We start from the raw sequence: 57671 nt of genomic DNA, 5'->3' as shown, positions 1-57671 counted from the left end.
TGTCGTCGATGAAGATTTAGTCGATCAGAATATTTTGGAACAGATTAAAAAACAATTAGACTGCCCGATTACCAAACGCCCAAATGTTGACTTTAATCTCAACAATGCCCAAAAAACCTTATGTGATCAGTTTGCTGTTGCAACACTTTCTGGCTTTGGAATTGATCATTTCCCCCTTGCCAAAGCCTCTGCTGCGGCCTTAATTCACTACGCCAAAGAAACTCAAAAAACTGCTCTGCCACATATTCGCTCGATTCAACTTGAACAAAGTTCAGATTTTATTGCCCTTGATCCGATTACTCGCCGCAATCTGGAAATTATCGATCCACTATTTGAACATGGGACGTCTTTGTTCAATTTAATCAATGACTGCCAAACTGCTATGGGTGGTCGTTTACTCAGTCGTACCTTAATGCAACCTATCCGTGATACTGCTCTTCTGGATGCGCGACTGGACGCGACGGAGCAGTTATTAACCGGTTATCACGAATCGCCTGTGCGCTTAGTATTAAAGGAAATTGGTGATATTGAACGTGTACTAAGTCGTGTTGCATTGAGCAGTGCGCGTCCACGTGATCTAGTTCAATTACGTCATGCATGTGCTCAAATTCCATTTCTGAGACATGCATTACTGCCTGTAATTCAGGCAAAATCCTCGATCTTACTCACCGACCTCGACCAGCAATTGGGCGATTTCAAAGACCTCCATCAATTACTTTTATCTGCAATTGTAGAAAATCCGCCCGTACTACTGCGTGATGGTAATGTGATTGCCGAAGGTTATGATGGTGAACTGGATGAGCTACGCAAAATACGTGATCATGCAGGACAGTTTCTGATTGATCTGGAAATCAAAGAACGGGAACTCAGTGGTATCCCGACGTTAAAAATTGGCTATAACCGAGTCAGTGGTTATTATATCGAATTGACACGTGCGCAGGCAGAGCAAGCGCCTGAACATTATATTCGTCGCCAAACCCTAAAAAATGCCGAGCGTTATATCACACCAGAACTTAAAGGTTTTGAAGATAAAGTTCTTTCCAGTGAATCCCGCGCGCTTGCCCGCGAGAAACTACTATTTGAAAACTTGCTTGAAACGCTTAGACAAAATATTGCCAATTTGCAAATGATGAGTGCAGCGATTGCCCAGATTGATGTCTTGGCAAATTTTGCGCATCAAGCACGTTTGCAACACTGGAATCGTCCTGAGTTTAGCCCTGAGATCGGGATTAAAATTCATGCAGGGCGTCATCCAGTGGTCGAAGCATTAAGTAAAACACCCTACACTCCAAATGATACCTTTTTAGATAGTCATCATCGTATGGCGATCATCACTGGGCCGAATATGGGGGGTAAATCTACTTTTATGCGTCAAACCGCATTGATTAGCTTATTGGCATATTGTGGTAGTTATGTGCCTGCTCAATCCGCCAAACTAGGTCCGATTGATCGAATTTTTACTCGTATTGGTTCAGCAGATGATTTATCAACAGGTAAATCGACCTTTATGGTCGAAATGACTGAGACCTCGCAAATTTTGCATCATGCTACCCATCAATCTTTAGTTTTGATGGATGAAGTCGGGCGCGGTACCAGTACCTATGACGGTTTGTCCTTAGCTTGGGCCTGTGTACTTGATTTGACCAAGCGCATTAAATGTTTATGTTTATTTGCGACGCATTATTTCGAGTTGACTGAGCTTGGCAGCGAAGCAGGGATTGATAATTATCATGTGACTGCTAAAGAAATGAATGGCAACTTGATCTTGCTGCATAAAGTACAACATGGCCCTGCTAGCCAAAGTCATGGTTTACAAGTCGCAAAACTCGCGGGCATCCCTGCTGGCGTGATTAAAGAAGCGCAGAAACGCTTAAAAATACTGGAAAAACAGCAGCAGCAACATATTCAATCCGCAGTACAAAATGATTTATTTAATGCGGTTGAACATGAAATTGAAACCCCGATGGTTGAAAAGATTATTGAAGTCGAAGCTCAATCCCCTGCACTGGAAATGCTGAAACAAATTGATGTCGATAACTTGACACCTCGTCAGGCACTTGAACAGCTTTATTCATTAAAAGCGACTCTCAATTCTTGAAATAGCTTATGGAACAGATCACACATAGTGGTCTGTTCTGATCATTTATCTTATTCATTTCAATTTACATACAAGGACAAATCTTTGACAACTTTTTACTCCCCTTTAAAACAAGATAATGATAAAAATAAAGGTATATTCAAAATAGGAAAATAAAAATGTCACGTGGAGATAAATCAGCCTATACCGATAAACAAAAACGCCAAGCTCAACATATTGAAGAAAGTGAACGAGAACGTGGACATTCTCAAGAAGAAGCTGAACGAATTGCATGGGCAACGGTAAATAAACAAGATGGCGGTGGCCTAAAAAACTCACTTAAAACCAGTAAATAATGGTTTAATTGAGAGTTACTATCAACTACAGTGATATAAATCAGTCCTTTTCATCAATCCGAATAATAAATATCAATAAAAGGAATTGTTAGTCGCCCCCTTTTTTGCCTAAAATACAGCATTCGGAATTAGAACCATATTTTTTAGGTAGCTGTCGCCATGACCTTCGTTGTCACTGAAAACTGTATTAAATGTAAATACCAAGATTGCGTAGAAGTATGCCCAGTTGATTGTTTCTACGAAGGCCCAAATTTTTTGGTGATCAATCCTGATGAATGTATTGACTGTGCGCTATGTGAACCTGAATGCCCTGCCAATGCAATTTTCTCAGAAGATGAATTACCAGAAGGTCAGGAAGTCTTTATTGAACTTAATGCTGAACTGTCTGAAAAATGGGCAGGCAATAATATTACTCAAATTGGTGAACAACCTGCTGATCGTGAAGAATGGAACGGTAAACCAGATAAGCTTCAGTATTTAGAGAAATAATTGCAAATTAGACCAGCAAAAGCTGGTCTTTTTGTATCTGAATCACACATTTCATTGCAATTTTTCCTCATTTTATCCATCCTTTTCGATTAGAATAAGCCCAATTTAAAGTAAGCAATTGATTGTATTATGCCGAAATTTTTGAAGGGGTTGCTTGCGATAAGCCTTGCACCTATGTTCATGGTTGCTTGTACCACCTCCCCTCAAAAAACTGGAAAAGTCACACCTTCCACGGGACATCGTATTTATATTCCGCAGGAAAAAGTCATACTTGAACGTCCTGTTCCAGTGAAAACCGTTCCTGCCGCTTATCTGGCATGGTTAAGCATGGGTGATAATCGCTCTCGTGTTCAAGAATATGAACGTTTTCTTGAACGTAATAATGTCGCTAATGTTGTCCCTAATTTTGAATTATTAAAAACGGCACGGGACTGGCAAAAATGTGGCCGTTCACAATATGCAGTTCCCAATCGTGAACTCTGGAACAATGCCATCCCAACTTTACGCATTTTCAAAGCTTTAGTCGCTCAAAAAGTTCTTACCGATTTTGAGGTTACCTCGGTTTATCGGGATTTACCTTTAAACCAATGTGCAGGCGGAGCGAATTCTTCTCGACATTTATTTAATTCAGCAATCGATTTTCGCATCGGCCCTGAGTATCCACAGTCGCAAGATTACGCTTTCATTGAAAATACTAAATTTAAGTTATGTCAATTCTGGGCACAGCATGGACAAAGTCTGGATATGGGTATTGGCATCTATGCTTCAGGACAGATTCATATTGATACTCAAGGCTATCGAACTTGGGGCCCCGATCATAGTCGCAATAGTTCAATGTGTAATTATTAGGGTCTGTTGACATTTAAGGTTCATAATTTAACCTACAAGGGGAGCCATAAAAATATACAAGCTAATGCAACAGAACTTTCATAGTTTCGTTTCAACTTGTCATATCGAGTGGCTATTCCTCTAAATTGCTTTAACCTACAAAACATATTTTCTACTAAGTGCCTGATTTTATATAAATACCAATCCATATGATCATTGTTTGATTGGCTATTGGATTTTTTAGGTATATTCGCCTTTGTTCCAGTTGCTCTAATCTGCTCTCTTAATGGCTCTGAATCGTACCCTTTATCTGCACATACAATCTCTACCTCATTTAAATTAAGTTTTGAAATTAAATCAGGTGCGACCTTAACATCATGTGTGGTTCCATCAGTAATAATGAAATCAATAGGATTCCCGTTTGAATCTACAACTAAATGTATTTTGGAGGAGTTTCCTCCTACACTTTTAGAGATTGCCTGATCAGCTATACCCGCAGAATGTTGATGAGCACGAATATGAGAACCATCGATGAACAACCATTCCATATCTGTATTCAGTGATAATAATTTGAATATAGTAAGTAACTTACCACTACTACACCAACGATTAAAACGTTTGAAAATCGAGTTGGGTTGTCCAAAGCAAGTAGGGATATCACGCCAAGGGCACCCAGTTCTTATCCTATAAAGAATCGCTTCAATAAAATTTCTTAGAGTTGGGTTGTGATGAATGGATAAATTACGCAAAATAGCTTTCAACTTTTGCCAGTGTTGATCTGTTAACATGGTACGCGAGGCATAGCGAATAGTAGAATTGGGTTTGGTGATTTAATTTTACTACTTCGCTATTTTTTTAATCTAAAAGTGTCAACACGCCCTAAAAATATTTTTATTTTGTTTGAAAGAGACCATATGAGTCTCTTTTTTAATATTAGAGAGTGAAGTTTTGATTTTCCTGTCACTTAAAATTGCACATCGAATAGAAATGGTTAAAATGCTGCTATCTCAGTATAGGTAACACCCGTTATGCAACAGATGTGGACAGACATTGATCACTATATCGATTCACATTTAATTCCCGAAGATCCAAACCTGCAATTTGCACTGGAGAATACTGCTAATCAGGGATTCCCAGATCATTTGGCCGTTGCACCTAATCAGGGTATGCTTTTACAAATGTTGATTCAGATGAATCAGTGTAAACGTGTTTTGGAGCTAGGAACATTTGCGGCCTATAGTACAGTCTGGCTAGCGCGCACTTTACCTAAGGATGGTTATTTACTTACCATTGAAGGACGAGATACTCATGCAGCACTGGCACAACAAAATATTGATCATGCCAAATTCGAAGTGTCTGTTGAACTCAAAGTCGGACATGCCGCAGATATTTTGCGTGAAATAGACCCTACGACATTTGAACCATTTGATTTTATTTTTATCGATGCAGATAAACAAAGTTATCCTGAATATTTAGAATTAACGTTGAATCTTTCACATTCGGGTACGATTCTGGTACTGGATAATGTGATCCGTGCGGGTGATATTCTGGATGAAAATAATAAAAAACCAAGTATTGAAGGTATTCGTCAGACCTTTGAAGCTTTGCAGAATCATCCTCGAATTTTATCCTGTACCGCTTTACAAACAGTAGGCAGTAAAGGTCATGATGGCTTTGCAATTGCCATTGTAAAATGATGATCAAAAAATATTCTTAATTTATTTTTTATTTAAAAACAATAGCCTATTTTTATTTACATTGCTTGTCCATATAGTTATCCACAAGATTTGCGGATAACTATGGATAAGGCATTACATTATTTCGCGACCAAGAGTGGTACCGTCGCATTACGGAAAATCGAGGTGGCAATACTACCCAAAAAGAACTGGTGGATTTTACTGTGACTAAATGCACCTAGCACGATCATCTGAATGCCATGTTCACGTTGATATTCGAGTATATTTTCTGCCACATCGCCATAACGATAAACCGTGACCACCTCGATGCCCGCATGGCTTAAAAATTCTTCTGGATCTTTTAAGACTTGAGGATGATCACCCACATAGAGCAGATGACATTGTAAAGTTCTAAGCAAATCACTCTGCGCAATCCGATGCATCATTTTGACGCAAGTTGGAGAGTATTCATAAGCAAAAATAAAACGGGTCGGCGCTTTAAAAGTTTCACCGACGGTCATGACAGTACAATTTGCACCGCGAATAAAGTTTTCAACATTACTACCAATGGGTTTGTTTTTTTCTGCTGCACGCTCCCCCACGCGGCCGATCACCACGAAATCATCTTCTTTTAAAATACTAAAACTTTGTTCAAGGAAGTCCCCCTTTTCCTGAATCTTTGAACTGCTTAAACCATATTTTTCTTCTATCATTTCAGAAATATGTTTAAGTAAATTATTGCTATAGTCTAAAGCCAGTTCACTTTGTTTCTGCTCTAGCTCAGCAAGTTCTTTGAGCAGCATAGCATTACTCTCAAAACCAATGACACCACTAATTTCACCGAGATGATAACTGGCAGGATAGTAGTCAAGAATTTGTAATAACACCAGTTCCCGCTTGGTTTGTTTAGCCACCCAAGCGGCAGCTTCTGCAATTGCATTAATACAAGGTGAAGAATCAATACATGCAATAACACGACTCATAATAGCCTCTCTTCGTTAAGGTCTGATGCCTTGGAGATTTTGTTTGTTATTTTTAACTTAGCATAATTCGGCTAAAACTACGGTAATTTTTTATATGGTTTAAATTATTTTGTATATAAAACAATTAAATGATTAAAAAACCAGCTATTTTCTATTTTTAATCCAGCGTGCAGGATTCCCTGCAACAACATGATAAGCCTCTACATCTTTCGTCACCATACTATTCATACCCACAACTGCATGTTGCCCTATCGAAATGCCATCTTTGACACCGACATGCGCGCCAAGCCAGACATCCTGACCAATTTCAATGCCTTTGGAGGTCACAGGTTGCTGATAAATTGGACGATCCAACTCCATACCATGATCAAAAGCATAGAGATGACAATACGCGGCAATTCGTACTTGATCATGCAACACAATCCCTGCACGACCGCCATCCAATATACAATGATGGTTGATCGCGACTTCGTTGCCAATGCTTAAAGGCCCATGTAAGGTACAATCGGCTGCAATAAAGGTGTTATCACCAATGCTAATTTTGCGTCCAGGTTCCGCAAAGATATGTGCCAATGGAGAAATAAAACAGTTTTTCCCAATTTCAACGGTTTCCATTTCCATCAAATAGGTTTGATATTCCATCTGCCATGCTTCTGCCCATTCACGGTGTTTGGGTTTTAATGACCAATAAAGCCATGGCATATAGTTGAGTCGGTGCTTATGTTGCTCCCGATATTTCAGCAAACGTTCATAATTCATTTTCAGGCTCCACAATTTTTAATTGTTCTCGCCCACGGGTGATATCCTGAAGTTTTAATTTTAATGGGTCAATCTGATGAATCTGTAAAGCAGCTTCTACAATGACACCTTCAACCGTGTAATTTTCAGTATATTCCATTTGCTGATGCTTCAATTCATATTGAAGAATTGGCCATTCATTAAAATAACAAGAGAAAACAACCTGTTTTTTTTCAATGAGTTCTATTTTTTCTGCGAGTGTTAGGCATTGTCCTGCGCAGCCTCCATAGGCGCGTACTAAACCACCTGTTCCGAGTTTTACGCCACCAAACCAACGATTAACCAAAACTAAAACATTGGTCAGTTCATTGCCTTCTATGGTTGCCAAGATCGGTCGACCGGCTGTGCCAGAAGGTTCACCATCATCATTAAAGCGTACCTGATGCCCTATTTTCCAAGCCCAACACTGATGAGTCGTGCTGACATCTTTATAGCTTTCTAAAAAAGCTTTAACCTGTTCTTCGTTTTCAACAGGAGTTGCAAATGCCTGAAATCGACTTTTTTTGATTTCTTCTTCAAAACAAACCAGTTGTGCGATGGTAAAAGGCATAGCAGCAAAAAAGATCAATCATAAAATTTACATTATAGCCTGAATTAAAGTTGGTAATGACAAAAATCCCCGCAATAGCGGGGATTTAAGCATTTCTTCAATTCTTTATTACTATTTACTTACCGCTCTTTTAGCGATCCAATCAAGCGATAATATTTGCCACATCAGGAAGTTATACTGTAAAATCATCACCTAAATAGACTTTGCGAACTTGTTCATTTTCGAGAATATCCTGCGGAGAACCCTCTGCGATGACGGATCCCTCACTCACAATATAAGCATGCTCGCAAATTGCCAATGTTTCACGTACATTATGGTCCGTAATCAGAACACCAATCCCTCGTTCTTTAAGATTACGAATAATCTCTTTAATATCACCCACTGAAATAGGATCAACCCCCGCAAAAGGCTCATCCAGCAACATAAATTTTGGATCAGCCGCCAAAGCACGTGCAATTTCAGCACGGCGACGTTCTCCACCAGAAACACTCATTCCTAATGAATCCTTAATATGACCAATTTTAAAATCAGCCAATAATTCATTTAAACGTTGTTGACGCTGCTGCTTATTTAAATCCTTACGAGTTTCCAAAATTGCCATAATGTTTTCAGCAATTGTCAACTTTCTAAAAATAGAGGCTTCCTGTGGCAAATAACCAATGCCCTTTCTGGCACGTTCATGCATCGCCAAATGTGAAAGATCTTCATTATCTAAATGAATTTCCCCTTTATCCATTCGTACCAAACCAACAACCATATAAAAGCTTGTGGTTTTACCTGCACCATTTGGTCCAAGTAGCCCAACAATTTGACCGCTTTGCATCTGAAATGATACATCTTTCACGACCCAGCGTTTATTATAGTTTTTTGCCAAGTGTTTGATACAAAGGGTTTGTGGTTTTTGACGTGTTTGCTCCATTAATCACGTGCTCCCGGAAAACTTTTAGAACTTGATGGTGGAATAATCAGTTGAACACGATTTGAACTTGAACCTTGTGCTTCAATATCACCTTTATTCATACTATATTTTAAGCTATTGCCTCGAATGCTAGCTCCATCCTGAAATAAATAAGCATTGCCTGTTAAAGTAATAATGCCTGTATCTGCGTTATAAATAATTTTCTGTGCTTCACCACGCGCGACCCCTTTTTCAGCGCTAATCTGTTGCTGAAATTTGGATGGTCGACCATTGGCAGTAATGGTTTGAATTTCACGTTTGGAATTCAGTTGTGCAACAATCGAATCCGCCTGTAATTTCATAGTGCCCTGTTCGATCACCACATTTCCAGTATAGGTTGTAATGCCTGTTTTATCATTATAGGTGGCTTTGTCAGCGACCAATGAGATAGGTTGACTACGATCTGAAGGGAGCGCTAATGCAGATGCAGACATCACGGCAAAGATCGTGAAACCTGTTACTTGTTTCAGGAAAGTCGAACAAGAAATCGATTTAAGAGTTTGGTGCATACTTTCCTCGAATATTAAAAAATTCGTATTGGCTATTTTCCAGATCTGCTTTTAAACCATTGCTGACAAAAGAAGCCTGTGGTGATTGCACATCCACCTGATGTGTCGTTTCAATTTTTTTTGTTTTCGGATAGGTCGTCAGCTCATCCGTTCGAAAAACAATTTCACCTTGTTCAGCAATTCTTGTTGCAATAACATCACCTGAAAGAATAACCTTTTCGTTATCATCATAACCATTTGCAACTTTTGAAGAAAAAGTCGCATTCACTTGTCCATTCTCATACATTGATGCATGTAAATTTTCAAGTTTTGACGTTTGTTTCTGCATATCCTGTTCAAGTCGATCGACCTTTGCACGAATATACAAATGACCAAGATCGTTCGTCTGAGTCAAATTGATATCATTTGCTGTATAAGTCATATTGCGACTATCATCAGCGTCCAGTTTGTTCGCATTGCCACTGTAGTAATAATAGCCACCACTTACAGCTGCGATTGCAATCGCCACGATATATAAAACTCTAGTATCCATAAGCGGCGTAATATCACCTTTTTCTCTGGCTTAGAATATTAATGGGGTACAGTCAGATATTTTGCAAGAAGTTCTTCGTAAACTCCTTTTGCATTCAGTAACATATCACAGACTTCACGCACTGCTCCACGACCGCCCATCGCTTGAGTCACCAAATGAGCACGACGGCGTAGCTCGACATGGCCATTTGGAACAGTCACACACATTCCTGCAAGTGAAAAAGCCGATAAATCAGGCCAATCATCACCCATATATAAACAATCCGAAGGTGCTAAATTAAATTGCGCACATGCTTCACGCAACGCCACGCCTTTATCTTCACGCCCTTGAAAGATCAGATCGACGCCTAAATCAGACATCCTTTTTTCAACGATCTGACTTTTACGACCTGTAATGATAATGACTTTAAGGCCAGCTTGCTGAACCAGTTTCATCCCCAAACCATCACGAATATCAAAAGATTTGATTTCATCGCCACTATTGGTCAATGTCACAAATCCATCACTCAAGATACCGTCCACATCTAAAACCAGTGCCTGAATATGACGAGCTTGTTCAAGTAATGCATAAGATGCCATGAATTAATTTACCCCTGCCTGAATTAGGTCATGCATACTGATCACACCAATGACTTTATTTTGATCATCAACAACCACAAACTGACTAATTTTTTTAGCATTCAGTTGTTGTAATGCTTCTACTGCACGCGCTTCCTGAGAAATCGTCGCAGGATGCTCAATCATCACCGAAGACACAGGAAGTTTGACATCAAAACCTTGTTGCTTATCAATTAGACGACGTAAATCACCATCCGTAAAGATACCTAATAAATGATCTTGTTCATCAACAATGGTCGTCAAACCTAAACGTTTGTTTGAAATTTCGTAAAGGACCTGATTCATTGGGGTATCAGGAGATACTTTTGGAAGCTCCTCACCGGTATGCATTAAATGTTTTACATGTAAAAGTAAACGTTTACCTAAAGCACCTGCTGGATGCGAGCGAGCAAAGTCGTCGGCAGTAAAGCCTCGCGCTTCCAACAATGCAACCGCGAGCGCATCACCCAATACCAATGTCGCAGTGGTACTTGAGGTGGGTGCAAGCCCTAATGGACAAGCTTCGTTTGACTCACCCAAAGTTAAAGCTACATCTGCATTTTTTGGCATTGGACCTGTATCATCACGGCTAATGGTGATCAATGGTACTTCCAGATGTTTAATCAAAGGCATCAGCATCATGATCTCATCACTTTTGCCTGAATTGGAAATGGCAATCAGTACATCACCCCGTACTAACATTCCCAAGTCACCATGCCCCGCTTCACCAGGATGCATAAAAAACGAAGGTGTACCTGTGGAAGCAAAAGTGGCTGCCATTTTTCGACCAATATGACCAGATTTACCCATACCTGTCACGACTACACGACCCTGACACTGTAGAATAATTTCACAAGCCTGATCAAAACGATCGTCTATTTGGCTTGCCAATACATCTAAGGCATGTTGTTCTATCGCAATGGTTTCCAGTGCAATTTTCTTAAAATCGGTGGTACTGGTCATAAAATATGAGCTCAAACAATTCGCTACTGCCAAACCGACAATAGACTTTTTAACTAAAAAATTTGCGCTATTCTAGCACATCTCATTTCTTGTCACGTTTTTAAATGTACAAGTTTTCACTTACTTATAAAAATTATGGATAAACCTTTGTGAAATATGTGGCTTACGTTAAGATGTAACACTATTTTTGGTGAATGTTTTTAAGAGTCTTATGCAACCATTCGTTTTATATAACTCAGAGCAACGTAAAAAAGTTGAATTTGTCCCACGTGTTGATGGCCAGATAGATATCTATGTCTGCGGCATGACGGTGTATGACTACTGTCATATTGGACATGCTCGAGTCATGGTTGCTTTTGACTATATTATTCGTTTTCTGCGTAGTCAGGGCTGGAAAGTACGGTATATCCGTAATATCACCGATATTGACGATAAAATTATCAGTCGTGCCAATGAAAATGGTGAAACGATTCAGCAACTAACCGCGCGTTTTATCACTGCTATGAATGAAGATGCGGCTAGTCTCGGTTGTGCTGAACCTGATGAATCGCCAAAAGCCACCGAATACATCGACCAAATGCAAAATATGATTGGGACTTTGGTCGAAAATGGCAGCGCTTATCCTGCTGCCAATGGTGATGTTTATTATGAAGTCACTAAATTTGCTAAATATGGTCGCCTATCTGGACGTAAACTGGATGATATGCAAGCAGGAGCCAGTGAGCGTGTTGATGTCGAAGTCGAGAAAAAACATCCGTTTGACTTTGTGCTGTGGAAACATGCCAAAGCCAACGAACCGTCATGGCAATCCCCTTGGGGCAATGGTCGTCCAGGTTGGCATATTGAATGTTCAGCCATGTCAACTTGCTGCTTAGGCAATCACTTTGACATTCATGGTGGTGGATCAGACTTATTATTTCCACATCATGAAAATGAAATCGCGCAAAGCGAGGCTGCAACAGGCGAACAGTATGTGAATTATTGGATGCATGTTGGTTTTATCAATGTCGATGGCGAAAAGATGTCAAAGTCTTTGGGCAATTTCTTTACCATTCGTGATGTAATGGAAAAGTTTCATCCTGAAGTCATTCGCTATTTTATTGTATCTTCGCACTATCGTAGTCCTGTAAACTTTTCAGATACTGCGTTAAAAGAAGCAAAAACTGCACTCAGCCGTTTTTATCATGCATTTAAAGCTTATGAGCAGGTGTATGGTCAAACTCATTCTGAACAGTTAGATCATGAGTTTATAGAACGTTTTAACAGTGCGATGCGCGATGACTTTAATACGCCTGAAGCTATGGCAGTACTCTTTGAACTCAATCGTGAACTCAATCGAGCTGTGAAAGAACAACAAACTGAACTGGCTACTGTTTACTATGCAACTTTGCGCCATTTAACGACAATTCTGGGCTTGGTTCAGCACAATGTCGATGAATTCTTAAAATCAGATATTGGCCAACAAGCACTCAGCTTGAGTGACGATGAAATTGAAGTTTTGATTCAACAACGTCACGACGCAAAAAAAGCCAAAGATTTTGCCAAAGCCGATGGTATTCGCCAGTCTTTACTTGAAAAAGGTGTTGCACTAGAAGATACCCGTCAAGGAACTGTTTGGCGACGTGCTGATTAAATCGACAATTAAAATGCATGGATGTTGACAGTTAAATGAAACTGTCTATAATGCATCTCACATTGCGGGAATAGCTCAGTTGGTAGAGCACAACCTTGCCAAGGTTGGGGTCGCGAGTTCGAGTCTCGTTTCCCGCTCCAAAATTTTAAAAAGCCCTTATCAAAAGATGAGGGCTTTTTATTTGTCTATACTAAAATCATGCAGACTAAAGTAAAAAAACGGACTGATTAACAGTCCGTTTTTTCACGTAAAACCTGATTATTTTTTCAGTTTATAGGCAATTACATAATCCCCTACTGGTGTTTTCATAAAGTGATGTCCCCCCGCCATGATCACAATATATTGTTCTCCATTGATGGCATAAGTCATCGGTGTTGCTTGACCACCCGCAGGCAGATTTGCAGTCCAGACGAGTTTACCTGTACGGTTGTCCAAGGCGTGTAATTTATTATCTGTCGCAGCAGCAACAAATGTTAAACCACCCGCTGTAATAATTGGACCACCGTTATTTGGTGTACCAATATTAATTGGCAAGTAAGTTGGCAAACCAAACGGGCCATTGTGTTCAGCACTACCAAATGGGTGCTGCCAGAGCACTCTTTTGCTATGTAAATCAATAGCCGTAATCATGCCATAAGGTGGTTCGTTACAGAGGACTTGAGAAATTGGAGCATAAAATGGTGATACATTAATTCCATAAGGGGTATCAGCCATCGCACCATTTCCTTCAGCACCGCCACCACCTGATTTATAACTTGGGTCATCAATTGACTTTAAGCCCTGCTTATTGGCTTCTGTACGCGTAACCAATTTGTCGTACATTGGTGTCACATTCCAGTTTGCAATCATTAAGCCAGAATGAGGATTTACCGCTACACTGCCCCAATCACTTCCACCATTGTAGCCAGGGAATTCAATCCATGGTTTATCGATACTTGGGGGTGTAAATTCTCCAAGATAATTGGCCTGTTTAAATTTAATACGACACAGCATTTGATCAATTGGAGAAATTCCCCACATGGTTTTTTCCTGAAGATCAGGCAAACCTAAACGTGGAATCTCGACAGACCACGGTTGAGTTTTAGCACGTGGATCATTTGGTACAGCATGATAAGCCTTTGCATCGCTTGGTACAGGCGCTGGTCGTTCTTCAACTTTGGTTAAAGCTTTACCAGTAGCGCGATCAAGAATAAACGTCTGACCACGCTTGGTTGGCATAATTAATGCTGGAACTTTTTTTCCTGAAGCATCTGGATAATCCACCAATGTTGGCTGAGAGCCGATATCATAATCCCATACATCTTTATGTGCAGTCTGGAAGACCCATTTTTCACGTCCCGTATTTACATCGAGCGCAACAACTGCTGAAGACACACGATTTTCATTCGCACTGCGCATCGCACTGTAATAATCCGCAGCCGAGTTGCCTGTTGGAACATAAACCAATCCTAATTTTTCATCGCCAATCATGGCAGCCCATGAGTTTGGTGTACCGCGACTGTATTGCTCACCTGCTTTAGGTTCAGTGTTGTCATTTGGACGATTGACATCCCATGCCCATTTAAACTGACCTGAATCTGCATCATAGCCACGGATTACACCAGAAGGTGCCCATCGACGCTGTCCATCAAGAACCTGATGATTGACTACGATTACACCATTAATAATTGGTACAGGTGCAGTAACCGCAAGTTGACCAGGCACCCACTTACCAATACCTACAGATAAATCAGTTTGACCATGCTGACCAAAACCTTGACACGACTCACCTGTTTCAGCGTCAACTGCCAGCAAACGCATGTCTAAGGTACCAACAATAAGTTTGTTGTGACAAGCCTGTCCTTCGGGAATAGTTTTTGATTGATAAAAAGTGACTGCCTTACATGCAGCGGTATATGGAATATTTTCATATTTCACACCAGACTTGTGTTCCCAGATTTTTTTGCCTGAAGCTGCATCCAATTTAATAATATTATTGGTCGCACTACATAAATATACGGCATTACCCACTTTAATTGGCGTGGTTTCAGCAGCCCATTTATTGGTTTGACCTGCCTGAGGAACATCACCTGTCCGATACGTCCATGCCACCTCAAGTTTATTGACATTGTCTGGAGTAACTTGGTTAAGCGGTGAATAGCGGGTCGCATTTTCATCACGACCATAATATTGCCAGTCAGTGTCAGGTTGAATTGTTGTAGCATTTGATGAATTGGTGCTAAAAGACTGCGCTGAAATTTCCTCTCCAGAAACATAAGATGAATGGGGATAAAAAGCCAGACCGCCTGCAATAACAAAGCATAGAATAATAAAGCCAGTTAAACTATATGAAATTTTCTTACTCGCTCCTGAACCAATATTTGGCATAAGTAAGCTCATAAAAAATGCAAAAACAGCCACTATCGCGAGCCGAGGCACCCAGCCCCAGTAGCGTGTACCCGCTTCCCATATTGTCCAGATCAGAGTATAGAAGAAGAACAGCCAAAAAAGTTTTACACCTAATTGATCATTTTTAAGCAAATAAACACTAGAAGCGATTAAGATCACTCCACTGATGACGTAGTACCACGAACCTCCTAAATATGCTAAATAAATACCGCCAATGAATAATGTAAGGGCAAATAACAGTAAGATCACCGAAAATATTTTTACGGGTATACTGCTGTTTTTTCTATAGATGGAAGAATGAACCATAGCTTTAAACCTTATTAATTTTATTTAGTATGGGAGTCGCTATTACATCATTTTAAAAATTAAAAACGCTCATGGTATCGTTGCTTAAATGTGTTCTGAAACTTAAAATTTTCTTAAAAAATAAAATGACTTCAGCTATAACATAAAAATACTTTAATATTCAAAAGGTTAAATAAATTATCCAAAAATACTCATTTAAGCCTTCTATCTTATCTGCAATGAAATAGGATGACACAGGTCATAAATATGTTTTCGCAAAGTTTAATAGCCATCTTTCATCAGTTCTTTTTATTTCTTCCTTTGGAGGAAAAATAAAGAGAGTTCAAACAATTATGAAAGAAGTCTAATCATCCATTAAAATTATGATGTGAATAAAAAACCCCATCATTCAGATAGGGCTATTCGCTATTTTAATAAGGTTAACTGGCTTGTTGATAATAAGGTGTATCGCCATTTATGGTTGCGCGATGCATAATTCGATGTGCATCTCCATAATCAAACAATGCCTTATGCTGTGTACAGCGATTGTCCCAAATCGCGACATCACCTTCTTGCCATTGCCAGCGCAAATGAAATTGTTCCTGAGTGGATTTCTCAAATAAAAACTCTAGTAATTCATCACTTTCCTGTTGGCTTAACTCATTTATTCGGGTGGTAAAACCTTCGCTCACAAATAAAATCGGTTGTCCTGTCACAGGATGTGTTCTGACGACCGGATGAACAACAGGTGGATTACGTTTAAACGTTTGTAGCAGTTTTTCACGTTCTACCTCATTTGTTGCAAATCGTTGAATTGGGAAGGATTTTCGAATATCGTGAGTTGCCGTTAATCCTCTCAGCTTATGCTGCACTTCTATATCAAGTGCCGCAAATGCAGCAACACCGCTTGACCATAGCGTATCACCGCCTGTTGCAGGAATTTTGATGGCTTGCAGTACGCAGCCTAATGGCGGAGTTTGACTAAAAGTGACATCGGTATGCCAAAGCTCGTTATCGCGCAAATCCTGTTGCCAACTATCCAAAACTAACACTTCAGGTACACCTTCAATGGAAGGATAAATCGGATGGATATGCAAAGAGCCAAAACTACGTGCCAATGCTGCCTGAGCTTGTGGCGCTAATTGCTGCTCACGAAAAAAGATCACATGATGTTTCAATAAAGCCTGTTGAATTTCAGTGGTGTGCTGTTTGTTCAAATGATTTAAATCAACACCAGTAATGATTGCGCCAATGGCTGGTTTGATTGTTTCGATAATTAAACTCATTTTATCGCCTATATTCTATAACTGCTGGCCATACCAAGGAGATAATTGCTGTTGTAGCCAACGTAAAAATAATTCAAAACTGACCGCAACCACAGCAATCACGATAATCCCTAAAATCACCGTATCAGTAATTAAAAATTGCGCAGCTGATTGCACCATAAAGCCAATGCCACGATCAGCTGCCACCAATTCTGCTGCGACCAATGTTGACCAACCCACACCTAAACCAATTCTGATCCCTGTTAAAATATGAGGTAATGCCGTGGGCAAAATCACGTTCCAAAACACTTGTGCCTGTGTTGCACCGAGTGATAAAGCAGCACGTTCACGATTCAGCTGATGACTGATCACGCCATGTGTACTACTGATAATCACGGGTGCCAAAATCGAGAAAAAAATCAGCAAAATTTTAGTAGTTTCGCCAATACCAAACCAAATGACGAGTAATGGTAAATATGCCAAAGGTGGGATAGGTCGTAATAATTCAACCAATGGATCAAGCACCGCTCGCGCATATTTATTCAGCCCCATCCATAATCCAACGGGAACACCAATTGCAATCGCAGCAAGCAACGCAAATAAAACTCTAGAAATACTGGCCGCTAAATGTTGCCAAAGTGTGGCTTTCATAAATCCCTGCTGACTGACTTCCAAAAATTTTTGCCAGACTGCTTGGGGACTCGGTAAAAATAATGCAGGTACAAGATGTAAAGCAGAAATCAAAAACCACAGCAATAACACACTAAAAACACTTAGCGCACTTAATGCCAGACGATGATGTCGAGTGAACCACACGCGAAAATTTCCGAAAGAACGCTGTGTTAGACGTGCTGTCGTATTACTCTTTGCGATCTGATTTTTGTAACTGACCGACTCAGTTCGACTATTCATGTCAACACCTCATGGCTAGGTTGTTTTCGTTGTTGCTTTTGTTCGCGTAGTCGCTCAAACAACTGTTCCCGCAAAGCGATAAATTCAGGATCAGATTTAATCGAACGAATCGACTCTCCTGCCCGATAACGCTCCGCAAAATTTAAATGCAATGTCTGCACAATTTTTCCAGGATGAGCGGTCATCAACACCAATTGCTGGCTCAGTAATAAGGCTTCTTCAATATCATGCGTAATCAGGAAAAAGCCCTTATTTTGCTGAATCCATAAATCCAAAACCAGTTGTTGCATCGTTTCACGTGTAAAGGCATCCAGCGCTGCAAAAGGTTCATCCAATAGAATAAAAGGCGCATGACTGACCAAAGCACGCGCGATACCCACACGCTGCTTCATACCGCCTGAAAGCTCCCAGATATTGCCTTTGGCAACATGAGACAGCCCCACAATGTTTAAAATCGAGGCCACTTGTTGTTCGATTTCGCTTTCCCTTAACCCTTTAAGCTCCAAAGCGAAACCAACATTTTGCTCGACATTGAGCCACGGCAATAAGGCATGATCCTGAAATACCACCGCACGGCGTGCATCAGGGCCGTTCAAAACTTCATCATCAATTTTGACTTGGCCTGTATCTACTTTTTGGAAGCCCGCCAAAATATTGAGCAATGTGGTTTTACCGCAGCCAGATTCCCCCAAAATTACATTCAAAGAGCCCGATTCGATCGAGAGATTGACATCCTGCAAAACAGGTAATGATTGCTTTGGAAACTGTAATTGCACGTGTTCAGCTTTCAAGATACTCATGGCACACTCCAATTATTGCAAAAAGGCGGTCGTGACATTTTCGGCATAACTTGCTTTAACTTGATCGACCTTGCCCTGACTTTTCAAAAAAGTCGCTGTATCGAAAATATTTTTAGCAAACTCGCCTGATAATGTTTTTTGTTGCAGTTCGAGATTGAGATAATCATTTCCTGACAATAACAATGGAATATCTTTTGGATCTGAACCTGTCAGTTTGGCAATCTTGTCGATATTTGCTTGATCTTGCACAAATGCTTGCGGATTTTGCTGATAAGCATCGATTTGTTTCAGTGTGGTTTTAACAAAAGATTTGATGAAATCTGGATTCTTTTCTGCAAAGTCTTTACGCACGACCCATAGGTCATAAGTCGGCGCACCCCATTCCCCCACTTGTTTAGAGTCAGTAAGTACCTTCCCTGTTGCTTTGGCTTTACTTAAAGCGGGTTCCCAGACATAAGTAGCGTCAATATCGCCACGTTCCCAAGCCGCGGCAATTTCTGGTGGGCGCAAATTAATAATTTTGACCTGATTTTCAGAAATTCCCCAATGTTTCAGCGCAGACAATAAACTGTAATGGGTGGTTGAAACAAAAGGCACTGCAATGGTTTTACCTATTAAATCCTGTGGCGACTGAATATTAGATTTTTGACTGACCACCAATGCCTCTGATCCACCCAATTTTGCAGTAATTAAAAATACTTCAATAGGGACATTTCGGCTTGCTGCCGCAGCCAAGGGACTTGATCCAATATTTCCAATCACCACATCGCCTGAAGCCAACGCATTGACGACATCTGAACCCGCATCAAATTTTTTCCATTGAATGTGCTGATTGCTGTCTTTTTCATAATCACCGTTTGCCTGTGCAACTTTGCTCGGATCTACACCTGTTTGGTAGGCAACAATCACCGATTGACCACCGACAGTTTGTGCAGCAGGTGTTTGATCTTGACCTTTACGATTTTGATAAATAATAAATGTAACAATCGCCACAAGGACGATTGCTGTAATCCATAAAGGTTTAGAATTTTTCTTACTCATAACATTTGATAAAAGTCGCTATTGTTATCAATGGTATGGCACTCCACTTTATAATTTAAAATAATAAAAAATGGATTACTTATGAATATTTTTAAAATATAAATTATAAAAATTGCTCGATTCAATCATTCTTCCCAAGCTTATAAAATGTCTATAAAGTGCTTGGATAAATTGATAAAAATACAGATAGCAGACAAATCATGTCGCACTACCCTAGTGCTTTCAATATTTTTTTGGCATGATGCAAAGTAGATCTCTCAAGAACAGTTATAAATGGAACAAATGCGTTGGATGGAGCTGCTTTCAGCAGTTCGTTTAGGTAGTAAAAAAAGTACAACAGAACTGGGACGAAGCCCTTTTCATAAAGATTATGATCGCATCATATTTTCACAAAGTTTTCGTCAGCTTAATCGTAAAACGCAGGTTCATCCTTTCGCACTCCAAGATGGTATCCATACTCGTTTAACCCATTCCCTTGAAGTGTCTTGCATCGGGCGGTCGCTCGGCATGATGACCGCTGAAAAAATTAAGGATGATTTACCCGCATGGATTTCACCATCCGATGTTGGGGCCATTATTCAGGCAGCATGTCTCGCCCACGATATTGGCAACCCGCCCTATGGACATGCAGGTGAATATGCGATTCGCGAATGGTTTGACGATGCTTCACATAACGATTTCCTAAAAGAACTTAGCCCTGAAGAAGAAGCTGATGTGCGCCAGTTTGAAGGCAATGCACAAGGTTTACGCTTATTAACACGTATTGATTATCATCCTGATGATGGCGGTATGCGCCTGACTCACGCCACGTTAGGTGCTTATTTAAAATATCCGTGGTTGTCTAAAACCATTGAGTCACAAGGCGACCGTCCTTCCAACCAACGTGCAAAATTTGGTTGCTATCAGACTGAAAAAGAAATTTTGGTCGAAATTGCTGATCAGCTTGGACTGATTCAATTGGGTGAATATCATTATTGTCGTCATCCTCTGACTTATTTGCTCGAAGCAGCAGATGACATGTGTTATGCGCTGATTGATCTGGAAGATGGTATTATTTTAAATATGCTGACTTATGAAGAAGTTGAGCCTATTTTTCTAAATTTAATTGCAGATTATGGGATTCCTGACGAATTGGGTCAACGTAATACCACTTGGCAACAAAAAATTGCCGCTTTGCGCGGACGAGTCATGAAACGTCTGGTTGCTGAGGTTTCCAGTGCCTTTGCCCGACATCATGTTGAAATATTATCAGGACAATTACAAGGAACACTTTTAGAATATTGCCCTGCGGATATTGGCGTGGGAATCGAAAAAGCCAAAGATTTGGCGCGTAATAAAATTTTTGAGCATCGGCAAAAGTCTGATCTAGAAATTATTGCACATAGTAGTTTGCAATCGATTCTGGATGCATTTATTCCATTGTCCGTACCGCAAAAAACTTTGAGTTTTAAAGAAAAACGACTGATGTCCATTTTGCAGCAATTTGGTGCCAATTTTCAGGACAATCACTACCAAAATATTATGCAAATATTGGATATCATTAGTAAATTCTCAGATCACCAAGCTTATGATCTCGCTCAGGTACTACAAGGTCGTCGTGCCAGTTTTATGTAATGTCGGGATGATTTCGGACATCTAATTTTTATATTATTTTAGGAAATAAGTTTTCAATGATCGGTTGTTTAATTGGTGAAGTATTTGCACTGGAAGCACCTACGGTACTCCTGAATGTCAATGGTGTTGGCTATGAAATTGATACGCCACTTTCAACATTTTGCCAACTCCAAAAAGGGCAAAAAGCAACATTATGGACGCATTTAGTGGTGCGTGAAGATGCTCAACAACTTTATGGTTTTTTAGAAGCACAGGAAAAGACCATTTTCCGTACCTTGCTGAAGGTTAATGGTGTTGGCCCTAAAATGGCACTGGGTATTTTATCGACTTTAAGCGTTGAGCTTTTGATCCAAACCATTGAACATGATGATATCAATACCTTGGTGAAAGTTCCGGGTGTGGGTAAAAAGACTGCTGAACGTTTGATGATTGAACTTCGTGACCGTTTTAAAGCACTTGCAAATCAAGGCAGTGCGACCTCAAACAATAGTATTTCGCAAATTCAGTTTGTATCTAACTCTCCTGTTGCCGAAGCCGAAGCTGCATTACAGTCATTAGGTTACAAACCGATTGAAGCACAAAAAGCAGTGGCTGCGGTGAAAGCTGATTATACTGAAGCCGCAGACTTAATTCGTGCTGCACTCAAATCAATGATGAAGTAACCAATCATGCATGACCGTTTAATTAGTGGCAAAGAAAAACCAGAAGATCAATTCGATCGTGCGATTCGCCCGACTTCTTTGGCAGACTATATTGGTCAGCCCGTGGTACGCGAGCAAATGGAAATTTTCATTGGTGCTGCGCGTGGACGGGGTGAAGCACTGGATCACACCCTGATTTTTGGTCCACCCGGACTCGGTAAAACTACACTTGCCAATATTATTGCCCGAGAAATGGGAGGCAATTTAAAATCCACTTCTGGGCCTGTGCTGGAACGGGCTGGTGATTTGGCTGCCATGCTCACCAATCTTGAAGAAGGCGATGTGTTATTTATCGATGAAATTCATCGTCTTTCTCCTGTTATTGAAGAAATTTTATATCCTGCGATGGAAGACTACCAACTGGATATTATGATTGGCGAAGGTCCAGCGGCACGTTCAATTAAACTGGACTTACCACCGTTTACACTGGTTGCTGCAACAACACGCGCAGGCTTGCTCACCTCACCGTTGCGTGATCGTTTCGGGATTGTGCAACGTCTGGAATTTTATTCGGTTGAGGATTTAACGCATATTGTCACCCGTTCTGCCAACTTAATGGATGTACCGATTACCCAAACAGGTTCCGAAGAAATTGCGCGACGTTCGCGTGGTACACCACGTATCGCCAATCGTTTATTACGTCGTGTACGTGACTATGCTCAGGTCAAAGGCACAGGTGAAGTCACTCAGGACATGGCACAACGTGCACTAGATATGCTCAATGTCGATAAATCTGGCTTAGATACACTCGATCGACGTTACCTGAGTATGATACTAGAACGCTTTGAAGGTGGCCCCGCAGGCGTTGAAGCTCTTGCTGCTGCTATGGCCGAAGATAGCGGAACTCTGGAAGATGTCATTGAACCGTATCTGATCCAGCAAGGCTACGTGATGCGTACTGCACGTGGGCGTATTGCCACCAATCATGCCTATGCCCAGTTTGGAATCACCCCACCTGAGCAGCGATAAGCAAAACAACGTTTTGCCGCTGCGCAAGACGAGAAGCTATGCTTCGAGTAAACGCGTTAAGAAAAACGAGGCTTTTTAGCGGCGCAAGACGAACAGCTAGGCTGTGAGTGATAGCGATAAGCAAAACAACGCTTCTTACGGAATATATTCCTCATGCGCAAGACGAGAAGCTATGCTTTGAGTAAAAGCGTTAAATAAACTTCATGCATCTTTTTAAGGCTTTTTCGTGCATAGACCTCATTCTAAGCTGAACAATGATGCCCTAAACCACAGTGTTAAAGGAGCATCCTTTTGCCAGATCTATTGCTCACGTTTAAGTCGATATGCTTTCAAACCACTTGCTATCAAGCGATCTCAGATTGAAAGCTTGTGCCATTTGACGAAATAGTCATTATGCTAAACTTCCATGCGTTTAAGAGCATTACTTCCAGAGCGCCCTAGCCGATAAAAATCGGGCAAGCCCTGCTTACTTGTTATTGTTTATACCTTAGTACGGATATCTATCATGGCTAATCTTTTTGAGTTCAAAATTCGCGTATATATTGAAGATACAGATGCTGGTGGTATCGTTTATCATGCCAATCATATCCGCTTTATGGAACGGACTCGTACAGAATGGCTACGTGCTTCTGGCATCGATCATTATTGGCATCAAAAAGATTATAATTTTGTCGTACATAAAATCGCATTGAAATACATGCGCCCAATTATGATGGACGACATGATTACTGTTACAGCGAGTGTACTTTCATGTAAAGCTTCGTCATTTGTATTGCAACAAAATATTTATCGTGGTGAAATCATGCTTGCTTCTGGCGAGGTTGAACTGGCATGTTTAAACACAGAAATGCGACCACGCCGACTCCCTGATGAAATTCGCAATCTTATTCTTCAAGAACTGGAACAAGATTAAAAAAACATACTTTGGCACATGTAACTATGGCAACACAGATCCAATCTTCTCTACATATTTCTGATCTTATTTTACAAGCAAGCCCTGTCGTTCAGGCAGTCATGCTTTTATTACTTTTGGCATCAATTTATAGCTGGTATCTGATCGCCAAGTTACATATGGGCTATAAGAAAGCAGCACAACAAGATGAACATTTTCAAAAAATGTTCTGGTCGGGTGCTGAACTCAATACGCTTTATAACAATGCACAGTTAAATTCAAAACGTCATGGTCTGGAGGATATTTTTTATCAAGGCTTAGGCGAGTTTTTTAAACTAAAAAAACGTCATGCTACTGCAAACCAGACCATTGAAGGAACTGAACGTATTTTGCGTGTCGGTTTAAGCCGAGATCAAAGTATCCTTGAACAAGGGCTTGGTGCATTGGCCAGTATTGGTTCAGTGGCGCCTTATGTCGGTTTATTTGGAACCGTTTGGGGCATCATGAATGCGTTTATTGGCTTGGCTGATGTGGATCAAGTAACACTTGCTACCGTAGCTCCAGGGATTGCTGAAGCCTTGATTGCCACTGCGATCGGTTTATTTGCAGCCATTCCTGCGGTACTCGCTTTTAACCACTATACCGCTAAAGGCGAAGCGATTTATTCAGATCGTGCGCTTTTTGCCGAGGAAATGGTGGCATTATTACAACGTCAGTCTGTGGGTTCTGCACAGGAAGAAGTTTAATGGCCATTCAGCGTTCAGGACGCTTTGAGCGTATCAAAAAACCATTAAAAAGTGATATGAATGTCGTGCCGTATATCGATGTGATGCTCGTATTACTGGTGATTTTCATGGTAACAGCACCGATGATTACCAGTGGTATCAAAGTTGATTTACCGCAAGCGACCAATACCCCGATTGAAACCAAAGAACCCGCGATTGTCACATTAGGGCAAGACGGCAATATTTATCTGCAATATAAAGAACATAATAAAGAGCAGGTTTCTTTATCTCAGTTAAAAGAAATTTTAGGTGATGCACAAACTCAAGCAGATGAAAGTAATCAAAAAATAACGGTATTGGTTAACGGTGAAAAAACCAGACCATATGGTGATGTGGTTTCTTTAATGTCAAGCTTGCAAGAAGCGGGTTTAACCCAAGTTGGTCTACTCACTGAGCCATTAAAGTAAGTTATGAAGAATTTTCAAAAGCCACCTTTTCAGGAAAAAGCAATTGCACTTGGTTTTACGCTTGGCGTACATGCCCTTGCGATTGTCGGCTTGCTTTATTTAGGTTTAAGTAAACCGCCTGAACCACCAAAAAAAATCACAACTGTGCTGGTCAATCCTGCGGATTTAGCGATTCCTGTTCAAGAAGCAGAAACCACCAGCACCCAAGTTGCTGAGCAAATTCAAACTACACAAGAACCTGAAGTTACAGCACCTGTTATTCCGAGCAGTCCACCACCTACCCCTGCTTTAACCAAATCCACTGAAGCCATTGAAAAAGCCAAAGCGGAAGCAGCAGAAAAGGCGAAACAACAAGCCGACGCGAAAGCTGAAGCTGCTGCTAAAGCAAAACAGCAAGCTGACGTGAAAGCCAAAGCAGAGGCCGCGGCTAAAACACAACAACAAGCGGATGCTAAAGCAGAAGCAGTGGAAAAGGCGAAACAACAGGCAGATGCCAAAGCTAAGGCAGAGGCCGCGGAAAAAGCGAAACAACAGGCGAATGCTAAAGCTGATGCAGCAGCAAAGGCAAAACAACAAGCGGATGCCAAAGCTAAAGCTGATGCAGCAGCTAAAGCAAAACAACAGGCGGATGCTAAAGCTGATGCAGCAGCAAAAGCAAAACAACAAGCGGATGCCAAAGCTAAAGCAGATGCAGCAGCGAAAGCAAAACATGAAGTAGATGCAAAAGCTAAAGCCGATGCAGTAGCAAAAGCAAAACAACAAGCAGATGCAAAAGCTAAAGCCGATGCTGCGGCAAAAGCAAAACAACAAGCAGATGCAAAAGCTAAAGCCGATGCAGCTGCAAAAGCAAAACAACAAGCAGATGCAAAAGCTAAAGCCGATGCAGCAGCAAAAGCAAAACATGAAGCAGATGCAAAAGCTAAAGCAGATGCGGCAGCAAAGGCAAAACATGAAGCAGATGCCAAAGCGAAAGCAGAAGCGGATGCTAAACGAAAAGCAGAAGCAGATGCGGAAGCAAAAGCCTCAGCTGCCAAGCAAGCCGCTGAAGAAGCGGCTCAGAAAAAAGCTGACGCTAAAAAAATTGCATCCACAGCAAAACGTGATTTTGAGCAGAAAATCTATCGCACTTGGGATATTCCAATGGGATCATCGGGTAAAAAAGCAACTGCTCGTGTCACCTTAACCGATAGTGGTGCTGTTGCCTCCGTGATTGTAAATGCAAGTGATCCAGATATGAAAGCGAGTGTAGAAGCTGCTGTTCGTTCAGCCGCACCTTATCCGATGCCTTCTGATGCAGATGCACGTCGTGAAGCAAGAACTTTCACATCAACATTTACTGCTAAATAATATTTTGGTCATAATTACATGGTTTAAATGGATTTTGACCCTGTAATTATGCTAAATACTTTTATTCCACAAAAATGAGCCGCTCTCACAATACGACTATGGATATGAATCGCAAACATCTCTTATCAATCGCTATCATTACTGCACTGAGTTCAGCTTTTGTTCCCCAAGCATTTGCACAACTGCATCTTGAAATCGCCAAAGCACCAGAACAAGCCCCTAAAATTGCGATTGTTCCCTTTGCCAATGATCAATCCATTTATCCTATTGTTGAAAATGACCTAAACCGTTCTGGTCGTTTTACCAGTGCATCAAACAATTTACCTGTTACAGGTGCAATTGATCAGATTCAGACAGATGCATGGCAAGCGGCGGGTATTCCTTATGTTGTTGTGGGAAATATCAAACCTTCCGCCAATAATAGTTCTGAAGTGCATTATCAACTTTATGACGTACAAAAAAAGCAGTTTTTGCTGAATGAATTATTAACCGTACCTAATTCCCGTGTGCGTCAAGCTGCTCATATGATCAGTGATGCCATTTATCAGGCATTAACAGGGATTCAGGGTGACTTTAGTGGTCGTATTGCCTATGTTCTACGTACCCCCGCCACACCTGAACAGCGCTATACTTTACAAATCGCAGATACTGACGGCGAGCAGCCTAAAACTGTGTTGTCTTCGCGTGATCCAATCCTTTCGCCTGCATGGACACCTGACGCGAAAAAAATCGCGTATGTTTCGTTTGAAACAAAACGTCCCGCGATTTATTTACAAGATTTGGCAACAGGTCAACGTGAAGTGTTGGCTCGCTTTAAAGGTTTAAATGGCGCGCCAAGTTTCTCACCTGATGGTAAGTCGATGTTGTTTACTGCATCTATGCATGGCAACCCAGAAGTCTATCAAATGAATCTGGAAACCCGTCAACTGCAACGGATGACCAATGACAGTGCGATTGATACCGAAGCTCGTTACGCGCCAGATGGAAAGTCTTTTATTTTTACTTCTGATCGCGGCGGTTCAGCACAAATTTATCGCTATAGTTTTGATGATGCTTCTGTTAACCGACTCACTTTCCGAGGTGCTTTCAATGCCCGTGGAACTTTAAGTGCAGATGGAAAAAATATTGCACTGGTACATCGCCCATCGGGTAGCAATTACAAAGTGGCCATTATGAATATTTCGACGGGTATCGTAAATATTTTGACCCCAACCAGTTTAGATGAATCGCCAAGTTTTTCACCAAATGGCCAGATGGTGGTTTATGCCACTCGCGAAGGTAATCGTGGCCTACTCTCTGTGATGTCCACAGATGGTCGATTCCGCATGAATTTACCAAGTGAACAAGGCGAAGTTCGTGAACCTGCTTGGGCACCTAAATAAATTGGTCGCCTAAATGACGATGAAGCACTTATATTTTTTAACTGAATTAGATGGAGATCACAATGAAAGCCGTTAAACTATTCGTTTTACCCGTACTCGCAACTGCTGTCATTATGACAGGCTGTGCAAGCCGTAAACCTGCTGCTGAAATTCAAGCAGGAAATAATCCAAATAGTGCTGGCACAGTCAATACATCTGGGTTGAGTGACGATGCTGCATTAAATGCACAAAACCTAACAGGTGCATCATCAAAAGGTGTGACTGCTGCAAATCGTGCTGCACTTGCAAAACGTGTGGTTCACTTTGATTATGACAGCAGTGACTTATCTTCTGAAGATTATCAAACGCTACAAGCGCATGCTCAGTTTTTAATGGCAAATGCAAATTCACGTGTCGCGCTCACTGGACATACCGATGAACGTGGTACACGTGAATACAACATGGCTTTAGGTGAACGTCGTGCTAAAGCCGTTCAAAGCTTTTTGATTACCAATGGTGTCAATCCGCAACAATTAGAAGCGGTGAGTTATGGTAAAGAAATGCCTGTAAATGCAGGGCATGATGAAGCAGCGTGGAAAGAAAACCGCCGTGTAGAAATTAACTACGAAGCTGTTCCACCCCTATTGAAATAATGATTCTTTAGATCATCAAAATCGCTTAAAGTCTCAGACTCTAAGCGATTTTTTAATTTAGGGACTTTGTTGTTCCTGCTCTGTTTTAGGCGGATGCATGGATTCAATCAAATCGTGTTTATTAAACTCTTTGTATTCAGGTTTCGCCTCATACCCTTTCCACGCTTCATCTACAGACTCTTTTGAAATTTCGTCGAGATTAATCGGTTCATTTGGGGTTGGCATCGCACCGAAGGTTTTGGTCGTCATGCCTCGTCTCCTCTCATACTTATACTGACTTTTCACATCCTTATTATTATTCAACATAACACGTTGCTGTACACTTGCAAGCATAAAATCGCAACAAATAAAGTCATATAATTTTTCTTTTAGGTCGATCTCATCTACACTATAGCCATTTCTAAACGACCCTTTTCATTTTGGAGTTTTCCTGTATGTCAAACCTGAATTTGACGCAATATTTACAACAACAATCAGGCCATTTGACACCTGAACTTGCTCAAGTGATTGAAACCATTGCCGCTACTTGTAATACCATTGATCAGGCATTACAAAAAGGTGCTTTAGCAGGCATTCTGGGGAGTGCAGAAAATGAAAACGTTCAAGGTGAAACCCAGAAAAAACTGGATGTGATCTCAAATGATTATTTAATTGATGCATTAAAAGTTCACCCACATGTCGGTGGTTTGGCATCTGAAGAACTCGATGATTTCACACCAGCTCAAGCAAACGGTAAATATTTGGTGTTATTTGATCCACTTGATGGTTCTAGCAACATTGATATCAATATGTGTGTCGGTACAATCTTTTCAATTTTACCTGCCAAAAATGCAGTCACTCAAGCGGCTGATTTCATGCAAGCTGGAACTGAACAAGTTGCAGCAGGTTATGTTTTGTATGGCCCATCTACGATGTTGGCTTTAACTGTTGGCAATGGTGTTGCATTCTTTACTTATGATCCAGAAAGTCAGCAATTTATTCTGACGGCTGATCAAGTCAAAGTCAGTGAAGAGACACAAGAATTTGCAATCAATGCTTCTAACCAGCGTCATTGGGAGCAGCCTGTAAAACGTTATATTGATGAACTTCTTGCAGGAAAAACCTCAGTTCGTGCAAAAGACTTCAATATGCGCTGGGTCGCATGTATGGTGGGTGATATTCATCGTATTTTATGTCGTGGCGGTATTTTCCTTTATCCTTATGATTTAAAGGATCCAAAGAAAGCAGGACGTTTACGTTTAATGTATGAAGCCAACCCGATGAGCATGCTGATCGAACAGGCTGGTGGCGCATCTACGACAGGCCGTGTCCGTATTTTAGAGATTCAGCCCACTGAATTACATCAACGTGTCCCTGTGATCATTGGCTCTAAACAAGAAGTTGAGCTGGTAACCAGTTACCATTAATTATTTTTTATAGCGATGATGCTTCACCGCATCATCGTGGATTTTCTTTTATGGCTATTATTTTTCTTGAATCAAAAGACAACGCTAAAATTAAGCATTTGCGCAGTCTCATTGAGCAACAAGCCTACCGAAAAAAACAACGTCAAACGGTGCTTGAGGGAACTCATCTGTGCCTGTCATGGTTGCAGGAAAAAGGCAAACTTGTCTCGCTTTTTACTACTGAAGCTGCTTTAGAGCATTCAGATTTACAAGCGATTATTGAACAATATAATGGCGCTGTTTTTGTCATTAGTGAAACTTTGTACAAAGACATTAGTACATTGGGCACCAGTTTAGCTTGTCTCGCGGTGATAGATTTACCGCAAAGTAGCACAGCACTGGATTTTCAGGCAGATACGCTTATTTTGGAAAATATTCAGGATCCAGGTAATGTAGGTACTCTTTTACGCTCCGCTGCTGCTGCCAATATCAAACAAGTTATTTGTACTAAAGGCTCTGCATCGCTTTGGTCACCTCGCGTACTCCGTGCAGGTATGGGTGCGCATTTTAGTTTACATACCTTTGAAAATATTGAACTTGAAAGCTTACTAGATCAATTTAACATCCCAGTATTTGTTACCAGTTCACATCGTTCAAATAGTTTATACGAACAAAATTTAACTAAGCCTTGCGTCTGGATTTTAGGTAACGAAGGTCAAGGGGCCTCTGATTATGCCCTCGGCCATGCGCAAGCAGTCGCGATTCCACAGCCTGGCGGACAGGAATCTCTTAATGTCGCAATTGCAGGCTCAATTTGCTTTTTTGAAATGGTTCGACAACGTCTTTAAATCGTTAATTTATATTAAAGCGGCTCAATCATTTGAAAAAAATCATTTAAACTTAAATCTGTCAAAATAACATCTTATATTGTCAACCTATTCTTTCTTTTCTGCGTTATATAGTAGGTAACTGTAAAAAAGGAAGAATGGGGATCGAATGACAGGATTTTCCATTTCTATGGACTTAGCGCCAAAGCAGTCTGGATCAGAAGTTGATAGTGTTCATGTGAATACGGCTGAACATCGCCTAAAACATTTTATGAATGAAGTCACAGGACGCGCGCTGGTCATGATGGAAAGTGCAACACAGGGGCAACAAGGTATAGCGATGGATTTGGTACAGGAAGCTTTTATTTCTTTACACAAATCTTATGCCGATAAAACTCTTGATGAATGGTATCCCCTGTTCTATACGATTTTAAATAACAAATTACAGGACTGGCGACGTAAAGAAGCGCGCCGATCTAATCCTTTTTCTTTTTTTAAAAAGGTGAGTCTTGATAGTGATAATGATGAAGTCATTGAGGTTGTTGATGAAACAACACTGAATCCTTCAGATTTTTTAAGTCAGGAAGTCACCATTGAAGAAATTCAAGAAGCCATTGCAGAACTTCCGCTACGTCAGCAGCAAGCATTTATGTTACGTGCGTGGGAAGGCTTTGATACACAAACCACTGCACAGATCATGAATTGTAGCGAAGGCAGTGTAAAAACGCATTATCATCGCGCTATTCAAGGGCTTCGTACTGCTTTAGCTCATTTAAATCCATCTTTGGGAGGTTCATCAGATGAATCGAGATGATTTTACCAAGCAGGTAACGTCCAAGCTTGATGGACTTGCACGTCACCATAAGCATAAACCTCAGGTCATCGCCAACGTTTTGGATACGATTAAGCGGGAACCACGATCTTTTTATCATATCTGGAAAATGTCTGGCTTTGCTCTCGCTGCTGCGATTACAGGATTTGTCATTTTACCTGCTAGCTTTGATACGTCGGATCAATCACAAAATCAGGTGATGGCAAGTCCAAAACTTTCACCACAAATGGTGGAAGATTTGGAAATGCTGAGTGTTTTAGGTGAGGATAAAGTTCCACATGGTAGCTAAAAAAATAGCGCTGGCACTCTGTGCGCTTAGTTTTTTACAAACCAGTTTTGCTGGTTTTGAACGCTTTTGGATATTTTCAAAAAGTGCAGATACCAAAGTCAATGAAACGTGGAATACCTTATCCGAAAATGAACAACGTGCATTGATCAAACGTTATGAGTCTTTAAAAGATGAACCCAAAGATCAATCTGTTGATTTACAGCAAAGAATGGATTGGTTTACTCAATTGCCTGAGCAAGAAAAGCAAAAAATGCGTGACGCATGGCAAAAGATGAGCACTCAGGAAAGAAATGATTTGCGTAAACGTATGCAAAAGGCCCCTTTAGAGGAGCGTGCTGCAATACGTGAAGAATACATAGAAAAATATTTGACGCCCCAATCTCACTGATCAAAAAGCCAGTCGTTAAAGACTGGTTTTTTATTGACTAAACTTGATTACCACGTAGTGAATGATAATAAATCTGATTACGACCCAATTTTTTTGCACGATATAAGGCTTGATCCGCATACGAGAGTAGTTCTTGTTGATCAATATTGGCTTCACCCCGATATACTGTTATTCCTAAACTAATCGTGATTTGCTTCGAAACTAGCGATTTTTCATGATGAATTTCAAGCCGTTCAATCGAACGATAAATATTCGATGCAACTGCATAAGCCCCTTGTGCATCGGTTTCAGGTAATAACACCACAAATTCTTCGCCCCCATAGCGAGCCACGAAGTCCATGTGCCGAATCGAATTTTTTATGGCTTTTGCCAGACTGGCTATGACATGATCACCCATCTGATGCCCATAAAAATCATTATAATTTTTAAAAAAATCGATATCGATAAACAAAATTCCTAAAGAGCTGTTATCCCTTCGGGTCTGTAAATAGAACACATCTAACATTTCATCGAAAGTTCGTCGGTTAGAAAGTTGGGTTAATCCATCATGCTGACTCAGATGTAAAAATTCAGAGGCATGAATGCGCTGAATATTTTCATTAATTTCAGAAAGCTTTGCATTTAAAAACAACATTCTTTCTTTAGATACCAACATTGAACTAATGGCAAAACCTAACAAACAACTCCCGATTAAAGCGCGCGTTAAAATCACCAGATGAAAATCAATATTAAAAACTGTAAGCCACGTCAACGTAATCAATGCAGATAGCATTCCGACCATTAACATATGTATAGGTTTTAGCCCACTCAGAATAAAACCCAACATATATATAAATGAGATCAATAACATCGCCTGATTTTTAAGTGCCTCGCTCTGTACAGTCATCATCAGAATTGATGTGACAACAATTGCCCAAAGCACGATCGTATAGGCTGCCTGATAAAAATATGGCCTTAATGATGAAATTTTGGCAAAAGCGACATAAACCAATAAACATACCGCCCCATTGATCACGCTTAAAAGACATCGAACAAAATCTGAAATAAAATATTGTTTCTCGATGACCATATAATCACCAGGAACCGTCAATAACATAAAAATAATATAGGTGACGAGACCGCTCCAAAAAAATTGAATAGTATTTAGCCGTGTACGCTCAATATGCATATTCCAGAACTGCTTTTCCAATACCGTTGGTAAAGCCCGATTGGTCTGTTTTTCACGTACATGTGAAAGCTGTTCAACTTCTTCTTTTCTTTTATGAAGCTCGTCAAGGTTGTATTTATAATCCATTACACCCTGCAAGAAATCATCCTTATTTGAATAAAAATAATACACTTAACATGACTTTTATCAACCTGATTTCGCTTTTTATCCATAAAACTGTTTACCATTTTGAGCATATATGGATTATCATCTGTTTTATTTTTCAGTTTGAATCGCCTTGGATACTATTACTCTTCTTCAGCCCGATGACTGGCACGCTCATTTACGTGATGGTTTAGCCCTACAACGTACTGTTCCTGATTTAGCTCAACAATTTGCCCGCGCAATCTGTATGCCTAATCTGGTTCCACCAGTAAAAACTGTTGAAGAAGCACTGGCCTACCGTGAACGCATCATGGCGCATGTACCTGAAGGGATAAATTTTGATCCGCGTATGGTGTTGTATTTCACTGATCAAACATCTCCAGATGAAGTCCGTAAAATTAAAGCTTCAGCACATGTCAATGCAATTAAGCTCTATCCTGCTGGTGCAACCACCAATTCAGACAATGGGGTCAGTGATATCCGCAAAGTCTATGCGGTGATTGAACAACTCGAAGAACATCAGGTTCCATTATTACTGCATGGTGAAGTCACTCATCATCATGTAGATATTTTTGATCGTGAAAAACGTTTTCTTGATGAAATTTTATCGCCATTATTAAAACAATTTCCAAAGCTTAAACTGGTTCTTGAACACATCACCACCAGCGAAGCTGCACATTTTGTACTTGAACATGATCGCAATGTGGCTGCAACTATTACCCCGCAGCACTTATTGTTTAATCGTAATGATATGTTGGTCGGTGGAGTTAAACCACACTTCTATTGTTTACCGATTTTAAAACGTCAAACGCACCAACAAACATTGATTGAAGTTGCAACCAGTGGTAATCCAAAGTTTTTCTTGGGTACAGATAGTGCACCGCATTCGAAAAATGCTAAAGAAAATGCATGTGGCTGTGCAGGCTGCTATAGTGCCCCCACTGCAATTGAGCTGTATGCGCAAGCATTTGATCAAGTCGGTAAAATTGAACGACTTGAGGGCTTTGCCAGTCACTTTGGGGCAGACTTTTATGGTTTACCGCGCAATACGACAACCATTACCTTGGTCAAAGAGGAACAAACCATTCCAGAACAACTCGATTATCTGGATGGTGAAAAAATTATTCCACTGTATGCAGGTAAAACTCTTCAATGGAGGAAAGTGTGAACCAACAAATCAGCGCTCCACCCGTTATTGGGCAGCGTTTTCGTGGTTTCTTGCCTGTTGTGGTCGATGTCGAAACGGCAGGTTTTAATTCACAAACAGATGCTTTACTCGAAATCGCCTGTATTCCGATCGTTTATAACGAAGCAGGCCAGTTTGTACCTGGTGAAGCTTATCATGCGCATATCAATCCATTTGAAGGCGCCAATCTCGATCGAAGATCTTTAGATTTTATTGGGATTGATCCTTTTAACCCTATGCGTGTGGCTATGGCTGAAGATGAGAAAACAGCGCTACGCCGTATTTTCAAATCTATCAATGAAGTCCGTCGTCAACAGCAATGTACCCATGCTGTACTGGTTGGTCATAATGCTCATTTTGATCTTGGATTTTTACAAGCAGCCATTGCACGGACATCAACCAAAAATCAAAATCCATTTCATAGCTTTTCAGTTTTTGATACTGTCACTTTAAGTGCGGTGATGTTTGGTCAAACTGTTTTGGCAAGAGCCTGTATTCAGGCTGGAATTGAGTTTGATGGTAAAGAAGCCCATTCAGCTTTGTACGATACCCAAAAGACGGCTGAACTGTTTTGCTATATTTTGAACAAACTCGCACCCTACTTACTTGACACTTTACCGGCGGATTCTTAAGATACCGCCATCCTCAACGTCCCTATCGTCTAGAGGCCTAGGACATCGCCCTTTCACGGCGGTAACCGGGGTTCGAATCCCCGTAGGGACGCCATTTTCTCCACAAGTCTTTGTGCTCGTTATCTAGTTCTTCCATAACGAGACAGAGCACTTGTAATGGCTCAAAGCCAATGAAATCAGCCATTTGCATTACTTGTGTTGTGGTTGGTTTTCGTCTTCCTGCTTTCCAATGACATATAACTGTTGGGTCTATATCCAATCTTTCTGCTAGTTTTTCGTAGCTACCAAAACGCTTTTTGTTAAGCTCAATGATGTCTATCAGCATTTTTCGCCCTCTTGATTCTGACAAATTTGTCAGGTAATTTTCCTGACAAATATATCAGGTTTTTTTTGACCGCACCCTGACAGATTGTCAGGTTTAGCAAAAAAGAACCCTATATTGATCCAGAAGAACAATCAAGGGGCTTTTTATGAATCAATTAACAGGACGTATCTTTTGCATTTCAGCAATACGTTGCTTGTCCTCTTTTATTGCTTCACTCGAAATTAGTCCTTTGTATAAAAATAATGGCAATCCATCGTCAATGTCTGAATTACGCAACCGTGTATGTCCTTCACGGAATTCAAATATCGCAATTGGATATTTGTCGTTATCAACAATAAAAAATCGCTTCTCTTTTACCACTACTTCAAGCGGTGAAAATTCTTGCCTTAGCATTCGTACAAATGAGCCTTCATTTTTAGTTAACGCATTCAATTCACGTATTCGATCTGCGTCAGTTGCATACATGACTTTTTGTCGTTGTCTATCTGTATATGTGAATGATCTTCTTTGTTGCTTAGGTTTTTCTTCTACTGCTTTGGGTGCTGTCTTACGTCCAAGCCAGAAGCCTATTCCAAAAATTATCAATATTAATATTAAGTCGCCCATGTTTTCCCCGAATCATTACATGGGAGCATTCTAAATGAATGAAGCTCAAATAAAAATGTACGAAAACATAGCAAGGGATATTCATGCTAAGGGTGTGAACTATCTTCAAGGCGGTAACCCTTGTTCAAATGAGGTTGCGCTTCTTTATTACATCGAAGACATGGTGGTAACTGCTGAATGTACATCTGCTGTTATATCTGCTCTATCTGACGATCTGGACAAGCACAATCAGGAATGCATACAGATGTTGCGTGACATGGGGGACGATTGTTATGGCTACTAAAGATTACGATTTGCCGTTTAATGATGCACCAGTGAAGACAAAGAAAGAATTTAATCAACATTTGTCTGCACAATCTAAGAAATTTCAATCACTTAATACTTTCCCCACATTCGGGCTGTGGGGAGCGTTATATGATGCGGTTGCCCCCGTTAGTAATACGGGGGAAAAGGTCACCACACTACGACGCGAGTACGAAGATACGTTCGGAAAGTTCTATAAAGACTACCCTGTTGTCGAAGCTCAAATCGTACTGACCGATGATGGACCAAAACAAGTATTAATCCGTAGACCTGCTGCTAATGAATGCGCGGTAATCGACTGGTTACATATCACGATTCATAAGTCCACGTTCAAAGACATTCGCAAAGTCAAAGAAATGGTCGACCTTGCATCAAATAGTGATTATGTCTATGCATTCGATGCCTTAATAAGAGAAATATTTGGTTTCGGTGTAGAGAAAAAGCTTCAAAACGGCAAAAACTTCTATGATGAATCATATGCCCTACAAGATGATTGCGGACTAATCTGTATTGGCGGTCAAAACGACACAATCATGCTGTCGATCTCTGGGCAAGGCTGTGTACAAGGTAAGTACGGTTGGGAAGAAGACTTACATGCATGGCTCATGATGTATGCCGACCGTCCTAAGATCACGCGTATTGACTATGCATTCGATGACTTAGATGGTGCGCTTGTATCCCCTGATTGGGCTGATCTTCAAGATACGTTAGGCGGTTTTCAAATGGGTGGACGTCCACCGTCATTTCAAACTGCGGGTAACTGGAAACGTCCAGATGGTTCAGGACGTACCGCTTATGTCGGCAAGCGTGAATCATCAAAATATTGCCGTATCTATGAGAAAGGCAAACAGCTAGGTGATAAAGATAGCCTCTGGACACGTGTAGAGGTCGAATACAAGGCTAAGGATATTTTTATCCCTTTAGATGCCCTGCTTAACCCTACTGTGCATTTTTTAGCTGCTTACAAGTGCTTCCATATCTTTGATGCACAGCGTACCCCAGTCAAGTTTGAAGTCTTACGCCAAAAATCAGAAATAACATGGCAAAAGGCGATCGACATTACCAAGCATCAATTTTCAAAGTATCTCAAGGCGTTTCGTGATTTCTATGACGATGATTCGCACGTCCTTGACCTACTTATGCCTGATCCTGAGAAAAAGGAACAGTATCCAAAGCGATTAAAACCCTTAACCGTAGATTATTCACAATCCATGCCCCCCTCTGTCGTGCCTGCATAGGGATAAGGTTCTAAAACAAGGCTATAAAAGGAAAACAACATGAAATTTACAACTGAATCTGTAATCACTGGCGCAAAGTTCTACAACAACGCAATTGAGGGCGTTCAGCATAACTTTACCAAAGTATTCATCATGACCGATCTAGCGGATCAGTCGGGTGTAGGTGCTGCAACCGTAGAGTACAAATGGGGTACTGCGGAAAACATTAAAAAAATTGAGCATCTGCAATTTCCGTTTAATGCCAAAGTAGACATGGAAATTGTGACGACTGGTAGTCGTCAAACTACGATCATCCACAACATTACGCCTGTTCAGGCTCAAAAACCTGCTTAGGCTATTTATGAAACGTATTAAGCGATTCGATTCGCATGTATTTACTTTCTTTAGGCATCAAATTTTTTTGAGTCGATTAAGACTTTTGTGTGAAGTAAATGGAGCGCCATTTAAGCCTGTTGGGAGTTTTTCTTATGTTCAACGAAATTGAATGCCCTAAATGTGGCTCGTACTTTCATTATCAATATTTGCCGTTCCATATGTGTAAGTGTAACGGTTAAGGAATTTAAGAAATGACATACGTCTGTACACAACTTCAAGACAACGTATGCCAGTCATGGGCTGAGCAATCAGTCTTGTTACCGCCACTAAGTTACACCGAAGCCACGGCTATTGGTTTGGCTTTTTGGCTCTGTCTTGCAACAGTATGGGGAATAAAAATCATACGGGTGCAAATTTTTGAAAAAAACTAAGGAGTCCGTTATGGATATCAATACTTTAAAAACACGTGTTAAACAAGCTGCTGTTGTGGGTTCTGCTGTAGCTGCAACTGGCATTGCCAATGCTGCTGTAGATACTTCAGAAATTACTACTGAATTATCTGGAGCTGCAACTGCTGGAGCTGCTGTTGCTGCTGTTGCAATTTTGATTCCGTTAGGCATCAAAGTGTTTAAATACATTCGTTCAGCGTTTTAATTTGAAATGAATGTAACGGGGTTGCTTATCGAAAGGTCTGCAATCCCTTTCTTTTTGGGGGTGTGAAATGGAAGATATAGGGGCGTATATATGGCTATTAATGATGGTATACATCGGTTTAAAGATGTTCTAAAAAAACAGATAGGCGTTGCTTTTCGTATATATCTTTCAATTGCAATTCTTCTATCTCCGTTTTATTTGGTAACCAATGCCAATGCTGCAAGCTTGGGCGGTTGGTCACTTGGCGGTGGTGTGGCTCAAGGTGCATCGATTGTCTATAACGGCTCTAAACAAGTTATTTTAAATGGTGCTAGTAAACTTGCTACGGGTGTAGCAAAGATTACTCCGCCTCCGAGTAGTGTTGCTAAAGCATTAGCGGGTGGTGCGGGTGCTATTGCGCTTGATTTGGCAATACAAGAATTATTAGGCGGTGTGGATTACGTTCTTGATCCTGCAAATAACCGAGTAACTTATACAAAGAAGCCAGATATTAACGACCCTTCTGACCCTGCGTATGGTCAGTATTTGTACGGTATGGGTTTTGGTGAATTTCCATCACCCAATGATGCTTGTCAATCTTTTGCAAATGTTTGGGCATCATCTGGCGTTAAATTTGTTTCAGCTAATCATGATGGTTGTACTACTAATCAAAATATTTGGGGTGAACGTAAAGATGTCACCGACGGTTGGTCGTCTCGACGTTTAAACCCTGCTTATAATCCCCCTGCCGATAACGGAGAAAATGAAAATAGAACTAAGCATTTACCTCTAGAAACAGTCGCTCAACAAGTAATCTCAAATGCTGCTGCGGGTAATGCTGCTGCACAACAAGCTGTAAAAGCTGCTGCTGACACAATTGTTGCTGAAGCGGAAACGGATGTAACAAAAGCACGTCCGATCATTAATCAATTAGAAGCATCACAATCAATACCGACCGACCAGACTGCAACTGGAGAGACTGTTCCTAAAGAAGAAACAGGCGAAAATACGGGAACTGATACTAAAGGCTCTGATATTAGCTTAGATTTCCCAATCTTCTGTAATTGGGCGCCTACTGTTTGTCAAGCTGCGAATGTAGTCATACAAAAGCCTGCTGAATGGGAAGATTCAATAAAAGCTGCCTATGACGATGCTGTTGATTATTTCAAAGAAGAACCAACCGAATCAGAACCAGAAGAATTAGAGATTGAGCAACCAGAATTTGAAGCCGATGAAGTGAATTTACAAGGCTCTACAACATGCCCACAAGATCAAGTTTCATTTTCATTAATGGGCAATTCCTACACGTTAGACATGCCCTATCAACCCGTATGCAATGCCCTTGAATTCTTTCGCCCTGCTGTCCTTACGGTAGGCGCAATTACATCAGCTTTTATCGTTGCGGGCATAAGAACCAAAGAGGATGAAGAATAATGGGCTTAAGCAACATATTAACCAAAGTTTCAGATGTCGTTCTGAGTGATGCGGGTCAAAAAATTATCGGTGGAATGGGTTTATCCGTATTCACATATGCAACGTCACAAGCAATCTTTAATCAAGCCATGTCTATGGTTTATCAATACTGGGGACAACTCGGCAACGTCATGTATCTATTTGGCTTAAGCGGTGCGGATCAGGCATTAAGCATGGTGCTATCAGCAATTGCCGTGCGTGTAGCCATGAATAGCGCAAAACTTGGATTTAAAAAAGCCTAGCGCGTGGTGAGGTGCGAGGGCTCGCAGTCACTGAACAAACGCGCTAGGCAAAGGAAAAGACAATGATAAATTTAGTAGTAGGCTCTCCAGGACACGGCAAAACCCAATTCATGATTTCTAAGATACTGGAAATCATTAAAGACAATGAAAAACTGGAAGCTGACGGCAAAGAACCTCGTCAGATATATTGTGACATTAAAGAATTATTGATTCCCGAAGTCGAACCTGCACCTGACGATTGGCGACAAACGCCTGACGGTTCAATCATCATTTATGATGAAGTCCAGTACCGAAAAGAATATGAATACAAGGGTAACCAATATTCACAAGATCAAATGATCAAGGATTTGACTATTCACCGCCACACTAATAAAGATTTGTGGCTCATCACACAAGACCCGCAGCGAATAGAAAAAGGCATACACAAGCTGATAGATCGCATGTATTACATCAAGCGACCTGCTTCTAAACCAAAATATACCAATGTCTTTGAGTTTGATAAATGGCTATCAAATCCTGAACCTGCTGCAAATCGTAACGCTAAACATAAAAAGTATCTGGATTTTTATCGCTTTCATTTTGATGACAAATACCAAAGCCTTTATAAATCGGCAACGGATCATTCAAGCATTAAATTTAAATTGCCTAAACAACTCTTTGTCTTCTTAGGCATCATTGTTGCAATACTTGCATTTGTTGGTGTGGGCTTAATGAATACCAACACATTTAACGTCCATCGTTTTGAAGATAAGGAAAAACAAAAGGAAGTTAAAAAAGAAACGTCCACAATTAATCCTGAAAACGTACAAGCATCTGATCCTAACGCTAAACTTGATTTAAACATTGAATGTCGCAAAGGCATCAATGTGGAAAAGCCTGAATGCGTCAAATGGTTTGATGAACTCTCTAAGAATAAAGGTTCAGTCACTGGACAAGATGCTCAGACAACATTGGTTTCATATAACCCTGACAAGCCATTTGATACTCAAAACATTCAGGATTCCATTCAATACAGCGTAACGGCTAAACCTGTCTTATCTGGCTGCATGAAAACCAATTCAGGCTATCAGGCATATACACAACAAGGTACACGGCTAAACGTATCACAAGATGATTGCAAAAAAATCATGTCTGGTGATCGCCCTTTCAATTACTTTAAAGAGCAGCAGCAGCAAAATGGACTATCTACTCAAAACTATAGTGCGACAAATAACCCGCAGCCTAGTACGCCAACTCATCAGACTGATAAAGAACAACTGGCAAAAATGGAAGCAGCTAAACAACAAGGGTTAATTTAGAGGTCACTATGCATAACATTACTGTCGAAGATTTAAATTCTATAACTCAACTTTTTTACGCGATACTGATTATCGGGTTTGTATGTTCATTCTTTATTTTTGTCATCGTGCGAAATCTATTACTTTCAATCGCTAAAAGAATTAATTTTCCTCATAGAGTGAAAACTGAAAATGGTTACTTGTATCGCTCACTTAATGGAACGTATGTACCTAAATCACGCGCTGATGAGATTTTAATTCAGCGTAAAATGAAAAAACGTCAATTCTGGATTAAACGCCATGAATATATTATCTCTCGCCTTAAATCCGATTCATAAGCGAGTGTCTACGAGCGACAAGTTAGCATCAAATTTTGAAACCTTCTTCCCTGATTACAAGCTCCCGTTCGCTCTCTAGCGGGAGTCTTAGAGCGTCCCGCATGGGCGCGAACTGACTTGCATTATCTACCAACTGAAGATCTTATCCTGGTTGAAAATTTTGCCAGGAACAAATTTTTAACTAATTGATATTTATGTATATTGTAAATTCACTTAAAAAACCAAATTGGCAAAATGTTACATAATGGTGAATCATGGATATACAAGAAATAGTTAACTTTTACTGTAAAAATGGTCTTTATAATTCAAAACATACTTATCTGGAAAAATTGAAACACATTGAATGGTTCTATTCCTATGATGAAATTTCCATTGATGTCATTACAGATTATTGTTCAATGCGACGATTGAAAGAAGTTAAAAACTCAACAATAAATAGGGAGTTAAATTTAATTAGATCGGCTTTTAATTACTATCTTAAATACAATCAGGCTGCAAATTTTAAAAACCCATTCAATAGATTTAAGCTCTTTGAAGATGATTTCATCCCTCGATTTCTTACAGCAACTGAATGTCACCTGTTGCTTAAGTCTGCCCTTTTTTATGACAATTTGATGTTACATGATTTTATGCTGCTGGCATTAAATACGGGTTGTCGATCAAGTGAATTGACACGGCTGACATGGAATAACGTATTTTTGCATGATCGCTATTTTGTCATACGCAATTCATTATCTAAGAATAAGAAAACTGTCTATAAGCCATTGAATGACGTTTCGATCCAAGCGTTGTATAGACTAAAAACCAATGCACATTATGTTTTCTACAATGCCAAAACAGGTACACATATCAAAAGTTTTAGGCGGGGATTTGAAATTGCGGTGAAAAGAGCCAATTTAGGAAAGGTGCGAATACACGATTTAAGACATACGTTTGCTAGTTTTTTAGTGAAACAAGGCGTTCCACTCTATCATGTGTCAACTTTGCTCGGTCATTCTGATATTCGCATAACGCAAAGATACGCGCATCTAGCCCCTGAAAATTTACACGATGTTTTAAAAGTGTTACCCACTTTAGGTTGAATTTACAAAACTTTACAAAAATAAGGGCAATGTGGTGCATCGCCCTTTCACGGCGGTAACCGGGGTTCGAATCCCCGTAGGGACGCCATTTTTTAAATCCATTCTTTTTTATTGTGCTTATTGGCTATTGTTTGTCTGCCTCAAGATTGCACATTTCTAATTTTTCTCTACAATAACGCGCTTCTCCATTTTGAACGTGACGTTGTGTATGCAACCATCTGAATCTTCAAATACCGCCTCATCCAATGATTCTGCGCCGTTAAAACGAGCAATGAGTACCCGCCATTTAGTCATGCTTTCTTTAGGCGGTGCAATTGGTACAGGTCTTTTTTTGGGCTCAGGTGAGGTGATTTCACAAACAGGTCCGATTGGTGCAATCCTTGCGTATATACTCGGTGGATTGATTGCTTATATGGTCATGCTGTGTTTAGGTGAATTGGCCGTACACATGCCTGTTTCTGGTTCATTTGGTGCTTATGCTGCCCAATATATTGGTCCTAGTACAGGTTATATGGTGTCATGGCTCTACTGGCTGACATGGACAGCAACGCTAGGCACAGAGTTCACTGCGGCTGCCTTACTGATGCAGGAATGGTTTCCCCATATTTCAATGTGGATCTGGACGCTTATTTTTGCTGTCACTATTTTTACACTTAATCTGAGTTCGACTAAAATTTTTGCTGAATCCGAGTTCTGGCTCTCTCTCGTTAAAGTAATAACAGTGATCAGTTTTATTATATTGGGCTTACTTGCTATCGTTGGGCTAGTACCCTTTCATGGTTATGAAACAGCGCCTTTATTTAGTAACCTGACCGCTCAAGGCTGGTTTCCTCAAGGACTCATGCCAATTTTCGCAACCATGCTAATTGTGAACTTTGCTTTTTCAGGTACAGAGCTGATTGGTGTTGCAGCAGGAGAAACCAAAGATCCTGCGGATAATGTGCCTAAAGCAATTAATGCTGCGATCTGGCGCTTACTGATTTTCTTTGTCGGGACAATCATTGTGATTAGCGCTTTATTGCCTTTTGAGCAAGCAGGTTTAGGTGGCCATAGTGTGAGTAATAGCCCATTTGTCACCGTGTTTAATTACATTGGGATCCCTTATGCAGATGATATTATTCGTTTTGTAATTATTACCGCCCTATTATCAGCAGCCAATTCAGGTTTATATGCTGCTTCACGGATGATGTGGTCACTCTCTTCACAGCAACATTTACCGCGTATTTTTTCTAAACTCACAAAAAGTGGCACACCTATTGTTGCCTTAATTGTGACTATGTTCGGTGCAATTCCTGGATTATTATCTGAACAATTTGCCCCTGAAACGATTTTTAAAAATCTCTTGGGCGTAGCAGCGTTTACCATGGTTGTGGTTTGGATGAGTATCTGTTTAAGCCAGTTTAATTTCAGAAGACAATGGTATAAGACAGGCCATACAGTTCAGGATTTAAAATTTGCAGCGCCACTTTTTCCAATTGTGCCGATTTTAGGGTTTTTCTTCTGCCTGATTACTTGCTTAAGTATGGCGGCGGATCCTGAAATGCTGACAGGTTTTATTTGCTGTCTAATTTTTATTGCTTTGTGCTATGTGAGCCATTTTATATTTTATCGTAATTCGAATCATTAAACGCTAATAACTTCATTTTTCTAGCAAAAGTGTAGCAAATCGCTACACTTTTTTTGTTTGTATGGCTGGTATCTCCAGACCTCTCAGTGCTACAGTCAAATCAAGCATAAGAATAATTGATACCATGACAATGAAACTAATTTTTATACACGGTGCACAACAACAGAGCTTTGATGCTCAAGGCTTACAAGATCACTGGTTAAATATTTTTAAACTCGGTTTAGATCATCTTGATGTTCAGGTTCCATTTCAAAATCTTAATCTAGCTTTCCCTTACTATGGTGATTTAATCCATCAACATCGATTGGCACAATTAGATACGCCCTTAGATGCTTTTATGCCACAAGCATGGCAAGACTGGCATTTGCCCTATTTACAAAATCCTGAACCGCAACAGATTGATCAGGATCGAAAATTAATTCCTTTATTGGCGAAACACCATGAGGAGTTAAGTTTAACTTCGCGTTTATATTTGTTTTCGCATTTAGCCAAAGATCATGTATTACGCGAATTTGTGATGTTATTAAACAAATTTCCCAAATTGCATGAAAATATGTTGCATCGATATATTCTGGAAGTGTATTTATATCTCGCCAATCCAGACTTTATGAATGATGTACATCAGCGTGTGATTCAATCTTTTGATGAAGATGAAGAATACATTATTGTGGCACATTCACTCGGAACGGTGATTGCCTATAATTTACTGCAACAGCTTTCAAAGAAAGTAAAAATAAAGCGCTTCATTACCCTTGCCTCACCACTGGCTTTTCGAGTGGTGCAATCCAGACTAAATCGTCCAACAGAACAACTCGCAGCCTTGCAAGGAGATTGGCATAATTTTTATTCACATGAAGACTATTTGACCACTTTTCCACTTGATCATAGTTTTTTCAATTTTCAACCGTCGATTATCAATCAAGGAATTTCGACTTTTGCGCATAAACCTCATGAGATCGTAGGTTATTTACAGCATCCTTTAGTGGTACAAAGCATTATTGAATCGATTTGCCCAAATGAAGCCTTGAGGCTAGATCCAGAACAAGCGAGTTAAAACTCAAGTTTTTCAGTGAAATTGGAAAATTCAGCACAAAGTAAATTTTACATTTTAATCGTTATACAGCACATAGCCGTGTCCTCGACAAAATGCAGCCAAAGCCAATCCTGAATGTTTAGCCATCTCAATCGCCAAACTGGTGGGGGCAGAAATACACGCGAGTAAGGCAATATTCTGTCGAGCACATTTTCGTACCAATTCATAACTGGCTCGACTGGTCATGAGCACAAAACCATTGGAAACATCCAATTGTTGCTGTGCAATATATCCAAGCAACTTGTCCAGTGCATTATGTCGTCCTACATCTTCAAACAAAATGCAAATTTCACCATTCACTACCAATGCAGCGGCGTGTGCTCCTCCAGTCAATGCTGTGATTTTTTGTTTTGCATTTAACTGTAAAACTGCTTGTGGAATATCATTGAGCCATGTCGATAAAAATTTGGTACTGACTAACGTTACATCCTGATGAAGCTGTTGCAAACTTTCGATACCACAAAGCCCACAACCAGTTCTTCCAGTCATAGCACGACGATGCTGCTTCAATGCCGCAAAAGCACGCGATGAAATCGTCATTTCCACCTGAATCCCTAACTCATTTTCTACAATGTCTAGTGTGTAGAGTTCAGCGAGATGTTGCAGAATACCTTCCGATAAACTAAAACCTTTGGCGAAGACGTCAAGATCAGTCGGCGTCGCCATCATCACGGCATGAGAAATCCCATTGTAAACCAATGCTACAGGGGTTTCTTGCACGACGTCGTCTAACTGCTCTTGAACACTTCCATGACTATAACGCTGAACGATCAAAGGTTCATAACCTAATGGCGACTGTAAGGTATCATCCATCAATTTTTCCTTATTGGAAAATGGCGCTTTTGACACGCCATTTCCACATGAATAGAACACTAACTGACTTTCGCCGTAGCAATAATTTGATCGGCTTTCTCAGGATCAACCTCTGCCGCAAGATTGAAATGTTCAGGCGCATGTCCTGCATGCAAAATCACTGGCACACTTTTAGAAGCTGGTATCTTGGCGTATTTGTCATGGCTACTCAGCGCCACAAGTGGATTAGTTTCAGGATAGTAAGCCGCCAAACTTCCACGCGGGATGTTATAAGGCACAATCCGAAAACTATGCACAATGCGCTTTATTCCATCTGAATAAATACTTTCAATATCGACCCACTGATCAGGCTGAAAACCTGCTGCTTCAATATCCTGTTCATTCATAAATAAGACACGGCGCTGTCCATATACCCCTCGATAACGGTCATCCAGACCATACAAAGTCGTATTGTATTGATCATGCGAACGTGTGGTCATGAGTGTATAGACTTTAGCCTCGGTGTAAGCATCTGCATAGCGATGTTCGTGATCTGCATAGACTTCCGAAATCGGAGTAATTAAAAATTGCGCCTTGCCACTTGGCGTATTCCAGATATGTTGATTGGCAGGGTGTTCCAAATGAAAACCGCCGGGTTGATAAACACGCTGATTAAAGTCATGAAACTCATCAAAGACTTCCGAAATCGCATCACGAATACGATCATAACTTTCGATATACCAACGCCATTTGATTTGACTCTTAGGCAAGGTTGCTTCGGCAATTCTGGCGATAATATCGGGCTCAGAGAGTAAATCTGATGAAATCGGTTCATTGCGTCCAGCAGACAAATGTACATTACTCATAGAATCTTCAACGGAAATTGACTGTGGCCCATGTTTTTGGATATCAACTTCAGTACGCCCCAAACAGGGCAACATTAAGGCATCTTGTCCACAAACCAGATGACTTCGATTCATTTTCGTGGTGATGTGTACCGTCAAATTACAAGCACGTAAGGCTTGCTGAGTATATTCAGTGTCAGGTGTGGCAACCGCAAAATTCCCTCCTAAGCCAATGAAAACTTTGACTCGCCCTTCTGCCATCGCTTTAATGGTTTCAACCACACCCATGCCATTTTCTCGCGGAGATTGAATACCAAATACCCGATCAATATTGTCCAGCATTTTAGGACTTGGCAGTTCATTAATGCCCATGGTTCGGTCACCCTGAACGTTACTATGACCACGAATCGGTGCCAAACCCGCACCAGGACGACCGATATGCCCCCGCGCTAACATGAGATTGGCAAGCATATGTACATTGGCTGTACCATGACGATGCTGGGTAATGCCCATGCCCCAACAGAAAATGGCACGTTTGGATTCAAGATAAAGCTTGGCTAATGCCTCCAGATGTTCAGGGCTAAGACCCGTATGCGGATGAATGTCTGACCATGAAGTATTTTGCACTTCTGCACGCATTTCTTCAAAACCAATCGTATTCACCACAATAAATGAGCGATCAAATACACTTTCCTTCGATTTGGCAATCGCCTGTTGATCCCACTCTAACAGGTGTTTAAGCATTCCAAACATAATGGCATAATCACCGCCCACTTTCGGTTGAAAATAATAGCGGCTAATCGGTGTGCTACCATTAGTGATCATTTCCAAGGGCGCTTGTGGATCCTGAAAACGCTCCAAGCCACGTTCTTTTAAAGGATTAATTGCAATAATAGTTCCACCGCGTTTCGATACTTCTCTTAAGGTCGCGAGCATTCGAGGATGATTGGTCCCCGGATTATGACCGAAACTAAAAATCGCATCTGCCTGATCGAAATCATCTAGTGTCACGGTCCCCTTGCCTAAACCAATCGAATCTTTTAAACCGACGCTGGTGGTTTCATGGCACATGTTGGAACAATCAGGAAAATTATTGGTGCCATAACTTCGCACAAAAAGCTGATACAGGAAAGCAGCCTCGTTACTGGCTCGTCCTGAAGTATAAAATGCGGCTTGATTAGGATCATCCAATGCCTGTAGATGCTTGGCAATCAACTCAAAGGCCTCATCCCAGCTAATAGGAACGTATTTGTCCGTTACGACATCGTAACGCATCGGATCGGTAATCCGCCCTGCATCTTCCAGAAAAAAGTCACTTTGTTCAGTTAACCAGCTTACCGTATGTGTTGCAAAAAACTCAGGACTGACACGTTTACTGGTAGCTTCAAATGCAACTGCTTTTGCACCATTCTCACAAAAATTAAAAGCATGCGCATCTTTCTTTTCTGGCCATGCGCATCCCGGACAGTCAAAACCTGTCGGCTGATTAATATTGAGCAGTGAAATAGAACCTTTTTTGAACGTTTCCTGACGTTTTAAATTTCGGGCTACACTGAGTAAGGCTCCCCAACCTCCAGCAGGTTGATCGTAGGGTTCAATTCTTGCATAGCCATGATCGTGTTCTGGTTTTTGATTATCATGATCCATCACTTCCCCTGCCGTTATTTATATTGTAAGAGACGATTAAACACATTAAATTCATCATCGAAAGCAAATCGTGGTTCTATATTTTCTGTTCCTGGATTTTCTGGTTCTGGAATTTTATATATGTGGGTTCAATGTTTGGACTTAATTTATCTTGATCTTTGAATGAATATCTACTTTTCAAACCCGATTTTCAATGCGTTATTACATAAATCTAAACAGATCAAAATAAAAAACTCCACAAAAGTGGAGTCTCAAAATTTTTAAATCAGAACTTAGCCTGCTTTGCGCTTTTGTACAATGAGCGAACCGACTGAGTAACCTGCACCGAATGAACAAATCACACCGTATTCACCCGCATCGACCTGATTACCCGTACGATGCAAGGCAATGATCACCCCAGCCGATGAGGTATTGGCAAATTCATCCAGAATAATCGGTGTACGATCAGCTTCGGCTTCTTTACCCAAAACTAATTTTGCAACCAGTTGGTTCATATTGGCATTGGCTTGATGTAACCAGAAACGTTTAACATCATCCGCGGGGATCTGCATTTTTTCCAGTTGACCTGTAATGATTTTGGCAACCAAAGGACAAACATCTTTAAATACTTTACGGCCATCCTGACGGAACTGTTTGTCGTCACGACTGGTTTCTTCACTACTGTTTAAGAAGCCAAAGTTATTACGGATATTATTGGAGAACTGAGTAAACAAATGAATATCTAGAATTTCAAAACCTTCTTTGGTTTCGGTGTCTTCAATAATTGAAGCGGTGGCAACATCACCAAAAATAAAGTGACAGTCACGTGAACGATAATCGGTATGTCCTGATGTAATCTCAACATTGACCAATAATACGCGGCGCGCACCTGATTTAATCGCATCAGCGGCTTGTTTTAGACCAAAAGTTGCGGCTGAACAGGCGACATTCATGTCATAAGCATAACCTTGAATGCCTAATGCTGACTGAATTTCAATGGCAACAGCAGGGTAAGCACGCTGGATATTTGAACAAGCCAAAATCACCACGTCGATATCTTCTGGCCCTACGCCTGCATTTTGCATGGCTTGTTTGGCTGCAATCACGCCCCACTCTGCTTGTAATGAAATCTCATCATCACTGCGTTCACGCAAGTGTGGACGTAATCGTGCTGGATCAAGTACCCCTGATTTTTCAACCACATAACGACTTTTAACACCAGATGCTTTTTCAATAAAATCAGCACTTGAACCACGACGCTCAGGCAACTCGCCTACGGCTATTTTATCTGCATTTTCCGTATTGTAACGTTCCACATAAGCATTAAGCGTTTCAACCAGTTCTTCGTTGCTGATTGTTTCGGTCGGATGAAATAGACCAGTTCCAGTAATACGGATGCCCATGTAAAACTCCTTGTTAAGAATGTAAGTATTCTAACCGATTCCTTGTTTTTCCCATAGTTTTTGTAGCCGAGTGGGAGAAACAGGCATCTTGGTTTTCATCGGTTGAGAAAATAAGGAAATTCGAAATTCCTCTACCATAAAGTATAGCTCTTTAATTTGAGGATTGTTTTTAAACTTAAATAGTTTATCCATCCATGGATCAACGTCTTTAATTGCAGCTTCATCACGTTGCAAATTATTCGGCAAACGCTCCAGACGCATCAACAATGCTTTTAAATAACGTGGATATTCAAGCCAGACCTCTGAGCTACGGGTATAAACAAAATCACTGAGTTGCATCAAATCCAGTTGATCTTCAATATCATCGATACTGCGTCCAAAAATCTCGGTATCTAGCATCATGAGTTGACGGCGTATGCTTTGCCACTGAATAAAAATATCCGAAATGACTTGAAGCGCCTGTTGCCCATGCGTTAAAAACGTCTGCTTAACGTCCTGTAATAATTGCTGAAACTCAGCCTGATTGACTGGCAGTTGATCGATACTCAGTTGCAATGTCGCATAGACCAGCATCTGTTCAAGTTTGGCTTTATCCCCCAAAGGAGAATAAGCCAAAGCCAATGGTTTAGAGATTTGCTTTTTCAACTGTCTGACCAGATCACCCAGTTGCATATGCACTAAACCAATAATCCCTTCTCGATGCTGTCTGATTGCTTCAGCCTGATCATTAAAAGTTTGAATCACCACGCCAGATTCATCTTTTTGTTGCAATTCAGCAAACTTTTTGACTGGAACTAAAGCCTGATATTGCTTGACCACCACGCCTGTGACTTTCTGTGATGCTTCAAACACAAAGCTTTCTGGGAAAGTTTTAAACTCGCCTTGCATTTGTTTGACCGGACGATGGGTTTCAGTACGGCAACGTGCTTTTAATTCAGCTAAATCGCGACCTTTTTCAATCACTCGACCTTTTTCATCAACGACTAAGATAAAAGGCACCAGATATTGGTCAATACGTTCAAAAGAAAAATCTTTTTCGGTGATCTGTTCACCACGTAGCGCAAACGCCAGAAACTTAAAAATATGCTCGCGTAAATGGGTTGCATCGACACTTTGCATCAGTTTTTTAGCGGTATCTGGAATCGGGACTAAATGTCGACGTTTGTCTTTGGGTAAGGCTTTGAGTAAGGCCTCGATCAAATCCAGCCGCCATCCCGGAATGCCCCACGACCATAAATTTTCGTCAACTTGGGCTAAAGCCTGCACAGGAATTTTAACGGTTGCACCATCCTGATCATGACTTGGATCAAAACGATAAGTAGTCGCTAAACGTAAATCACCGTTGTGTAAATAATCAGGAAATTGTTGCGTGGTGGGTCGATCACTTTGCCAAAGCGCATCATCTTCAACAAATAAATAACGCGGCTGTTTGGGCTCAATCGTCGCGCGCCAATCTTCAAAACTGCTTCGACTGGCAATATCAGTAGGCACACGTTCTGCATAAAACTGATAAATCGTTTCTTCATCGACCACCAGATCACGTCGGCGTAATTTGTCCTCAACCCGTTCGACTTCTTCAAGTTTGAGTAAATTATGTTTTAAAAATGGCGGCATGATGCCCAGATGACCAGTCGTCAATGCATCTCTGAGAAAAATTTCACGCGCTGCTGGATGATCGACTTTTTCAAAATTAATTAAACGTTTCGGTTCAATAATTAAACCGAACAAAGAAATCTGGGCATAGGCCTGCACAATTCCCGCTTTTTTCGACCAGTGTGGCTCAAAATAGTGATATTTCAACAAGTCACGCGCCGCGAGCAAAATCCATTCGGGATCAATCTTGGCCAGTGTACGCAAATACACCTGAGACGTTTCCACCATTTCAAAGGCCATCACCCACGGCGTATTAGATTTGTGCAAAGTACTGGCAGGAAAGACTTTGGCTTTTTGCTGACGCACTGCCATATAAATATTACGTTCATCAGTTTTATTGGCCACAAAAGACAATAAACCCGTGAGTAATGCACGATGTAAATTTTCATAACTGGCTTTTTTATCGTTAAAAGACAGTTTGATACTTTGCGCTAAATCGACCAATTGCGCATGGGTTTGTTTCCATTCACGTAAACGCAACCAGCTTAAAAAATGCTGACGGGCAAATTGACGCCGTTTATTTTCCGTTGCCATGTCAGGATTATTTTGCAGAGTATCCCAAAGTTTTAAATAAAACAGAAAGTCTGAATCTGCTTCACGGAACAAAGCATGCTTTTGATCCGCCTGCATTTGTTTGTCTGCGGGACGTTCACGCGGATCTTGTACCGCTAGCGCACTGACCACGACCAAAATTTCATTGAGTACACCGAAATGAGAACCACCGACAATCATTCGAGCCAATCTTGGATCAATCGGCATGCGTGACATCATTTGTCCAACTTTGGTTAACTCATGTTTACGCTCGTTCATCGCACCAAGTTCAACCAGAAGTTTACGCCCATCATTGACAAAACGATGATCAGGCGGTTCAATGAAATCAAATTCCTCAACGGTTCCCAAGCCCAGACTTTGCATTTGCAAAATCACTGACGCTAGATTAGTCCGTTTAATTTCAGGTTCGGTAAATTCAGGACGACTGAGAAAATCTTCTTCACTGTAAAGACGAATACAAACCCCAGGTGCAATACGACCACAACGTCCTTTACGCTGATTGGCGGCTGCTTGGGAAATCGCTTCAATTGGTAGCCGTTGAACCCGTGAACGGTAGCTATAACGGGAGATACGCGCAAAACCACTGTCAATCACGTAACGAATATTCGGTACCGTCAACGCAGTTTCAGCCACGTTGGTGGCAATAATAATGCGCCGACCTTTACCACTGGGGCTAAAAATCTTCTGTTGCTCACCCAGACCTAAACGTGCATATAACGGTAAAATTTCTGTATGACGTGGGCCGTGTTTTTGCAAGGTTTCCTGTAACTCTCGAATTTCCTGTTCGGTACTGGAAAAGATTAAGATATCGGCGTGTTCAGGATGTCCTTTTTCTTCGGCATCGGCGAAACATTCTTCCACCGCTTGCACCACCGCACGTGGCAAATTTTCTTCAAAATCATCAAACTCATCGTCATCACTCCCACCAATACTGAGTTCAGAAATTGGGCGATAACGCACTTCGACTGGAAAACTGCGCCCTTCGACTTCAAAAATTGGCGCATCATTAAAATAACGACTAAAGCGATTCACATCCAAAGTTGCCGAGGTCACGATCACTTTTAGATCTGGACGTTTTTTTAAAATCTGCTTGAGATAGCCCATGATAAAATCGATATTCAGCGAGCGTTCATGCGCTTCATCGATAATAATCGTGTCGTATTTATTTAAGTAGCGATCATGTCCCAGCTCTGCCAATAAAATACCATCGGTCATTAACCGAACGATGGAATCATTGGAACCCTGTTCATTAAAACGAACTTTAAAACCAATCGACTCTCCCAGTTTTTCCCCAACTTCTTCTGCAATGCGCTGCGAGACACTTCGCGCTGCCAAACGTCTAGGCTGAGTATGGCCAATCATGCCTGTTGCACCACGACCTGCCAACATGGCAATCTGTGGCAACTGGGTGGTTTTCCCCGAACCTGTTTCCCCTGCCACAATGATCACTTGATGCTGTTGGATGGCGTCAATCAAACGATCCGCATATTGCGTGACAGGCAAATCCTGATTGAGTTTTATTTTGGGAAAACGAGCAATTCGCGCTTTCACCTGAGCATTTGATTTTTCGAATAATTGTTGATATTGCTCTAAATTTTTTTCTTTACCTTTGCCTAGTCGATTTAAACGATGTCGATCACGCACCATCACCCATTGATTTACATCTAAATCACGCTGCACAGATAAAATTTCCTAAATATTGATAAACAAGCGATCTATTTTACGCGGTATAACCTGATAACGAAAGCCATTAGACTTCTTTCGTCAGTCCCTTTTATTTCTTCCTGTGGTAGAAAAATAAAGACGGTTGCAACAATGATGAAAGAACTGGTTCATTTCTGACAAATTCATTGTTTTTTTACATTTTCACCTTGAATTTTTTCTCAATCGCCTGCATGTTCTAATGCAAATCAAATTTATAGGCGATTGTCATTTTCAGATCATAATTTTGCGCTGAAATGATGGAAACCATAATGTGGTGATGGTCATTTTACAGGATTATTAGTTTTTCCGATTCTAATCATGCAAAAATACCATTTCCTCAATAAAATAAAATTCTTTATGCTAAATCAGAATTTTAGAGTTTAAATATAAACCTCAATCATGGAGAAAATGATGAGCTTAATTAATACAGAAGTTAAACCATTCACAGCAACTGCATATCACAACGGTCAATTCGTTGAAGTTTCTGAAGCAAACTTTAAAGGCAAATGGTCTGTTGTTTTCTTCTATCCAGCTGATTTCACATTTGTTTGCCCAACTGAACTTGGTGACCTTGCAGACAACTATGCTGAATTCCAAAAATTAGGCGTAGAAATCTACTCAGTTTCAACTGACACTCATTTCACGCATAAAGCTTGGCATGATTCTTCTGAAGAAATCAAAAAAATCCAATACGTTATGGTTGGTGACCCAACTTGGGCACTTGCTAAAAACTTCGAAGTTCTGATTGAGTCTGCTGGTCTTGCTGACCGTGGTACTTTCGTAATCGATCCAGAAGGTAAAATCCAAATCGTTGAAATCAATGCAGGTGGTATTGGTCGTGATGCGCAAGAACTTCTTCGCAAAGTAAAAGCAGCTCAATACGTTCACTCTCACCCAGGTGAAGTTTGCCCTGCAAAATGGAAAGAAGGCGACGCAACTCTAGCACCTTCAATTGATCTTGTCGGTAAAATCTAATTCTTTAGATTTTAAATAGATCTAGAGCCACCCTTTTGGGTGGCTCTTTCATTTTAAGTGATTAATTTATCATGAATTAAACTTTTACAATTCTCATCTATAGGCGCAGCATCAATTACATTAATGTTCAAATTAGTAGCACGATCTTTTATCGTATGCTGCTCACCTTTAGGGGAGAATTCTATGGAAAAATTGGTTGCCGTTACTTCCTGGAAATACAATGCGGCTTCACGTTATCTAAAAATTTTTTATAACAATGGCAAAGGTGAACTGTATCACCCCGTACCAGAATTTATTTATGACAATTTACTGCGCTCACAAGATAAAACCGCTTTTGTGCAGAAATATTTAGAATTTGATTTACATTTTAGTCGACTGTCGATTTTTTAAATCACAACAATTTTTTATACGACACATTCTTTATCTTTAGGCAAGGCACGATCGTGTTTATTTAAGCTGAGTCACCTTGCCATACACGCCCGTTTGATCGTTTATTTTGCCACCACCATAAACAAACCTGCGCCAAATGAAATGGTGCTGGTTAAAAAATCACCATCCTGTTTAATCATATTTAAAAAAGCTTTGACCTCAGCAGCATGGGAAATCACATTATCCACCATCAAGACTCCACCGTTTTTACGAATTAAACGCTTAAGATCATTCCAGTAATTTGGATAATAACTTCGCTCTGCATCCAATAAAATAAAATCAAAGGTGGTTTGGGCTTGTTGTAAATATTGAGCGGCATCTCCCACCCAAAACTCAATAACTGTATCCAGTTTGAGTTCCTGCGCGTAGTTTTTTGCCTGTTGGCTGCGTATTTCTTCTATTTCGAGTGTGACAATGTTTGCCCCAGTTGCCTGTGCTGCTTCAGCTAACCATAAAGTTGAATAACCTGTCGATGTGCCTATTTCTAAAATAGATTTGGATTGTTGCGTCCGAATTAGCATCGAAAGAAATTGCGCGGAATCCGGCTCAATATTCCGAAAACGTTGAAGACGATCAGACTGCTTGGCATCGTGTTGTTGAAACTCATCGTATAATTCGGATAGACGCAATAAAAATTCACGATTTAGCATACACTCACCTTTAGAGTTTTTTAAACTTGATGAAGAAAATTAAAACGCGGCACTGGCTGACCATCCACATCAATCGTTTCAATAAACATGGTCAAAGGCCTGACCCAAATAGAATAATCACCATATAAACATTGATAAACGACCAACTCTTCTTCTGTTTCACTATGTCTAGCCACATGAAAAACCTGATAAAGATTACCTTTATAATGTTGATAGATTCCTGCCTGTAGTTTCATGCCGATATTCCTTTAGTATAAGGTTGATCATCTTATCTCATCTCAAGATGTCATTTATATAACAAAGTGATTTTCACTAAGTATGAATCAATAAAGCGTGATTTTTATTACAATCCAATTATTCAATAAACCGATTAAAATTATAAAAACATACTGTTTCACCTATTTAAAGTTTTATCGTAATATTCTCAACAAGTTAAAAATTTACTCCTTTGGAGCTTTACAATGTTAGATCAAAATATCAAAACTCAGTTAAAAGCCTATTTAGAACGTTTAGAAAGTCCTATCGAATTGGTCGCTGCTCTGGATGATTCAGACAAAGCTGCCAAGATCAAAGAATTAGTCACTGAAATTGCGGAACTCTCTGATCAAGTCACGGCTCGTTTTGATGGTCAAAATACACGCCGCCCAAGTTTTGGTATTGCCAAAGTCGGTGAACAACCACGTGTGTTCTTTGCTGGCTTACCGATGGGTCATGAATTTACTTCATTGATCTTAGCTTTGTTACAAACTTCAGGTTATGCACCGAAAGTCTCTGATGAGCTGCTCAACCAGATTAAAGGTTTGAATCTTAAAGCAGACTTTGATGTATTTGTGTCTTTGAGCTGTCATAACTGTCCGGATGTGGTTCAGGCACTGAATCTGATTGCGATTTATAACCCAAATACCACTGCGACCATGATTGATGGTGCCTTCTTCCAGGATGAAGTGGAACAACGCAAAATCATGGCAGTTCCGATGGTATTCCAAGATGGCAATCATATCGGTCAAGGTCGTATGACCTTAGAAGAAATTGTGGCAAAACTGGACAGTGGGGCTGCTGAAAAAGATGCGGCGGCAATTAATGCCAAACAGGCTTTTGATGTATTAGTGGTGGGTGCGGGTCCTGCGGGCGGTACTGCGGCGATTTATGCAGCACGTAAAGGCATTCGCACAGGCATGATCGCAGAGCGTTTTGGTGGTCAGGTCATGGACACCATGGACATTGAAAACTTTACTTCTGTACAAAAAACTGTAGGTCCACAGTTTGCTGCG

General features: G+C 40.6%; 60 protein-coding genes and 2 tRNA genes (1 of these 62 running past the window's edge). 39 read left to right on the top strand and 23 right to left on the bottom strand.

What is annotated here, in order from left to right; translation table 11 throughout:
* From mutS to J500_RS00295, 4 genes are all read left to right on the top strand, one after another.
* Positions 1-2098 carry the 3' portion of a DNA mismatch repair protein MutS gene (mutS, locus tag J500_RS00310; RefSeq protein WP_004996860.1) on the top strand. The gene continues 542 nt to the left of window position 1, outside the view, so 2098 of the gene's 2640 nt are visible here — the last part of the coding sequence; its start codon lies beyond the left edge, outside the window; it ends in the stop codon at positions 2096-2098.
* Positions 2099-2256: 158 nt separating this feature from the next.
* Positions 2257-2433, top strand: a complete 177-nt coding sequence (locus tag J500_RS17470) for a hypothetical protein (RefSeq protein WP_004996857.1) — start codon at positions 2257-2259, stop codon at positions 2431-2433.
* 159 nt (positions 2434-2592) lie between these two features.
* Complete coding sequence (gene fdxA / locus J500_RS00300) at positions 2593-2922, top strand: ferredoxin FdxA (protein ID WP_004652744.1); 330 nt, start codon at positions 2593-2595, stop codon at positions 2920-2922.
* Between the two features lie 129 nt (positions 2923-3051).
* A complete protein-coding gene (locus tag J500_RS00295; RefSeq protein WP_004996854.1) occupies positions 3052-3771 on the top strand; it encodes a D-Ala-D-Ala carboxypeptidase family metallohydrolase in 720 nt (239 codons plus the stop codon).
* A gap of 32 nt (positions 3772-3803) precedes the next feature.
* Here J500_RS00295 and J500_RS00290 read toward each other — a convergent pair whose 3' ends face one another.
* Positions 3804-4538 (bottom strand): IS5 family transposase, encoded by a 735-nt coding sequence (locus J500_RS00290; RefSeq protein WP_004996851.1) that lies wholly within the window; start codon positions 4536-4538, stop codon positions 3804-3806.
* A gap of 240 nt (positions 4539-4778) precedes the next feature.
* On the opposite strand from J500_RS00290, the gene J500_RS00285 reads away from it, so the two are divergent.
* The gene (locus J500_RS00285) at positions 4779-5447 is read left to right on the top strand and encodes an O-methyltransferase (RefSeq protein ID WP_004996850.1); all 669 of its coding nucleotides are present in this window, start codon (positions 4779-4781) and stop codon (positions 5445-5447) included.
* A 119-nt stretch (positions 5448-5566) separates the two neighbouring features.
* On the opposite strand, the gene J500_RS00280 is transcribed toward J500_RS00285, so the two are convergent.
* The 8 genes from J500_RS00280 to J500_RS00245 all read right to left on the bottom strand — a co-directional run bounded on the left by J500_RS00280 (position 5567) and on the right by J500_RS00245 (position 11315).
* Positions 5567-6409, bottom strand: a complete 843-nt coding sequence (locus J500_RS00280) for a universal stress protein (RefSeq protein ID WP_004996847.1) — start codon at positions 6407-6409, stop codon at positions 5567-5569.
* A gap of 144 nt (positions 6410-6553) precedes the next feature.
* Positions 6554-7168 carry a chloramphenicol acetyltransferase CAT gene (locus J500_RS00275; protein WP_004996844.1) on the bottom strand — a complete coding sequence of 205 codons (615 nt, stop codon included), beginning with the start codon at positions 7166-7168 and terminating at the stop codon, positions 6554-6556.
* Positions 7158-7757, bottom strand: a complete 600-nt coding sequence (locus tag J500_RS00270; protein WP_004996842.1) for an IMPACT family protein — start codon at positions 7755-7757, stop codon at positions 7158-7160. The genes J500_RS00275 and J500_RS00270 overlap by 11 nt, the downstream gene beginning before the upstream one ends.
* Positions 7758-7929: 172 nt before the next feature.
* Positions 7930-8676, bottom strand: coding sequence for an LPS export ABC transporter ATP-binding protein (gene lptB / locus J500_RS00265; RefSeq protein ID WP_004986798.1), 747 nt, complete (start codon positions 8674-8676; stop codon positions 7930-7932).
* Positions 8676-9224, bottom strand: coding sequence for a lipopolysaccharide transport periplasmic protein LptA (lptA, locus tag J500_RS00260; protein WP_004986800.1), 549 nt, complete (start codon positions 9222-9224; stop codon positions 8676-8678). The genes lptB and lptA overlap by 1 nt, the downstream gene beginning before the upstream one ends.
* Positions 9208-9756 (bottom strand): LPS export ABC transporter periplasmic protein LptC, encoded by a 549-nt coding sequence (gene lptC / locus J500_RS00255; RefSeq protein WP_004996841.1) that lies wholly within the window; start codon positions 9754-9756, stop codon positions 9208-9210. The genes lptA and lptC overlap by 17 nt, the downstream gene beginning before the upstream one ends.
* A gap of 38 nt (positions 9757-9794) precedes the next feature.
* Positions 9795-10334 (bottom strand): KdsC family phosphatase, encoded by a 540-nt coding sequence (locus J500_RS00250; protein ID WP_004986805.1) that lies wholly within the window; start codon positions 10332-10334, stop codon positions 9795-9797.
* Between the two features lie 3 nt (positions 10335-10337).
* On the bottom strand, positions 10338-11315 hold the full coding sequence (locus J500_RS00245; RefSeq protein ID WP_004996840.1) for a KpsF/GutQ family sugar-phosphate isomerase: 978 nt from the start codon (positions 11313-11315) through the stop codon (positions 10338-10340).
* A gap of 211 nt (positions 11316-11526) precedes the next feature.
* Here J500_RS00245 and cysS point away from each other — a divergent pair, with 211 nt between their 5' ends.
* Positions 11527-12948 carry a cysteine--tRNA ligase gene (gene cysS, locus J500_RS00240; RefSeq protein WP_004996839.1) on the top strand — a complete coding sequence of 474 codons (1422 nt, stop codon included), beginning with the start codon at positions 11527-11529 and terminating at the stop codon, positions 12946-12948.
* Positions 12949-13012: 64 nt separating this feature from the next.
* Positions 13013-13088, top strand: a tRNA-Gly gene (locus tag J500_RS00235).
* A gap of 118 nt (positions 13089-13206) precedes the next feature.
* Here the strand turns inward: J500_RS00235 and J500_RS00230 are convergent.
* From J500_RS00230 to tauA, 5 genes are all read right to left on the bottom strand, one after another.
* Complete coding sequence (locus J500_RS00230; protein WP_004996836.1) at positions 13207-15642, bottom strand: membrane-bound PQQ-dependent dehydrogenase, glucose/quinate/shikimate family; 2436 nt, start codon at positions 15640-15642, stop codon at positions 13207-13209.
* Between the two features lie 419 nt (positions 15643-16061).
* The gene (gene tauD, locus J500_RS00225) at positions 16062-16907 is read right to left on the bottom strand and encodes a taurine dioxygenase (RefSeq protein WP_004996834.1); all 846 of its coding nucleotides are present in this window, start codon (positions 16905-16907) and stop codon (positions 16062-16064) included.
* Positions 16908-16922: 15 nt separating this feature from the next.
* Positions 16923-17798 carry a taurine ABC transporter permease TauC gene (tauC, locus tag J500_RS00220; protein ID WP_004996832.1) on the bottom strand — a complete coding sequence of 292 codons (876 nt, stop codon included), beginning with the start codon at positions 17796-17798 and terminating at the stop codon, positions 16923-16925.
* On the bottom strand, positions 17795-18598 hold the full coding sequence (locus J500_RS00215) for a taurine ABC transporter ATP-binding protein (protein WP_004996830.1): 804 nt from the start codon (positions 18596-18598) through the stop codon (positions 17795-17797). The genes tauC and J500_RS00215 overlap by 4 nt, the downstream gene beginning before the upstream one ends.
* Positions 18599-18610: 12 nt before the next feature.
* Complete coding sequence (gene tauA / locus J500_RS00210; RefSeq protein WP_004996823.1) at positions 18611-19639, bottom strand: taurine ABC transporter substrate-binding protein; 1029 nt, start codon at positions 19637-19639, stop codon at positions 18611-18613.
* A 273-nt stretch (positions 19640-19912) separates the two neighbouring features.
* On the opposite strand from tauA, the gene J500_RS00205 reads away from it, so the two are divergent.
* The 9 genes from J500_RS00205 to pal all read left to right on the top strand — a co-directional run bounded on the left by J500_RS00205 (position 19913) and on the right by pal (position 28368).
* Positions 19913-21253: a deoxyguanosinetriphosphate triphosphohydrolase gene (locus J500_RS00205; protein WP_004996822.1), complete on the top strand. Its 1341-nt coding sequence runs from the start codon at positions 19913-19915 to the stop codon at positions 21251-21253.
* 56 nt (positions 21254-21309) lie between these two features.
* The gene (gene ruvA, locus J500_RS00200; protein WP_004996820.1) at positions 21310-21915 is read left to right on the top strand and encodes a Holliday junction branch migration protein RuvA; all 606 of its coding nucleotides are present in this window, start codon (positions 21310-21312) and stop codon (positions 21913-21915) included.
* 6 nt (positions 21916-21921) lie between these two features.
* Positions 21922-22923: a Holliday junction branch migration DNA helicase RuvB gene (ruvB, locus tag J500_RS00195; RefSeq protein WP_004996818.1), complete on the top strand. Its 1002-nt coding sequence runs from the start codon at positions 21922-21924 to the stop codon at positions 22921-22923.
* Positions 22924-23428: 505 nt separating this feature from the next.
* Complete coding sequence (gene ybgC, locus J500_RS00190; protein ID WP_004986831.1) at positions 23429-23836, top strand: tol-pal system-associated acyl-CoA thioesterase; 408 nt, start codon at positions 23429-23431, stop codon at positions 23834-23836.
* Between the two features lie 26 nt (positions 23837-23862).
* A complete protein-coding gene (gene tolQ / locus J500_RS00185) occupies positions 23863-24561 on the top strand; it encodes a protein TolQ (RefSeq protein WP_004986832.1) in 699 nt (232 codons plus the stop codon).
* On the top strand, positions 24561-25007 hold the full coding sequence (tolR, locus tag J500_RS00180; protein WP_004996812.1) for a protein TolR: 447 nt from the start codon (positions 24561-24563) through the stop codon (positions 25005-25007). Before tolQ ends, tolR begins: the two co-directional genes overlap by 1 nt.
* Positions 25008-25010: 3 nt before the next feature.
* Positions 25011-26354 (top strand): cell envelope integrity protein TolA, encoded by a 1344-nt coding sequence (tolA, locus tag J500_RS00175; RefSeq protein ID WP_004986835.1) that lies wholly within the window; start codon positions 25011-25013, stop codon positions 26352-26354.
* Between the two features lie 98 nt (positions 26355-26452).
* The gene (tolB, locus tag J500_RS00170) at positions 26453-27736 is read left to right on the top strand and encodes a Tol-Pal system beta propeller repeat protein TolB (protein WP_034697645.1); all 1284 of its coding nucleotides are present in this window, start codon (positions 26453-26455) and stop codon (positions 27734-27736) included.
* A gap of 62 nt (positions 27737-27798) precedes the next feature.
* Positions 27799-28368: a peptidoglycan-associated lipoprotein Pal gene (pal, locus tag J500_RS00165; RefSeq protein WP_004986839.1), complete on the top strand. Its 570-nt coding sequence runs from the start codon at positions 27799-27801 to the stop codon at positions 28366-28368.
* A 57-nt stretch (positions 28369-28425) separates the two neighbouring features.
* Here pal and J500_RS00160 read toward each other — a convergent pair whose 3' ends face one another.
* The gene (locus J500_RS00160) at positions 28426-28617 is read right to left on the bottom strand and encodes an NF038105 family protein (protein ID WP_004986842.1); all 192 of its coding nucleotides are present in this window, start codon (positions 28615-28617) and stop codon (positions 28426-28428) included.
* A gap of 185 nt (positions 28618-28802) precedes the next feature.
* Here J500_RS00160 and J500_RS00155 point away from each other — a divergent pair, with 185 nt between their 5' ends.
* From J500_RS00155 to J500_RS00135, 5 genes are all read left to right on the top strand, one after another.
* A complete protein-coding gene (locus tag J500_RS00155; protein WP_004986849.1) occupies positions 28803-29774 on the top strand; it encodes a class 1 fructose-bisphosphatase in 972 nt (323 codons plus the stop codon).
* Between the two features lie 50 nt (positions 29775-29824).
* Positions 29825-30601, top strand: a complete 777-nt coding sequence (locus J500_RS00150; protein ID WP_004986853.1) for a TrmH family RNA methyltransferase — start codon at positions 29825-29827, stop codon at positions 30599-30601.
* Positions 30602-30770: 169 nt separating this feature from the next.
* The gene (locus tag J500_RS00145; RefSeq protein ID WP_004986856.1) at positions 30771-31394 is read left to right on the top strand and encodes an RNA polymerase sigma factor; all 624 of its coding nucleotides are present in this window, start codon (positions 30771-30773) and stop codon (positions 31392-31394) included.
* The gene (locus J500_RS00140; protein ID WP_004986858.1) at positions 31381-31701 is read left to right on the top strand and encodes a hypothetical protein; all 321 of its coding nucleotides are present in this window, start codon (positions 31381-31383) and stop codon (positions 31699-31701) included. Before J500_RS00145 ends, J500_RS00140 begins: the two co-directional genes overlap by 14 nt.
* Positions 31691-32089, top strand: a complete 399-nt coding sequence (locus J500_RS00135) for a DUF3106 domain-containing protein (RefSeq protein WP_004986859.1) — start codon at positions 31691-31693, stop codon at positions 32087-32089. The genes J500_RS00140 and J500_RS00135 overlap by 11 nt, the downstream gene beginning before the upstream one ends.
* Before the next feature lie 37 nt (positions 32090-32126).
* Here the strand turns inward: J500_RS00135 and J500_RS00130 are convergent, their stop codons facing one another.
* On the bottom strand, positions 32127-33383 hold the full coding sequence (locus J500_RS00130; RefSeq protein ID WP_004996794.1) for a GGDEF domain-containing protein: 1257 nt from the start codon (positions 33381-33383) through the stop codon (positions 32127-32129).
* Between the two features lie 151 nt (positions 33384-33534).
* Between J500_RS00130 and pyrC the strand changes: the two genes are divergently transcribed.
* The 3 genes from pyrC to J500_RS00115 all read left to right on the top strand — a co-directional run bounded on the left by pyrC (position 33535) and on the right by J500_RS00115 (position 35313).
* The gene (gene pyrC / locus J500_RS00125; RefSeq protein ID WP_004986865.1) at positions 33535-34569 is read left to right on the top strand and encodes a dihydroorotase; all 1035 of its coding nucleotides are present in this window, start codon (positions 33535-33537) and stop codon (positions 34567-34569) included.
* Entirely contained in the window at positions 34554-35219 is a 666-nt protein-coding gene (rnt, locus tag J500_RS00120) for a ribonuclease T (RefSeq protein ID WP_034697642.1), read from the top strand. Before pyrC ends, rnt begins: the two co-directional genes overlap by 16 nt.
* Positions 35220-35237: 18 nt before the next feature.
* Positions 35238-35313: transfer RNA gene (locus tag J500_RS00115), tRNA-Glu, on the top strand.
* A 381-nt stretch (positions 35314-35694) separates the two neighbouring features.
* On the opposite strand, the gene J500_RS00110 is transcribed toward J500_RS00115, so the two are convergent.
* Entirely contained in the window at positions 35695-36150 is a 456-nt protein-coding gene (locus J500_RS00110; RefSeq protein WP_034697640.1) for a hypothetical protein, read from the bottom strand.
* A gap of 34 nt (positions 36151-36184) precedes the next feature.
* Here J500_RS00110 and J500_RS00105 point away from each other — a divergent pair, with 34 nt between their 5' ends.
* The 12 genes from J500_RS00105 to J500_RS00050 all read left to right on the top strand — a co-directional run bounded on the left by J500_RS00105 (position 36185) and on the right by J500_RS00050 (position 45732).
* Positions 36185-36433, top strand: a complete 249-nt coding sequence (locus tag J500_RS00105) for a hypothetical protein (protein WP_052024117.1) — start codon at positions 36185-36187, stop codon at positions 36431-36433.
* Positions 36423-37691, top strand: coding sequence for a replication initiation factor domain-containing protein (locus J500_RS00100; RefSeq protein ID WP_081402784.1), 1269 nt, complete (start codon positions 36423-36425; stop codon positions 37689-37691). The genes J500_RS00105 and J500_RS00100 overlap by 11 nt, the downstream gene beginning before the upstream one ends.
* A 39-nt stretch (positions 37692-37730) precedes the next feature.
* Entirely contained in the window at positions 37731-38024 is a 294-nt protein-coding gene (locus tag J500_RS00095; protein WP_034697638.1) for a hypothetical protein, read from the top strand.
* A gap of 233 nt (positions 38025-38257) precedes the next feature.
* On the top strand, positions 38258-38437 hold the full coding sequence (locus J500_RS00090; protein ID WP_034697636.1) for a hypothetical protein: 180 nt from the start codon (positions 38258-38260) through the stop codon (positions 38435-38437).
* Positions 38438-38447: 10 nt separating this feature from the next.
* Positions 38448-38660: a major capsid protein gene (locus J500_RS00085; RefSeq protein WP_034697634.1), complete on the top strand. Its 213-nt coding sequence runs from the start codon at positions 38448-38450 to the stop codon at positions 38658-38660.
* Positions 38661-38858: 198 nt separating this feature from the next.
* On the top strand, positions 38859-40073 hold the full coding sequence (locus tag J500_RS00080) for a virulence factor TspB C-terminal domain-related protein (protein WP_147519055.1): 1215 nt from the start codon (positions 38859-38861) through the stop codon (positions 40071-40073).
* Positions 40073-40354 (top strand): DUF2523 family protein, encoded by a 282-nt coding sequence (locus J500_RS00075; protein WP_034697632.1) that lies wholly within the window; start codon positions 40073-40075, stop codon positions 40352-40354. The genes J500_RS00080 and J500_RS00075 overlap by 1 nt, the downstream gene beginning before the upstream one ends.
* A 62-nt stretch (positions 40355-40416) precedes the next feature.
* Positions 40417-41652 (top strand): zonular occludens toxin domain-containing protein, encoded by a 1236-nt coding sequence (locus tag J500_RS00070; RefSeq protein ID WP_068791231.1) that lies wholly within the window; start codon positions 40417-40419, stop codon positions 41650-41652.
* Between the two features lie 8 nt (positions 41653-41660).
* Positions 41661-41969 (top strand): hypothetical protein, encoded by a 309-nt coding sequence (locus J500_RS17465; RefSeq protein WP_034697631.1) that lies wholly within the window; start codon positions 41661-41663, stop codon positions 41967-41969.
* A gap of 254 nt (positions 41970-42223) precedes the next feature.
* Positions 42224-43051, top strand: coding sequence for a tyrosine-type recombinase/integrase (locus J500_RS00060; RefSeq protein ID WP_034697629.1), 828 nt, complete (start codon positions 42224-42226; stop codon positions 43049-43051).
* A gap of 208 nt (positions 43052-43259) precedes the next feature.
* Positions 43260-44678, top strand: a complete 1419-nt coding sequence (locus tag J500_RS00055; RefSeq protein WP_004996792.1) for an amino acid permease — start codon at positions 43260-43262, stop codon at positions 44676-44678.
* Between the two features lie 130 nt (positions 44679-44808).
* Positions 44809-45732 carry a hypothetical protein gene (locus J500_RS00050; RefSeq protein WP_004996791.1) on the top strand — a complete coding sequence of 308 codons (924 nt, stop codon included), beginning with the start codon at positions 44809-44811 and terminating at the stop codon, positions 45730-45732.
* 54 nt (positions 45733-45786) lie between these two features.
* Here the strand turns inward: J500_RS00050 and fdhD are convergent, their stop codons facing one another.
* The 4 genes from fdhD to hrpA form a co-directional block, all read right to left on the bottom strand.
* Positions 45787-46584, bottom strand: a complete 798-nt coding sequence (fdhD, locus tag J500_RS00045; protein ID WP_034697627.1) for a formate dehydrogenase accessory sulfurtransferase FdhD — start codon at positions 46582-46584, stop codon at positions 45787-45789.
* Positions 46585-46643: 59 nt separating this feature from the next.
* On the bottom strand, positions 46644-49055 hold the full coding sequence (locus J500_RS00040; RefSeq protein ID WP_004996789.1) for an FdhF/YdeP family oxidoreductase: 2412 nt from the start codon (positions 49053-49055) through the stop codon (positions 46644-46646).
* 272 nt (positions 49056-49327) lie between these two features.
* A complete protein-coding gene (locus tag J500_RS00035; protein ID WP_004986880.1) occupies positions 49328-50437 on the bottom strand; it encodes a beta-ketoacyl-ACP synthase III in 1110 nt (369 codons plus the stop codon).
* A 30-nt stretch (positions 50438-50467) separates the two neighbouring features.
* On the bottom strand, positions 50468-54322 hold the full coding sequence (hrpA, locus tag J500_RS00030) for an ATP-dependent RNA helicase HrpA (RefSeq protein ID WP_034697622.1): 3855 nt from the start codon (positions 54320-54322) through the stop codon (positions 50468-50470).
* Between the two features lie 435 nt (positions 54323-54757).
* Between hrpA and ahpC the strand changes: the two genes are divergently transcribed.
* Positions 54758-55321 carry an alkyl hydroperoxide reductase subunit C gene (gene ahpC, locus J500_RS00025; RefSeq protein ID WP_004986882.1) on the top strand — a complete coding sequence of 188 codons (564 nt, stop codon included), beginning with the start codon at positions 54758-54760 and terminating at the stop codon, positions 55319-55321.
* A 183-nt stretch (positions 55322-55504) separates the two neighbouring features.
* Positions 55505-55711: a KTSC domain-containing protein gene (locus tag J500_RS00020; protein ID WP_004986883.1), complete on the top strand. Its 207-nt coding sequence runs from the start codon at positions 55505-55507 to the stop codon at positions 55709-55711.
* 101 nt (positions 55712-55812) lie between these two features.
* Here J500_RS00020 and J500_RS00015 read toward each other — a convergent pair whose 3' ends face one another.
* Positions 55813-56400 (bottom strand): O-methyltransferase, encoded by a 588-nt coding sequence (locus J500_RS00015; protein ID WP_034697619.1) that lies wholly within the window; start codon positions 56398-56400, stop codon positions 55813-55815.
* A 20-nt stretch (positions 56401-56420) separates the two neighbouring features.
* Positions 56421-56636, bottom strand: a complete 216-nt coding sequence (locus tag J500_RS00010; protein ID WP_034697617.1) for a DUF1653 domain-containing protein — start codon at positions 56634-56636, stop codon at positions 56421-56423.
* 225 nt (positions 56637-56861) lie between these two features.
* On the opposite strand from J500_RS00010, the gene J500_RS00005 reads away from it, so the two are divergent.
* Positions 56862-57671 (top strand): thioredoxin family protein (locus J500_RS00005; RefSeq protein WP_034697616.1); only part of this gene is annotated, 810 nt, incomplete at its 3' end.

Source organism: Acinetobacter sp. 479375 (assembly GCF_000581715.1).
In the GTDB taxonomy this organism is placed as follows: domain Bacteria; phylum Pseudomonadota; class Gammaproteobacteria; order Pseudomonadales; family Moraxellaceae; genus Acinetobacter; species Acinetobacter ursingii.
This window is presented reverse-complemented; position numbering and strand designations above follow the sequence as displayed.

Bases quoted from the DNA above. Each gene is read 5' to 3' on its own strand.
- lptB (WP_004986798.1), bottom strand. From the start codon at position 8,676: ATGGAGCAAACACGTCAAAAACCACAAACCCTTTGTATCAAACACTTG.
- J500_RS00250 (WP_004986805.1), bottom strand. From the start codon at position 10,334: ATGGCATCTTATGCATTACTTGAACAAGCTCGTCATATTCAGGCACTG.
- tauD (WP_004996834.1), bottom strand. From the start codon at position 16,907: ATGAGTTTAATTATCGAAACAATCAAACCAGCCATTGGCGCAATCATT.
- tolA (WP_004986835.1), top strand. From the start codon at position 25,011: ATGAAGAATTTTCAAAAGCCACCTTTTCAGGAAAAAGCAATTGCACTT.
- J500_RS00070 (WP_068791231.1), top strand. From the start codon at position 40,417: ATGATAAATTTAGTAGTAGGCTCTCCAGGACACGGCAAAACCCAATTC.
- tauC (WP_004996832.1), bottom strand. From the start codon at position 17,798: ATGAATAGTCGAACTGAGTCGGTCAGTTACAAAAATCAGATCGCAAAG.
- J500_RS00095 (WP_034697638.1), top strand. From the start codon at position 37,731: ATGAAATTTACAACTGAATCTGTAATCACTGGCGCAAAGTTCTACAAC.
- tolQ (WP_004986832.1), top strand. From the start codon at position 23,863: ATGGCAACACAGATCCAATCTTCTCTACATATTTCTGATCTTATTTTA.
- J500_RS00020 (WP_004986883.1), top strand. From the start codon at position 55,505: ATGGAAAAATTGGTTGCCGTTACTTCCTGGAAATACAATGCGGCTTCA.
- J500_RS00150 (WP_004986853.1), top strand. From the start codon at position 29,825: ATGGCTATTATTTTTCTTGAATCAAAAGACAACGCTAAAATTAAGCAT.
- fdhD (WP_034697627.1), bottom strand. From the start codon at position 46,584: ATGGATGATACCTTACAGTCGCCATTAGGTTATGAACCTTTGATCGTT.
- tolB (WP_034697645.1), top strand. From the start codon at position 26,453: ATGGATATGAATCGCAAACATCTCTTATCAATCGCTATCATTACTGCA.
- J500_RS00230 (WP_004996836.1), bottom strand. From the start codon at position 15,642: ATGGTTCATTCTTCCATCTATAGAAAAAACAGCAGTATACCCGTAAAA.
- ruvA (WP_004996820.1), top strand. From the start codon at position 21,310: ATGATCGGTTGTTTAATTGGTGAAGTATTTGCACTGGAAGCACCTACG.
- J500_RS00270 (WP_004996842.1), bottom strand. From the start codon at position 7,757: ATGCCTTTTACCATCGCACAACTGGTTTGTTTTGAAGAAGAAATCAAA.
- J500_RS00105 (WP_052024117.1), top strand. From the start codon at position 36,185: ATGAATGAAGCTCAAATAAAAATGTACGAAAACATAGCAAGGGATATT.
- J500_RS17465 (WP_034697631.1), top strand. From the start codon at position 41,661: ATGCATAACATTACTGTCGAAGATTTAAATTCTATAACTCAACTTTTT.
- tauA (WP_004996823.1), bottom strand. From the start codon at position 19,639: ATGAGTAAGAAAAATTCTAAACCTTTATGGATTACAGCAATCGTCCTT.
- pal (WP_004986839.1), top strand. From the start codon at position 27,799: ATGAAAGCCGTTAAACTATTCGTTTTACCCGTACTCGCAACTGCTGTC.
- J500_RS00015 (WP_034697619.1), bottom strand. From the start codon at position 56,400: ATGCTAAATCGTGAATTTTTATTGCGTCTATCCGAATTATACGATGAG.
- fdxA (WP_004652744.1), top strand. From the start codon at position 2,593: ATGACCTTCGTTGTCACTGAAAACTGTATTAAATGTAAATACCAAGAT.
- J500_RS00160 (WP_004986842.1), bottom strand. From the start codon at position 28,617: ATGACGACCAAAACCTTCGGTGCGATGCCAACCCCAAATGAACCGATT.
- J500_RS00285 (WP_004996850.1), top strand. From the start codon at position 4,779: ATGCAACAGATGTGGACAGACATTGATCACTATATCGATTCACATTTA.
- J500_RS00245 (WP_004996840.1), bottom strand. From the start codon at position 11,315: ATGACCAGTACCACCGATTTTAAGAAAATTGCACTGGAAACCATTGCG.
- J500_RS00145 (WP_004986856.1), top strand. From the start codon at position 30,771: ATGGACTTAGCGCCAAAGCAGTCTGGATCAGAAGTTGATAGTGTTCAT.
- J500_RS00290 (WP_004996851.1), bottom strand. From the start codon at position 4,538: ATGTTAACAGATCAACACTGGCAAAAGTTGAAAGCTATTTTGCGTAAT.
- J500_RS00060 (WP_034697629.1), top strand. From the start codon at position 42,224: ATGGATATACAAGAAATAGTTAACTTTTACTGTAAAAATGGTCTTTAT.
- J500_RS00215 (WP_004996830.1), bottom strand. From the start codon at position 18,598: ATGAGTATCTTGAAAGCTGAACACGTGCAATTACAGTTTCCAAAGCAA.
- ruvB (WP_004996818.1), top strand. From the start codon at position 21,922: ATGCATGACCGTTTAATTAGTGGCAAAGAAAAACCAGAAGATCAATTC.
- J500_RS00035 (WP_004986880.1), bottom strand. From the start codon at position 50,437: ATGGGCATCCGTATTACTGGAACTGGTCTATTTCATCCGACCGAAACA.
- ybgC (WP_004986831.1), top strand. From the start codon at position 23,429: ATGGCTAATCTTTTTGAGTTCAAAATTCGCGTATATATTGAAGATACA.
- J500_RS00130 (WP_004996794.1), bottom strand. From the start codon at position 33,383: ATGGATTATAAATACAACCTTGACGAGCTTCATAAAAGAAAAGAAGAA.
- J500_RS00280 (WP_004996847.1), bottom strand. From the start codon at position 6,409: ATGAGTCGTGTTATTGCATGTATTGATTCTTCACCTTGTATTAATGCA.
- J500_RS00110 (WP_034697640.1), bottom strand. From the start codon at position 36,150: ATGGGCGACTTAATATTAATATTGATAATTTTTGGAATAGGCTTCTGG.
- J500_RS00155 (WP_004986849.1), top strand. From the start codon at position 28,803: ATGTCAAACCTGAATTTGACGCAATATTTACAACAACAATCAGGCCAT.
- lptC (WP_004996841.1), bottom strand. From the start codon at position 9,756: ATGGATACTAGAGTTTTATATATCGTGGCGATTGCAATCGCAGCTGTA.
- J500_RS00085 (WP_034697634.1), top strand. From the start codon at position 38,448: ATGGATATCAATACTTTAAAAACACGTGTTAAACAAGCTGCTGTTGTG.
- cysS (WP_004996839.1), top strand. From the start codon at position 11,527: ATGCAACCATTCGTTTTATATAACTCAGAGCAACGTAAAAAAGTTGAA.
- J500_RS00140 (WP_004986858.1), top strand. From the start codon at position 31,381: ATGAATCGAGATGATTTTACCAAGCAGGTAACGTCCAAGCTTGATGGA.
- J500_RS00295 (WP_004996854.1), top strand. From the start codon at position 3,052: ATGCCGAAATTTTTGAAGGGGTTGCTTGCGATAAGCCTTGCACCTATG.
- J500_RS00055 (WP_004996792.1), top strand. From the start codon at position 43,260: ATGCAACCATCTGAATCTTCAAATACCGCCTCATCCAATGATTCTGCG.
- J500_RS00100 (WP_081402784.1), top strand. From the start codon at position 36,423: ATGGCTACTAAAGATTACGATTTGCCGTTTAATGATGCACCAGTGAAG.
- lptA (WP_004986800.1), bottom strand. From the start codon at position 9,224: ATGCACCAAACTCTTAAATCGATTTCTTGTTCGACTTTCCTGAAACAA.
- J500_RS00075 (WP_034697632.1), top strand. From the start codon at position 40,073: ATGGGCTTAAGCAACATATTAACCAAAGTTTCAGATGTCGTTCTGAGT.
- tolR (WP_004996812.1), top strand. From the start codon at position 24,561: ATGGCCATTCAGCGTTCAGGACGCTTTGAGCGTATCAAAAAACCATTA.
- J500_RS00275 (WP_004996844.1), bottom strand. From the start codon at position 7,168: ATGAATTATGAACGTTTGCTGAAATATCGGGAGCAACATAAGCACCGA.
- J500_RS00010 (WP_034697617.1), bottom strand. From the start codon at position 56,636: ATGAAACTACAGGCAGGAATCTATCAACATTATAAAGGTAATCTTTAT.
- J500_RS00090 (WP_034697636.1), top strand. From the start codon at position 38,258: ATGACATACGTCTGTACACAACTTCAAGACAACGTATGCCAGTCATGG.
- J500_RS00050 (WP_004996791.1), top strand. From the start codon at position 44,809: ATGAAACTAATTTTTATACACGGTGCACAACAACAGAGCTTTGATGCT.
- J500_RS17470 (WP_004996857.1), top strand. From the start codon at position 2,257: ATGTCACGTGGAGATAAATCAGCCTATACCGATAAACAAAAACGCCAA.
- ahpC (WP_004986882.1), top strand. From the start codon at position 54,758: ATGAGCTTAATTAATACAGAAGTTAAACCATTCACAGCAACTGCATAT.
- J500_RS00205 (WP_004996822.1), top strand. From the start codon at position 19,913: ATGGAACAAATGCGTTGGATGGAGCTGCTTTCAGCAGTTCGTTTAGGT.
- J500_RS00040 (WP_004996789.1), bottom strand. From the start codon at position 49,055: ATGGATCATGATAATCAAAAACCAGAACACGATCATGGCTATGCAAGA.
- rnt (WP_034697642.1), top strand. From the start codon at position 34,554: ATGGAGGAAAGTGTGAACCAACAAATCAGCGCTCCACCCGTTATTGGG.
- J500_RS00135 (WP_004986859.1), top strand. From the start codon at position 31,691: ATGGTAGCTAAAAAAATAGCGCTGGCACTCTGTGCGCTTAGTTTTTTA.